General features: G+C 35.5%; 41 protein-coding genes, 1 pseudogene and 2 riboswitches. Of the genes and pseudogenes, 9 read left to right on the top strand and 33 right to left on the bottom strand.

Features of this window, described 5'->3' with window-relative positions; genetic code table 11:
- Positions 1-111: 111 nt before the first annotated feature.
- The 11 genes from L323_RS22450 to uvrA all read right to left on the bottom strand — a co-directional run bounded on the left by L323_RS22450 (position 112) and on the right by uvrA (position 19,134).
- Positions 112-2,547: a GH36-type glycosyl hydrolase domain-containing protein gene (locus L323_RS22450; RefSeq protein ID WP_020813884.1), complete on the bottom strand. Its 2,436-nt coding sequence runs from the start codon at positions 2,545-2,547 to the stop codon at positions 112-114.
- A 634-nt stretch (positions 2,548-3,181) separates the two neighbouring features.
- Positions 3,182-4,009: a carbohydrate ABC transporter permease gene (locus L323_RS22455; protein WP_020813885.1), complete on the bottom strand. Its 828-nt coding sequence runs from the start codon at positions 4,007-4,009 to the stop codon at positions 3,182-3,184.
- The gene (locus L323_RS22460) at positions 3,996-4,916 is read right to left on the bottom strand and encodes a carbohydrate ABC transporter permease (protein WP_020813886.1); all 921 of its coding nucleotides are present in this window, start codon (positions 4,914-4,916) and stop codon (positions 3,996-3,998) included. The genes L323_RS22455 and L323_RS22460 overlap by 14 nt, the downstream gene beginning before the upstream one ends.
- 106 nt (positions 4,917-5,022) lie before the next feature.
- On the bottom strand, positions 5,023-6,372 hold the full coding sequence (locus L323_RS22465; RefSeq protein ID WP_020813887.1) for an ABC transporter substrate-binding protein: 1,350 nt from the start codon (positions 6,370-6,372) through the stop codon (positions 5,023-5,025).
- Positions 6,373-6,696: 324 nt separating this feature from the next.
- Positions 6,697-8,313: a response regulator transcription factor gene (locus tag L323_RS22470; RefSeq protein WP_020813888.1), complete on the bottom strand. Its 1,617-nt coding sequence runs from the start codon at positions 8,311-8,313 to the stop codon at positions 6,697-6,699.
- The gene (locus L323_RS22475; protein WP_020813889.1) at positions 8,291-10,174 is read right to left on the bottom strand and encodes a sensor histidine kinase; all 1,884 of its coding nucleotides are present in this window, start codon (positions 10,172-10,174) and stop codon (positions 8,291-8,293) included. Before L323_RS22475 ends, L323_RS22470 begins: the two co-directional genes overlap by 23 nt.
- A 49-nt stretch (positions 10,175-10,223) precedes the next feature.
- Positions 10,224-11,522: an ABC transporter substrate-binding protein gene (locus L323_RS22480; protein WP_020813890.1), complete on the bottom strand. Its 1,299-nt coding sequence runs from the start codon at positions 11,520-11,522 to the stop codon at positions 10,224-10,226.
- Between the two features lie 232 nt (positions 11,523-11,754).
- Positions 11,755-14,097: an ATP-dependent Clp protease ATP-binding subunit gene (locus tag L323_RS22485; RefSeq protein ID WP_020813891.1), complete on the bottom strand. Its 2,343-nt coding sequence runs from the start codon at positions 14,095-14,097 to the stop codon at positions 11,755-11,757.
- A 322-nt stretch (positions 14,098-14,419) separates the two neighbouring features.
- On the bottom strand, positions 14,420-15,418 hold the full coding sequence (locus tag L323_RS22490; RefSeq protein ID WP_020813892.1) for an inorganic phosphate transporter: 999 nt from the start codon (positions 15,416-15,418) through the stop codon (positions 14,420-14,422).
- Positions 15,411-16,034, bottom strand: coding sequence for a DUF47 domain-containing protein (locus L323_RS22495; protein WP_014314053.1), 624 nt, complete (start codon positions 16,032-16,034; stop codon positions 15,411-15,413). Before L323_RS22495 ends, L323_RS22490 begins: the two co-directional genes overlap by 8 nt.
- 268 nt (positions 16,035-16,302) lie before the next feature.
- On the bottom strand, positions 16,303-19,134 hold the full coding sequence (uvrA, locus tag L323_RS22500; protein WP_020813893.1) for an excinuclease ABC subunit UvrA: 2,832 nt from the start codon (positions 19,132-19,134) through the stop codon (positions 16,303-16,305).
- A 207-nt stretch (positions 19,135-19,341) separates the two neighbouring features.
- Positions 19,342-19,454, top strand: a riboswitch (TPP riboswitch).
- A gap of 82 nt (positions 19,455-19,536) precedes the next feature.
- Here uvrA and thiT point away from each other — a divergent pair.
- Positions 19,537-20,070, top strand: a complete 534-nt coding sequence (gene thiT, locus L323_RS22505; RefSeq protein ID WP_020813894.1) for an energy-coupled thiamine transporter ThiT — start codon at positions 19,537-19,539, stop codon at positions 20,068-20,070.
- Positions 20,071-20,154: 84 nt separating this feature from the next.
- Here thiT and L323_RS22510 read toward each other — a convergent pair.
- From L323_RS22510 to L323_RS41870, 4 genes and pseudogenes are all read right to left on the bottom strand, one after another.
- Positions 20,155-20,439, bottom strand: a pseudogene (locus L323_RS22510) (sporulation stage IV protein A); the annotation flags it as partial.
- Positions 20,427-22,070 (bottom strand): recombinase family protein, encoded by a 1,644-nt coding sequence (locus tag L323_RS22515; RefSeq protein ID WP_020813896.1) that lies wholly within the window; start codon positions 22,068-22,070, stop codon positions 20,427-20,429. The pseudogene L323_RS22510 and the gene L323_RS22515, both read right to left, overlap by 13 nt.
- 122 nt (positions 22,071-22,192) lie before the next feature.
- Positions 22,193-23,470: a glycosyl hydrolase 53 family protein gene (locus L323_RS22520; protein WP_020813897.1), complete on the bottom strand. Its 1,278-nt coding sequence runs from the start codon at positions 23,468-23,470 to the stop codon at positions 22,193-22,195.
- 153 nt (positions 23,471-23,623) lie between these two features.
- Positions 23,624-23,758 carry a hypothetical protein gene (locus L323_RS41870; protein WP_014314058.1) on the bottom strand — a complete coding sequence of 45 codons (135 nt, stop codon included), beginning with the start codon at positions 23,756-23,758 and terminating at the stop codon, positions 23,624-23,626.
- Positions 23,759-24,131: 373 nt separating this feature from the next.
- Here L323_RS41870 and L323_RS22525 point away from each other — a divergent pair, with 373 nt between their 5' ends.
- Entirely contained in the window at positions 24,132-25,424 is a 1,293-nt protein-coding gene (locus tag L323_RS22525; RefSeq protein ID WP_020813898.1) for a sensor histidine kinase, read from the top strand.
- A gap of 14 nt (positions 25,425-25,438) precedes the next feature.
- Here the strand turns inward: L323_RS22525 and L323_RS40700 are convergent, their stop codons facing one another.
- The 3 genes from L323_RS40700 to spoIVA form a co-directional block, all read right to left on the bottom strand.
- The gene (locus tag L323_RS40700; protein WP_014314060.1) at positions 25,439-25,573 is read right to left on the bottom strand and encodes an AgrD family cyclic lactone autoinducer peptide; all 135 of its coding nucleotides are present in this window, start codon (positions 25,571-25,573) and stop codon (positions 25,439-25,441) included.
- The gene (locus L323_RS22530) at positions 25,570-26,154 is read right to left on the bottom strand and encodes an accessory gene regulator ArgB-like protein (protein ID WP_020813899.1); all 585 of its coding nucleotides are present in this window, start codon (positions 26,152-26,154) and stop codon (positions 25,570-25,572) included. Before L323_RS22530 ends, L323_RS40700 begins: the two co-directional genes overlap by 4 nt.
- A gap of 480 nt (positions 26,155-26,634) precedes the next feature.
- Complete coding sequence (spoIVA, locus tag L323_RS22535; protein ID WP_020813900.1) at positions 26,635-27,903, bottom strand: stage IV sporulation protein A; 1,269 nt, start codon at positions 27,901-27,903, stop codon at positions 26,635-26,637.
- Positions 27,904-28,127: 224 nt separating this feature from the next.
- A riboswitch (cyclic di-AMP (ydaO/yuaA leader) is annotated at positions 28,128-28,300 on the top strand.
- 2 nt (positions 28,301-28,302) lie between these two features.
- Here spoIVA and L323_RS22540 point away from each other — a divergent pair.
- Complete coding sequence (locus tag L323_RS22540; protein ID WP_020813901.1) at positions 28,303-29,010, top strand: C40 family peptidase; 708 nt, start codon at positions 28,303-28,305, stop codon at positions 29,008-29,010.
- A 93-nt stretch (positions 29,011-29,103) separates the two neighbouring features.
- On the opposite strand, the gene L323_RS22545 is transcribed toward L323_RS22540, so the two are convergent.
- The 8 genes from L323_RS22545 to pta all read right to left on the bottom strand — a co-directional run bounded on the left by L323_RS22545 (position 29,104) and on the right by pta (position 36,793).
- Positions 29,104-30,099 carry an NAD(P)H-dependent glycerol-3-phosphate dehydrogenase gene (locus L323_RS22545; RefSeq protein WP_020813902.1) on the bottom strand — a complete coding sequence of 332 codons (996 nt, stop codon included), beginning with the start codon at positions 30,097-30,099 and terminating at the stop codon, positions 29,104-29,106.
- Between the two features lie 35 nt (positions 30,100-30,134).
- Entirely contained in the window at positions 30,135-30,776 is a 642-nt protein-coding gene (gene plsY / locus L323_RS22550; RefSeq protein ID WP_020813903.1) for a glycerol-3-phosphate 1-O-acyltransferase PlsY, read from the bottom strand.
- Positions 30,777-30,850: 74 nt separating this feature from the next.
- Positions 30,851-32,176 carry a ribosome biogenesis GTPase Der gene (gene der, locus L323_RS22555; protein WP_020813904.1) on the bottom strand — a complete coding sequence of 442 codons (1,326 nt, stop codon included), beginning with the start codon at positions 32,174-32,176 and terminating at the stop codon, positions 30,851-30,853.
- Positions 32,177-32,232: 56 nt separating this feature from the next.
- Positions 32,233-33,549: a DUF512 domain-containing protein gene (locus L323_RS22560; RefSeq protein WP_020813905.1), complete on the bottom strand. Its 1,317-nt coding sequence runs from the start codon at positions 33,547-33,549 to the stop codon at positions 32,233-32,235.
- 149 nt (positions 33,550-33,698) lie between these two features.
- Positions 33,699-33,881 carry a 50S ribosomal protein L32 gene (gene rpmF / locus L323_RS22565; protein WP_004622625.1) on the bottom strand — a complete coding sequence of 61 codons (183 nt, stop codon included), beginning with the start codon at positions 33,879-33,881 and terminating at the stop codon, positions 33,699-33,701.
- Positions 33,882-33,924: 43 nt separating this feature from the next.
- The gene (locus tag L323_RS22570; RefSeq protein WP_020813906.1) at positions 33,925-34,422 is read right to left on the bottom strand and encodes a YceD family protein; all 498 of its coding nucleotides are present in this window, start codon (positions 34,420-34,422) and stop codon (positions 33,925-33,927) included.
- Positions 34,423-34,558: 136 nt separating this feature from the next.
- Positions 34,559-35,752, bottom strand: a complete 1,194-nt coding sequence (locus L323_RS22575; protein WP_020813907.1) for an acetate/propionate family kinase — start codon at positions 35,750-35,752, stop codon at positions 34,559-34,561.
- Positions 35,753-35,797: 45 nt separating this feature from the next.
- Entirely contained in the window at positions 35,798-36,793 is a 996-nt protein-coding gene (pta, locus tag L323_RS22580; protein WP_020813908.1) for a phosphate acetyltransferase, read from the bottom strand.
- Positions 36,794-37,225: 432 nt separating this feature from the next.
- Between pta and L323_RS22585 the strand changes: the two genes are divergently transcribed.
- The 3 genes from L323_RS22585 to L323_RS22595 all read left to right on the top strand — a co-directional run bounded on the left by L323_RS22585 (position 37,226) and on the right by L323_RS22595 (position 41,623).
- Positions 37,226-38,773 carry a spermidine synthase gene (locus L323_RS22585; RefSeq protein WP_242835219.1) on the top strand — a complete coding sequence of 516 codons (1,548 nt, stop codon included), beginning with the start codon at positions 37,226-37,228 and terminating at the stop codon, positions 38,771-38,773.
- 139 nt (positions 38,774-38,912) lie between these two features.
- On the top strand, positions 38,913-40,382 hold the full coding sequence (gene gltX / locus L323_RS22590; RefSeq protein ID WP_020813910.1) for a glutamate--tRNA ligase: 1,470 nt from the start codon (positions 38,913-38,915) through the stop codon (positions 40,380-40,382).
- Positions 40,383-40,411: 29 nt separating this feature from the next.
- Positions 40,412-41,623, top strand: a complete 1,212-nt coding sequence (locus L323_RS22595; RefSeq protein WP_020813911.1) for a cofactor-independent phosphoglycerate mutase — start codon at positions 40,412-40,414, stop codon at positions 41,621-41,623.
- Between the two features lie 69 nt (positions 41,624-41,692).
- Here L323_RS22595 and L323_RS22600 read toward each other — a convergent pair whose 3' ends face one another.
- Both L323_RS22600 and L323_RS22605 read right to left on the bottom strand, forming a co-directional pair.
- Positions 41,693-42,955 (bottom strand): recombinase family protein, encoded by a 1,263-nt coding sequence (locus tag L323_RS22600; RefSeq protein ID WP_081665685.1) that lies wholly within the window; start codon positions 42,953-42,955, stop codon positions 41,693-41,695.
- Positions 42,879-43,100, bottom strand: a complete 222-nt coding sequence (locus L323_RS22605; protein ID WP_020813913.1) for a hypothetical protein — start codon at positions 43,098-43,100, stop codon at positions 42,879-42,881. The genes L323_RS22600 and L323_RS22605 overlap by 77 nt, the downstream gene beginning before the upstream one ends.
- Before the next feature lie 123 nt (positions 43,101-43,223).
- Between L323_RS22605 and L323_RS22610 the strand changes: the two genes are divergently transcribed.
- Complete coding sequence (locus L323_RS22610; protein WP_020813914.1) at positions 43,224-44,738, top strand: recombinase family protein; 1,515 nt, start codon at positions 43,224-43,226, stop codon at positions 44,736-44,738.
- 86 nt (positions 44,739-44,824) lie between these two features.
- On the opposite strand, the gene L323_RS22615 is transcribed toward L323_RS22610, so the two are convergent.
- From L323_RS22615 to L323_RS22625, 3 genes are all read right to left on the bottom strand, one after another.
- Entirely contained in the window at positions 44,825-45,226 is a 402-nt protein-coding gene (locus L323_RS22615; RefSeq protein ID WP_020813915.1) for a fascin domain-containing protein, read from the bottom strand.
- Between the two features lie 64 nt (positions 45,227-45,290).
- Complete coding sequence (locus tag L323_RS22620) at positions 45,291-47,129, bottom strand: sensor histidine kinase (protein WP_020813916.1); 1,839 nt, start codon at positions 47,127-47,129, stop codon at positions 45,291-45,293.
- 12 nt (positions 47,130-47,141) lie between these two features.
- The gene (locus L323_RS22625) at positions 47,142-47,762 is read right to left on the bottom strand and encodes a helix-turn-helix domain-containing protein (protein WP_020813917.1); all 621 of its coding nucleotides are present in this window, start codon (positions 47,760-47,762) and stop codon (positions 47,142-47,144) included.
- A 335-nt stretch (positions 47,763-48,097) separates the two neighbouring features.
- Between L323_RS22625 and L323_RS22630 the strand changes: the two genes are divergently transcribed.
- Together L323_RS22630 and L323_RS22635 are read left to right on the top strand one after the other, a co-directional pair.
- Positions 48,098-48,523 carry an AidA/PixA family protein gene (locus tag L323_RS22630; RefSeq protein ID WP_020813918.1) on the top strand — a complete coding sequence of 142 codons (426 nt, stop codon included), beginning with the start codon at positions 48,098-48,100 and terminating at the stop codon, positions 48,521-48,523.
- Positions 48,524-48,552: 29 nt separating this feature from the next.
- On the top strand, positions 48,553-48,975 hold the full coding sequence (locus tag L323_RS22635) for a hypothetical protein (RefSeq protein ID WP_020813919.1): 423 nt from the start codon (positions 48,553-48,555) through the stop codon (positions 48,973-48,975).
- 551 nt (positions 48,976-49,526) lie between these two features.
- Here L323_RS22635 and L323_RS22640 read toward each other — a convergent pair.
- Both L323_RS22640 and L323_RS41555 read right to left on the bottom strand, forming a co-directional pair.
- Positions 49,527-49,919: a hypothetical protein gene (locus L323_RS22640; RefSeq protein ID WP_020813920.1), complete on the bottom strand. Its 393-nt coding sequence runs from the start codon at positions 49,917-49,919 to the stop codon at positions 49,527-49,529.
- An 8-nt stretch (positions 49,920-49,927) separates the two neighbouring features.
- The coding region (locus L323_RS41555; protein WP_031341721.1) for an RHS repeat-associated core domain-containing protein at positions 49,928-51,226 on the bottom strand (1,299 nt) is incomplete at its 5' end.

Here is a 51,226-nt window from a genome sequence, read left to right on the forward strand (position 1 = left end):
CTGTAAATTTTTATCTTGCTTTTAAATAACAAAGCAGCCTTCTATTGTATAGCCTGTACAATAGGAGGCTGCTTTGTTTGCATATTGAGGAATCTATTTAATTTACCGAAATTATCCCATTACAACTTCAACCTGATGTGTCTTTCCATCATTGAATACAGGAATTATATTACCATCAATTTCATTTCCGTCTACAACAAGCTTCTTAACTCCTTTTGAAACGTGTTCAGGATTACTGATGGCAATTTCAAAAATTGCATTTCTGAATTTTCTTGTAACTTTGTAACCCTCCCAGCTTACTGGTATACACGGGTCAATCTTCAGCCCTAAATAATCGGGCTTAATTCCGAGTATATTTTGAGAAATAACAACAAAGTTCCATGCTGCAGTACCTGTAAGCCATGAATTCTTTGCTTCTCCCGGTCTCTTGGCATCCTTGCCCGCAATCATCTGAGAATAAACATAAGGCTCAGTTTTATGGATCTCACTTATCTCTTCAGTATATGCAGGAGCAATTTTTGAATAATATTCAAATGCCCTGTCTCCTCTGCCTATAGCTGTTTCACCAGCAATTATCCATGGATTATTGTGGCAGAATATGCCGGCATTTTCTTTATATCCTGCAGGATATGTAGATATCTCACCCATATTCACATAGTATTTTGTAAATGCTGGATTTTGGAGTACAAGTCCGTATGGAGTATCCAAATACTTTCTTGCAGAATCTAGAGCTTTCTCGACATAACCGTCTTCCATACCTATTTCAGCCATAGAACAGAAGCCCTGTGATTCTATGAATATCTTACCCTCTTCATTTTCATTACTGCCAATCTTCTCACCGTTATCATCATAAGCACGAATGAACCATTCTCCGTCCCAACCGTACTCCTTAACAGTCTTCATCATTTTATCAATTTCAATTTGAGCCTTTACAGCTTCATCTTCAAGCCCATTAAGCTTGCAAAGCTTTACATACTCAGGACCATAATAAACAAACATTCCCGCTATCAAAACAGACTCTGCAACTTTACCCTCTTTACTTGTAGTTGTCTGGAATGATTCGTCTGGGGTCTCTGAGAAGCAGTTAAGGTTCAGACAGTCATTCCAGTCTGCCCTTCCTATAAGAGGTAATCCATGAGGTCCAAGATTATTCACAACATGATAGAAAGATCTTCTTAAATGTTCAAAAAGAGAAGCAGCTTTCTTATCATCATTATCAAAAGGAACATCTTCCTTTAGTATGTCCATATCACCTGTTTCTTTAATATAAGCAGCAACAGAGGCAATCAGCCACACCGGATCATCATTGAAATTACCACCTATTTCGTTATTACCCTTCTTTGTTAGAGGCTGGTACTGATGATATGCACCACCGTTTTCCAACTGGGTTGCAGCTATATCAAGTATTCTTTCTCTTGCTCTGTCAGGTATCTGATGTACAAATCCCAATATATCCTGGTTTGAATCTCTGAAACCCATACCTCTACCGATACCTGTTTCAAAATATGAAGCACTTCTTGACATGTTAAAAGTAACCATACATTGATATTGATTCCAGATATTTACCATTCTGGAGAGTTTTTCGTCTTTATGCTCCAGATTGTACTGTGTAAACAGCTGGCTCCAATAGTTCTGCAGTTCTTCAAATGCTGCCTGAACCCCTGCAGGATTACCCTTTTCTTCTATCATTTTATATGCTTTCGTTTTATTTATAACGCCTTTACTTTCCCATTTATCATTGACATCGTTCTCAACATAACCCAGAATGAAATCAAATTCCTTTTCTTCACCTGCTTTTAAATCAACGGTTATGCAATGCGAAGCCATTGGGCCCCATCCGTCAGCCATTGTATTCTTAGGTTCACCACTAACAGGAACCTGAGGAGCATCAAAACCATTATATAAACCGACGAACTGATCTCTGTCAGTATCAAATCCTGTTAATTCGGAATTAACAGAATAAAAAGAAAAGTGATTTCTTCTTTCCTTGTATTCTGTTTTATGATAAATTACTGAGTTCTCAACTTCAACTTCACCTGTGCTTAAATTTCTTTGATAATTAGTCATGTCATCATATGCATTCCATAAGCAGAATTCAATACATGAGAATAATTTGACACTTTTATTATCAGATGTTGTATTCTTAATTCTTACACGATGAATTTCACCATTAAATTTTAATGGAACGAAATATAATACCTCTGTGCTGATACCATTTTTGCTTCCGGTTATCTTGGTATATCCCAAGCCGTGTCTGCACTCATATGAATCCAGCTCAGCCTTAACAGGAGACCATCCCGGTGACCAAAGAGCACCGTTATCGTTTATATAGAAGTATCTTCCTCCCATATCTATCGGGACGTTGTTATATCTGTAACGGGTTATTCTGCGCAAACGTGCATCCTTATAGAAGCAATAGCCACCTGCAGTATTAGATATCAGAGAAAAGAAATCCTGAGTTCCAAGATAATTTATCCAAGGATAAGGTGTTTTAGGTGTTGTGATGACATATTCTCTATTCGAATCATCAAAAAAACCGTATTTCAAATTTATAACCCCTTTCAATTGTCGAATTATTTTATGAGAAATCTATGTTAAGACTATAACAAGTTTCTCTAATAATCATTATTTAAAATTTTTATATTTAGAACTATTAATAAAAGAAATTTTCGTAATTAGTATTTTCTTAGAAAATCAAAAAGACGGGGGTCCCTTTTTAGAGACATTTATTTGAACATTAGCTTCTCTTCTCAATTCTTCCCCCGCCTGTTTCTACTTTTTCAAAATACTTTTACAACACAGATATATTGTTTATAGACAACAAGTAAAACAATACTTTTTATTTTGGTATTGCATAATTGCCGATGCCATTTTTTCGTACAAAAAGTTTAATAATGCAACTTTTTGTAGAAAATCAATCTATTTATATTTTATTCAAATTAAGAAAAACTTGAATAGAACAACTTGCTTTAATGTGCAATATTTTGTCATGGCTTAGTTGTAATAATAATAATCCATATTTACATTACCCAGTTAATTTTCTTTGAGCAGTCATATATCTGCTCAAAGAGTAATTTAACCAGTTTATTTCAAACTTGCTCAATACCTTTATTATTAGGTAAGCGAAACAAAAACCAATTTTATTCGTATGTACAAAAGAAAATCTGTACATAACCCTGCATTAGCCTTTTACAGACCCAGCAGTAATACCTTGAATAAGTGATTTTGAAAATATCAGGAATATGATGAACATAGGTATTGTACCAATAACCAAGGCTGCTATTCTGGCACCATAGTTTGCTCTGTACAAGGCATCCAATGTTGATAATCCAAGAGTTACAGTGTACTTCTTCTGATCACTGATTAATACCAGTGGTAACAGATAACTGTTCCAAGATGCCATAAAGGATAATAAAGCCTGTGAACCAAGGGCCGGCTTAATAAATGGCACGACCAATTTGAAGAAAATGCCACCTTCAGTACATCCGTCCATTCTTCCGCTCTCAATTATTTCTGTTGGAACGCCTTGAACTGTATATTGTCTTATCCAGTATACTGCAAATGCATTTGCAGCTGCCGGAACGATAAGTGACAAATGTGAGTCAGTCCAACCAATTGTGTTCATTTCAGTAACAAATGCTATCAGACCCAGCTGAGTAGGAAGCATCATAGTAATCAAAATAGCATAATATGCTGTCTTTTTAAGCTTAAAGTTAAATTTAGCAAGTGCGTATCCGCACATGGCACATACAAGTACTGTCAATACTGTTGTAAGAACAGCGATGTATATACTGTTAAAATAAAATTTTCCAAAACCCGCATTTAGAAATACATCCTTAATGTTAATCATAAAGTTGTTTCCGGGCAATAAATGAAGGTCGGTAAAGAGAGCATTTGTATCATATGTACTCATTATTACCATAAGATAAAAAGGACCTATAGCAATTATTGAACAAACAGCGAGAAATATGTATAAAATAAAGGAATAAACTTTATTAGATTGCTCCATCTTTATCCCCCCCATTCATAAACTTTAATGAAATAAATGAGAATACTGCTATTACAATAAACATTCCATATGCAACAGCACTACCATATCCATATTGGGAGTTCTGGAACGCACCCTTACCCATGAGCATTACCAAAGTCATAACCGTACTATCCGGTCCTCCAGAGTATGGTCCCGTTTGATAATTTCCCTGAGTATAAATAATATTTGGTTCATCAAAAGTCTGGAAACCACCTATAAGAGATGTGATAACCATATATATAATTATAGGCTTTATCATTGGAAGAGAAATGTTCCAGAAATTGTGCCATGCTCTGGCTCCATCAACACGTGCAGCCTCATACAGTTCCTCCGGTACTGATACAAAACCGGCTATAAAGAACAGTACGCAGTACCCTGTGTATCTCCACAACATGATAACTGCAATAACTACTTTAGCTAATTTAGGACTTGCAAGATATTCAATCGGCTCTTTAAGAATATGCAATTTCATTAAGATTGCGTTGATTGTTCCGGATGTACCTCCATCAAAGAAGAATGCCCACAACAATCCTGCAGCTATCGGTATAACAAGATATGGAGTAAAAACTGCAGTCTTAAAAATTTCTTTATGCCTGACAAGCTTTGAATTAATCATATATGCAATAACTATTGAAAATATCAACTGCAACGGTATCAACATAAGCATGATAATTGCAGTATTTTTTAGAGCTAGAACAAACTCCCCATTTTCAAACATTCTTTGGTAATTTGCTAATCCTACAAATTTTACTCCGTTGTATCCGTCCCATTCATTAAGACTCATATACAAGGTAAATATTATAGGTATTAAAGAAAATGCTATGAAAAGCAGGAAGTAAGGTGCCATGAAAAGATACGGTGCCGATTTCTTTGAGAGATTTTTCATTACTAACCACCCCCGTGTGCTTGATTAAGTACAAACTGTAAAATAATCAAGGAGAGGGAATTTCACCCTCTCCTAAATCATCAATAACATTCAGATAATTCCGAAATTACTTCAATTCAGGAACATTTTTCTTCATATCAGCAATCATGAAATCAACTGCTTCTTGAGCTGTCTTTCCTTTTTTGATTTCCTGTAATCCTTTTACGAAGTTAGCTTCAAGGAAATTATCGTACTTACCGAGTGATTTAACTTTAACTGAATCCATGTTGTCCATGTAGAATTGTCCAACATCCTGTCCGCCCCAGTACTCTTCTTTTTGACTGAAGAAGCCTGGTTTATCCATGAATTCTTTTACAGGAGTAATATTCATACCAGTTGTGAATGAATTTTTAACACCATTTTCGTTAAGTACCTGGTCAGCAATGTATCCCCAAGCTGCATCCTTAACCTTTGAATCCTTCCAGATTGACAATGCAGTACCACCCCAGTTGAACATTCCGCCTGGAGCTACTGTTACTCCCCAGTCACCTTTACCCTTGGTATCGGCTGGTTCTATAACGTACTTGAGGAACCAAGGAGCTGCTGCTGAAAATACATCTTCGCTCTTAGCAAATGATGCAGTCCAGTTAGGAGCCCACATGTCATATTTGTTTATAACGCCGGCTTTCCACATCTTTTCTATAATCTGGAAAGTAGGAAGATAAACTTCGTTAAACTTGATTGTTCCATCTTGAATTGGATTTTGAGGATTATATCCGTCAACTATATGGAATATATCTCTTACTGTTCTGAACGCATAAACTTTCTTACCATCTATCTTAGCATCCTTGAAGGCAGCGATTACATCATCCCAAGTCTTAAACTTGTCTGCCAATACTTTAGGATCATCAGTATTGAACAATTTCTTTGTCATGCTTCTTCTGTAAGCAATACCTGATGGGTTGAACTGTGTTGGAGCTCCTAATACCTGTCCCTTGCTATCTGTAACAAGTGGTAATGCCTTGTCAGCCAATTTGCTCTTATCGAAGTTGAAAGGAGCTTGTGAAAGATCTTGACAAATATCCATGTCAAAGAGAGTTCCTCTGAAACCAACTTCTCCTCTGATTACATCTGGTAAAGCTGTTTTTGCTGCAACTGCAGTCTGTATTTTCTTAACATAGTCTGCACTTGCAACCGGTACTGATTCAACCTTTACATTTGGATATCTGGTATTGAAATCAGCTATTGCAGTTTTAAGCTGGTCCTGATTTTCCCAGTTCCACATTACTACCGTTCCGGAAGCCTTTGTAAAGTCTGTTGATGTAGCAGCTGGTGAAGAAGTAGTTGCTACTGAACTAGTGCTAGCAGCTGAACTTGATGCAGAAGCAGTGCTATCACCTGCATCTGTGTTTCCGCAGGCAGCCATACCAAGCACCATAACGCCTGTTAAAACAGAAGCTATTACCTTTTTAAACATTTTAAAATCCTCCTTTTTGTTTTAGCAATTTCATATTGAAATGCTTACATTAGTGCCATTAAAGCACTTTGCAACATTTATTCTATAAAAATAGACCTTCTTTCTAAATAGATAATGTTGCTTTATGTTTTAATATTTTGACTACATAGATATAGCAAGAAATTGCACTAAAAAAGACACATATTCTTACAATTATGTGTCTTTTTTGACGATTTTCATTATTTTTTAAAACTATAGGTCAAATTTTGTCCATTGTTAAAACATGGTTACGTGCAATTATTTCCATTAAAAGTCAATATTGAACACCATGTTAGTATAATAAAATCAAAATAAACTGTCTCTGTATTCAGATGGCGTCATTCCCGAATACTTTTTAAATAGCTTGGAAAAATAGTGCGGGTCAGAAATACCAACCTTCTCTGCTACTTCATAGGTCTTATATTTTACATCCTTTAGAAGTTCCTTTGCTTTATCAATCCTGACATCGTTAAGGTAATCTACAAAGCTTTTACCCAACTCTTTTTTAAACATCCTGCTGATATAGAAGGTACTAACGTATATATTTTCTGCTACTTCGTTAAGAGTTACCTGCTCATTGTAATGGTCTTGTATATAATCTATTGCTTTGCGTAATATGAGTTTTATACTTTTATTATTAAAACTGTTAACCTTGGATGCTATTTTTATAGATACTTCTTCCAGCAGGGAGTTAAGTTCTTCTGCTTTATCGGTCTTTTCTATGAGTTTTATCAGACTTGCTATATCCTCACCTTCTGAATATTTTTTGTCCGTATCCACCGATGAAACTGATATTCTAATGTTATTTATTGAAGACAATGTTGTATAATAAAAATTTCGCATATAGTGGATATTTATATTGTTATTTGTCAGATAATCAGATATGAGCTTTGTATTTTCCCTTACTCCTAGCTCATTTCCCGATTTTATATTTTCAATAAGTTGTTTTTGATACTTGTCCAGTATGGAATAGTCTTCATATCTGAAAAATGAGTTTAAGTCACTGTACTGAATTATAGAGTTTTCTCCCATATAGCTCTTATATTCCAATGATCCCAGACACTCCCTTAGTTTGTCCGGAAGTTCCATGGCTTCTTTTCCGTTTGAACTGACGGCTATTGTAACTGTAAAACCAAATCCGCTATTTATAACCTCCTGTAGATAGGCACATTTTTCACTTACCTTCTCAATATCCAAAGGTGAATTATCAGATTTCTGTATTATAAAACCTACTCTGTTACTGTTGAGCATTATACTTAAAACTTCATAATTCTCTGCAAATATTTCTTCAAAGGATTTTACAATGCCGAATTGGTATAGATGTTTATCATACAATGAACTGTTTGATTTATCGTTGTAGTCGTTTTCCATTACAACCAAAACAAAATTCCGTATTGATATATCAAAGAGCTTCATTTTTTCGTATATTTCATTTTCACTTGTGTTGAGTCCGTATATAATATCATAAAGAAGTTTTTCTCTGAGTACTGGAATATTTTGCTCAAAAAGCATCCTGAACCGCTCAATCTCGTTGTGCTTGTTCTTTTGTTCATTTAATTCATTAACTGCCTTTGTCAGTACAGAAGTCAGTTCTTCAATTTTTGAGGGTTTAAGGAGAAAATCAAACGCTCCGCATTTAATAGCTTTCTGTACATAATCAAAATCCCTGTACCCCGTTAGTATTATTATTTTTGTATTTGGGACAATTTCCTTTACCTGCTTGATCATTTCAAGTCCGTCCATTCCAGGCATACGGATATCTGTTATAATTACTTCAGGTAGATATTTTTTTATAAGCTCAAGTCCTTCGATACCATCACAGGCATCTGCGCAAACCTCACAATCAAGCTGTTTCCAATTAATAATGTTCTTGATGCCTTTTCTTATTATGGATTCATCATCAATTATTAGAACCTTGTACATAATAACTCTCCTTAGTATTGAATGTTTGAAGCGGTAAAGAAACCGTTACTTTAGTAAATATGTTAACACTGCTCTCTATTTTGATACCGAATTTTTCACCGTAGAAGAGTTTTATTCTTCTATTTACATTATCTATACCAATACTCTTATTTTTTTTCTCTCTAAGAGATTTAAAGTATGTGTCATTATCCATTTCAAGACTCTTATTTAACTTTATAAGATCTTCTTTTGATATTCCGTTGCCATTGTCAATTACTTCTAATATTATTAAATCTTCCTGTATTCTGGCATTGAGCATAATGACACCTTTTTCTCTGCTGTTTTCTACTCCATGATAGACAGCATTTTCGATTAACGGTTGTATCAAAAGTCTTGGAATCTTTATATACAGAACCTGAGGGTCTATTTCTTTTTTCAGTGTTATTTTATCTTCAAATCTGCGTTTTAAAAGGGATATGTATTTATCTATATACATAAACTCCTCTTCGATGGGTATAAGCCTGTCATCCCTTCCTATACTGGCTTCAAGCAGTGCAGAAAGATCCGTTACTATATCGCTTATCTCAGGGACATTATTTAATTGTGCCATCCAGTTTATTGATTCCAGTGTATTAAAGAGAAAATGAGGGTTTATTTGGGACTGTAATGCTTTCAGTTCAGCCTCTTTGCGCGTAATTTGTTCCCTGTAAATCCATGTAACCAGATGGTCAATCTCTTTAGCCATATTATTAAAGGTCTTATGCAGGAAGCCAAGTTCATCACTTCGGTCAACCTCAATATAACTGTCTGGTATATTGTTTATGTTCATATTTTTCATTGCCTTTACCAACCTGTTGATTGGTTTTATCATATCAAATGACATGTAAATGCTCACTACAGACAATATTATAATAGATGCAAGACAAAGCATAATTATCCTGTTTCTCAATGTATTTACATCCGAATATAATTCATTTAAAGGAACAAATGTGACTATTCTCCAATTAATATTATCTTTTAAATATGTATAAGCAACAAAAATATTATTTTCCTGATCTATAAAAGAATCCTCATCATACGGTGTATCCTTTATTATGGATTTATACCTTTCCAATGCTTGTTTATTCTTTGAAACAATTATATCACTATTTGGTGAAAGAATTGTAGTATTTTGCATGACCTCAGATTCGAGTCCCTTTAAAACATCCTTCAAAGAATCCATTTTTATTTGGACTACCAACATTCCTATTTCCGTATAATCATCCCTGTTGTATACCTTTTTTACTAAATAGGCATTCTTGACAACTCCTGAGGACGTTTCAAAGAACCATGCTGCTTTTCTGGTAACTTCATCAGCCTTTTCACTCATTCGGGAGTATTCTCTGTTTACTACTGACCTCAGCTCCGAATCAGTACTTGGATACCTTCTCGGCAGTACTAAACCGCTGTCAGTTACTATGCAGATAGAATTAATTTCCGGTCTGTTTCCTTTTACCGTTATAAATAGGTTTGTTAATTGAGAATCTATTTCATGAATGCCCATTTCCGTTAAGTCATTATTGTTATTACCCGTGTCATAACTGATTAGTGCGTCGTATATATTTTTATCCATACTTATGTCACCGGATATGTTGGTCAAATTTGTTACCGTATCCTGTAGTCTTAATCCGATTGAGCTAAGTACATCGTTAGAGTACGAAAGAGATTTACTATTAATTATTTCTTCTGAACTCTTATACGCGAAAAAGCCTACAAATATAAGAGGTATTAAAATTTGTAGGTTTACTACAAGCAGTAATTTCTTTTTTATTGATATGTTTTTATAAAATTGTGAACTTCTAAGTATTTTAGAAAACATGCTTGAAGTAATTTTATTTATCATTATCCCACCATATCCTAAGTACGAGTAATTATCAAAATGCAATTATAAATCATTGCAATCTATTTAATGCTTTATCCCATATTTCTTCCGCAGAGATTTTATTATCAAGATAATTTGGAAACTCCTTAACAATAACCTTTTCCCATGTGCTTCTATCTATTACGTGATCAGGAATGGCACACCTATTCCGTTCCGGAGTTTTTTCATAAACACCGATACTTTGTTGTGCCAATGCATTGTAGGGGGTTTCCATTGATATGTTTAATGTACTGAATAAGCCGGATTCTTTATATAAATAGTCTGATGTCTCCTTTGACGTAAGGAACTTCATAAGTTTTACCGTGTTTTCTTTACCTTCTGGTGTGCTCCATGCACTTTTACTTATGTAAAAGGTTCCCCCACCTAAACCTGCAGGTATTTTACTACTTCCATTTCCCATGGACGGAAACGGTATCATTTCGACTGTTTTATCAAATTTACCAAAGTATGCTGCAAACCACGACCCCTGAACTATCATGGCTGCCTGTTTCTTAATAAAAAGATTGTTTCTTTCTTCGCTGGTGATAGATATTAAGTCGTTTGGAAATGCATGCATTTCATATAGTTCCTTCATATATTTCATTGCATCTATGTAGCATTTATTTATCTTATTATTAACTATAAACTTTTCTACTCCTTCGTTTCCTCCGAGGCTGGCAATCATATTCTGATATATATATGAACCTTCAGCGGTAGCGTTATAGGCTATAGGGGTTATGTTATGCTTATTAAACATATTTATTGCATTTTTAAGCTCCTGATAATTTCGAGGTATTTTTACACCAAATTGCTGAAATAAATCCTTATTGATAAACATTCCTTCAAATACAAGCTCAAAAGGTATACCAAATATTCTGTTATTGTAGGTGGTCAAATCAAAGTAGTTTCCCTTGAAACTCTCCATCCATTCGCTGTCCTTCCTGAGCATGTCCGTCAGGTCAGCAAGCTTATTTGCTCTAATCATGTATTTTATATCCGAGCATGGCCATAAACCAAAAACATCTGGTTCGTTACCTGACGCAAACCTCGTTTTAAGAGTAGGCAAGTATTCATCTCCAAAAATAGACTGATTGGAAACTTTTATAGTAGGATTTTCATTTTCAAATTTATCTAGCAAATCCGTCAAACAGCCGGCTTTGCTGTCAACACCTCCCCAACTTGTCATTAAACTTATTGTACTGGTTTCAGTGTGAGTAATCTTGCTGTTATGAGCATCCGAAACATACGGATTACCACTACCGCAGGAAACCGACATAATACTGACTAATGTAAATAGTACTAAACATAAAAGTTTTTTTGAGAGTTGCATTTGTTTCACTCCAATTCTTATTTTATATAGCCATTTTTGTCTACTATTAAGAACGAGGATAACACAATCATTCAGGAAAATCCTAAATTTTTTATACCATATACAATTATAAATACTATTAGGCATATATTGCAATATATTACAATTAAATAATGGCTCACTGCAATATAATTTATTAGCAATAAAATAGCAGCAAGAGCTGAATTCCTGCTGCTATTTTAATAATAAAATGCTAGACAATTTTTAATGTTACTTCATTATTTTCATCCAGGTCTATCCCTACAAGAGAACCTTCTTTTATTATACCTTTTAAGTACTCTTCTGAAAGGCGATCCTCTATATAGTTCTGTACTGTTCTTCTCAAAGGTCTGGCTCCAAACTTAGGATCATAACCTTTTTCCAAAATAAATTCTTTAACCTTATCGGAAACATTTACTCTGATATCCTTTTCACCGGCTTCATGGTAAACTTCTTCCAACATCAGATCGATTATTTTCTTTAATTCCTCTTTTCCAAGTTCAGTAAATACAATTATCTCATCTATTCTATTGAGAAATTCCGGCCTGAAAGTTTCTTTTATTACATCTCTTACCCTACTTTCAAGGGCAGTATAGGTATTATTTGAAAAACCTATGCCACCGGATTTTAAATTTGTTCCTGCATTTGATGTCATGATAATAATTGTATTCTCAAAGTTTACAGTCTTACCGTGACTATCTGTCAACCTTCCGTCTTCAAGAATTTGAAGCAGCATATTGAATACGTCCGGATGAGCCTTTTCTATTTCATCCAAAAGTATTACCGAATACGGTCTTCTCCTTACTTTTTCTGTTAATTGACCTGCATCATCATATCCAACATATCCCGGAGGTGAACCAATTAATTTGGAAACTGTATGCTTTTCCATGTATTCAGACATATCAAGCCTTATTAGCGCCTCTTCACTTCCAAACAGTTCAGTTGAAAGCGCTCGTACAAGCTCGGTTTTACCAACACCTGTTGGCCCTACAAAAATAAAGGATGACGGTTTTTTCTTCTTTTTAAAACCTGACCTGCTTCTTCTTATTGCTCTTGCTACGCCTTCTACAGCCTTTTCCTGTCCTATTACCCTTTGATGGATACGTGTTTCCAGGCTTATTAGTTTTTCGGCCTCACCCTCGGTAAGCCTTTGAATAGGAATTTTAGTCCACGCTTCTATTACTGCTGCTATATCTTCCATAGTAAGTTCAACATCTTTACTGGTATCCTCTATATCTTTAATAAGCTCATTAAGCTTACACTCATAGACCTTTAAATCTGCTGCCTTCTGATAGTCTTCTATTGAATCGGCTGAAACTGCAAATTCTTTCTCTTCCTGAACCCTTTTCAGTTCTTCCTTATATGACTCAAGCTCAGCCAGTTTTGTATTTCGCAGATTGGCTCTGGAGCCTGCTTCATCTATTACATCTATGGCTTTGTCAGGTAAAAGTCTGTCGGTAATATACCTTTCAGAATAATTTACTGCAGCCCTTACTATCTCATCACTTATTTTAACTCTGTGATATTGTTCATAGTAGTGTTTGATACCTCTTAAAATTTCTATACTTTCCTCAATGGATGGTTCATCAACAATTATAGGTTGGAATCTTCTCTCCAAAGCAGTATCTTTTTCTATATGCTTTCTGTATTCATTCAGCGTTGTAGCTCCAATTACCTGAATTTCACCTCTGGATAATGCAGGCTTTAAAATGTTTGCGGCATTCATTGCCCCTTCAGCCTCGCCGGCACCCATTATATTATGAAGTTCATCGATTACAAGAATTATATTTCCGAATGATTTGGCTTCTTCGATTATCCCCTTCATCCTGCTTTCAAACTGCCCTCTGAACTGTGTACCTGCAACAACACTGGTCATATCCAAAAGATAAACCTCAGAATTCTGTATTTTTGCAGGAACTGTTTTTTCAGCAATCCTTAATGCCAGTCCTTCCGCAATAGCAGTTTTACCTACACCGGGTTCTCCTATTAAAACAGGATTGTTTTTAGTTCTTCTGTTTAAAATCTGAATAACTCTTTCAATTTCACGGGTTCTGCCTATAATCTTGTCAATACTTCCTTCTTTAGCCTTGTCAATAAGATTAGTACCGTACATTTCAAGATATTTCTTCTTTTTAACAGTCTTTTTATCCTGAGCTTTGGTTTTAGTAGAATTTTTATCCTTATCGTCCCCGTCTTTATCCTGCCCTACGGGTTGAATGCTTTTTGAATTGTTTGCTTCCATATCATTTGCCTTTGGAAATGCCTTATTCAATATACTAAAAAAAGGATTTGCCTGATTAATGTTTTCAGGGTCTACCTGCATTGCTTCCATTATTTCAGACCCATCCATCTCTTCAAGCATATCTCCTACTTGTTTGCTTATATTATCAAGCTCATATTCTGTCATACCGGTTTGTGACAGTAATTGATCTATTGGCTGTAAGTTCTGTTTCTTTGCGCAGCTTACACACAAGCCTTCCTGAATCTGCTTCCCGTCTATAATTTTTGTTACAAACACAACTGCAATATTTTTATTACAAATGGAACATTTTATCATTTAATCACCTCTTCTTTTAATTCCAGTATATTCCTTCCAATATATATACTATATTATTTCCATAAATGTCCAAAAATTTATTATTTAAACTACTTTTTTATCTATATTAGTTTTTACTAGTATAACACAAGTACATTTCGAGGTCTAACCGATTTGCTTTTATTTTTTTGATTTTTGTCTTATATAAGTAGTTCATATACTAAAAGACGAATAAACCTGAATTATAGTCCTAATATCTAATCTATACGACTTTAATTCAGGTTTATTAATGTATAATTGTAAACATTCTTATTCAGAAATAAGTACGTTTTTTTAATAACTATTAAGCAAAGAATTTAAATATAGTTGTTATAAATGCTCCAATTATTGCTGATACAGGAATTGTAAATATCCAAGCATATACTATATTTCTTGCCAGTGCCCATTTTACAGCAGATAACCTTTTTGAAGCTCCAACACCCATTATTGATGTGGATATAACATGTGTTGTACTTACAGGTGCTCCGAAATGTGTCATTGTTTCAATAACAATTGCTGCGCCTGTTTCAGCTGCAAAACCGCCAATTGGCTGAAGCCTGATCATGTTTACACCTATTGTTTTAATAATTTTCCATCCGCCTATTGACGTACCAAGTGCCATTGAAACAGCACATGCCAACATAACCCAAGGCTGAACCCCTGTATGGCCATTATTTAAATTTGCACCTATTAATGCCAGCGTTATTATTCCCATAGACTTCTGAGCATCATTATTTCCGTGTGAATATGCCATAAATGCTGCTGAAAGTATTTGTAATTTAGAGAACCATTTGTTTACGAACCTTTGAGAAAAAGGACGAAGTATTTTGTATAGAAACGACATAAACACAAAACCAATTGCAAAACCTATTATTGGAGATGTAATTAAAGGTATAACAACCTTGTCCAGTACGCCTTTCCATTTTACTATGCTTAACCCACCTGAGTAAGCTATTGATGAACCTACAAGAGCACCTATCAATGCATGTGATGAGCTACTGGGTATACCAAAATACCATGTAATCAAATCCCATATAATTGAAGCTATTAAGGTAGCGATAATTACATATTGTACCTTGATCATGTCGCTATCAACCAGACCGTTTGTAATAGTATGGGCTACCTTACTGCTCGTTAATGCACCTACAAAATTAAGTACTGCAGACATTAAAATGGCCTTACGCGGGGACAAAACTCTTGTTGAAACTGCAGTAGCGATAGAATTTGCGGTATCGTGGAATCCGTTTATAAAATCAAATCCTAGTGCCAGTACAACAACTAATACTAATGAAACACTAAGCATTTTTCATAACAACCCCTTCTACTATATTCGCAACGTCCTCACAAGCATCTATGGTATTTTCAAGAAGTTCAAATATTTCTTTCCACTTTATAACTTCAACTGCGTCATGCTCAGTTATAAACAGATTTGCCATTGCATCTCTGAAAATAGTATCAGCTTCATCCTCAACATTGTTTACTTCAATTATTTTGTTCTGGAGCTGTTTGCTCTTCTTCATATTTTTCATTTCAATCATTACATTTTTTAGCTCGCTTGTTGCCCTGACAATCAACTTTGTCATGGTAACAGCTTCGGGTTTTACAGACTTAACGTTGTACATGCTAAATCTGTGCGCAGCAGTTTCAATGTCATCTGTAATGTTATCCAGTTCTTTTGCTATTGTGAAAATATCTTCACGGTCAATCGGGGTAATAAAAGATTGGTTAAGCTCATTTAGAATTTTATGGACATTACTATCGCATGCATGCTCAGTTCCTTCTATAGTTGAGATCTTTTCATTAACATTAACGTAGTTTGTAGTTAAATCCTCAAGAAGTGATGCTGCTTTGCAAATAATCTCACATGTCTCAATAAAATAGTCAAAAAATTTCTCTTCCTTAGGTGTAATTCTAAACATTTATAAATTACCTTCTTTCGACAAAATATAACATTTTTACTATTTAATTATATAGCAATGTAAATTTTTTTACAACAAAGTTAACATAGAATTAACAAACCTTCTTAGTATTTACTACAGTTCTATAGATAATGTAATTTTTTATTTTACATATTTTATTATATTATTTTTGGTAAAAAAGCTTGTACTTTTGGGGAATAATAAAAATATTTCCAAAGATAAGTACATCAAAATACTTATCTTTGGAAATATTCGGCTATAACTGAATTTACTTACTTTCTAAAATTTTGCTAAGATATTGTCCTGTATACGATTCTTTTACTTTTGCAACTTCTTCAGGAGTACCCTGTGCTATAATGATACCTCCTTTGTTACCACCCTCAGGCCCAAGATCAATTATATAATCAGAAGTTTTTATAACATCAAGGTTGTGTTCAATAACTACTATGGAATTACCTGTATCTACCAACCTTTGAAGAATATCTATTAATCTGTGAACATCAGCTACATGAAGCCCGGTTGTAGGCTCGTCCAAAATATACAGCGTATTTCCCGTACTTCTCTTGGACAACTCGGTAGCAAGCTTTACTCTCTGAGCTTCTCCTCCGGACAACGTTGTAGAGGGCTGACCAACCTTGACATACCCTAATCCGACGTCATACAATGTTTGCAATTTTCTCTGTATTTTGGGGATATTCTTGAAGAATTCCAAGGCATCTTCTATAGTCATATTAAGCACATCTGATATACTTTTACCTTTGTACTTAACCTCCAGAGTCTCCCTGTTATACCTTTTCCCCTTACAAACCTCACAAGGAACATATACGTCAGGAAGAAAATGCATTTCAATTTTTATAATTCCATCCCCACTGCAGGCTTCACACCTACCGCCTTTTATATTAAAGCTGAATCGTCCGTTTTTGTATCCCTTCATCTTTGCTTCATTGGTGGAAGCATATACATCCCTTATAAGATCAAATACTCCTGTATAGGTTGCCGGATTTGATCTTGGAGTTCTTCCGATTGGTGATTGGTCGATATTTATAACCTTGTCAATATTTTTTAAGCCTTTTATTGTTTCATGATTCCCCGGTTTGGCTTTGGCTCTGTATAACTGGCTGGCAAGGCTGTTATACAGGATTTCGTTTATCAGTGTGCTTTTTCCGGACCCCGAAACACCTGTAACCGACGTCAATACCCCAAGAGGAATCTTTGCATTGATGTTTTTTAGATTATTCTGCTTTGCTCCTACAATTTCAAGCCATTTTCCATTTGGTTTTCTTCTGGATTGTGGAACTTCTATTTTTTTACGTCCGCTGAGATATTGTCCTGTTAGTGAGTCCTCACATTTTAGTATTTCATTAAGTGTTCCCTCAGCAACAACATGTCCACCGTGGATGCCTGCTCCGGGGCCCATGTCAATAATATGGTCTGCAGCCTGCATGGTATCTTCGTCATGTTCCACAACAATTAGCGTATTTCCAAGGTTCCTAAGTCTGTTTAAGGTTTTAAGTAGCTTTTCATTATCTCTTTGATGCAGTCCGATACTGGGCTCATCCAGAATATAAAGTACTCCCATCAAGCCGGAACCGATCTGAGTAGCCAGCCTTATTCTCTGTGCCTCTCCCCCGGATAAAGTTCCAGCAGGTCTTGAAAGTGTAAGATAGTCCAGACCAACGTCAACTAGAAAGCCTATTCTGGCCGTAATCTCTTTCAATATCTGGTTTGCAATCATCTTATCTCTTTCACTTAACTCAATGTTGTCAAAGAAATCTTTTATATCAGCTACAGACATAGAAGATACTTCGTGTATATTTTTACCTCCAACTGTAACCGCAAGACTTTCTGGTTTTAATCTTGCACCTTTACAATCTGGGCAGGGATTGTTGCTCATGAATTGTTCATAATACTGCTTCATGCTTTCAGACTGAGTCTCATGGTAACGGCGTTCAATGGAATTGATAATTCCTTCGAATCCTGCCATATAAGATCCTTTACCGTATTCTCTTTCGTAATCTACTTTTATTTTTTCGCCTTTTGTCCCGTAAAGCACTATATCTACTACTTCTCCGGGGAGCTTATTAAACGGTGTATCCAAATCAAATTTATAATGCTTTGCCAAGGCATTGAATATCATTCTGGTATATGCATCCTCACTCTCAATATTCCAGCCTGTAACATTAATTGCACCATTTGTAAGTGACAGGGATCTGTCAGGTATAACAAGCTCAGGGTCTACCTTTAGAAGATTTCCTAATCCGGTACACGTCTGGCATGCTCCAAATGGATTGTTAAATGAAAACATCCTTGGTACAAGTTCTTCTATACTGATTCCACAATCACTGCAGGCAAAATTCTGACTGAACAGTATCTCTTCTTTACCGATTACATCAACAATAACTATACCACCGCTTAAGCGAAGTACTGTTTCCAATGAATCAACAAGTCTTTTCTGTATATCTCCACGGACTACAAGTCTGTCAACAACTATCTCAATATTATGCTTTTTGTTTTTATCTAATTTAATCTCATCATTTATATCTACTAGTTGCCCGTCGACACGCAGCCTCACAAAACCATCTTTTTTAGCATCCTCTATAAGCTTATGGTATTCCCCTTTTCTACCTCTTACCACAGGAGCAAGCAACTGTATCCTGGTTCCTTCTTCAAAAGATATTATCTGATCTACCATCTGGTCAACAGTTTGCTGTGCAATCTCCTTGCCACACTTCGGGCAATGGGGAATTCCTATCCTTGAGTACAAAAGCCTGAGGTAATCGTGAATTTCCGTTACAGTTCCTACTGTAGATCTGGGGTTTCTGCTGGTTGTCTTCTGATCGATGGATATCGCCGGAGACAAACCGTCAATATAGTCTACGTCCGGCTTGTCCATCTGACCAAGAAACTGCCTTGCGTAGGATGACAGTGATTCAACATACCTTCTCTGACCTTCAGCATAAATTGTATCAAAGGCAAGGGAAGACTTACCTGAACCGCTCAATCCTGTTATAACAACAAATTTATCTCTTGGTATCTCAACATCTACATTTTTTAGGTTATGCTCACGTGCACCTTTTATAAAAATATTATCCCTTATCATTTAAAACACCTTTTTCATAAATGTTATATTTTAACTATATCGTTAATTGTATCCTAAATACTTTTACCGCTTTTATTATTATATCAAATCATAAGACAAATGCAAACGTTTGTTCGATGTTTGCCAATATTTTATAAAAACCTGCGGAGTAAATTTAAAGGTTGATAGTTGTTTAACTATCTGCTATAATCACTTTGGTTAAAAAATTGAATATTAACGGGGAGCTGGAAAATAATCCGGCTGAGATAAGTATGTTTTACTTAAAACCCATGTACCTGATCTGGGTAATGCCAGCGTAGGAATTTTATTTTGTCATACTCTGCGCTTTCAATCAGGTATGGCATTTTTTATTTGGAGATCTATAAACAAACATATTACGTTAAAGAAAGGAATTGATACATTATGAAAAAAATGTCTACCAGAATATTGGTGGAGGCAGGAGTTTTTATTGCCCTTGCACAGATTCTCAGTTTTATTAAATATGAAATGCCCTACGGAGGCTCTATAACACTGGGAAGTATGGTTCCTATAATTATTTTTGCAATTCGTTGGGGTACAGAGCGTGGTATACTGGTGGGACTTGTTTACGGGTTTCTACAGTTTGCACTTGGAACCCATTTTTCTTATCACCCCCTTGGCATATTTCTTGACTATATTTTTGCTTTCGGCTGCCTTGGTCTTGCTGGAGTTTTTAAAAAGAATTTATTTTCTATAATTTCAAGTACTGCTTTAGCCATGCTCGGCAGATTTGCGTTTCATTTTCTTTCAGGTATTATTCTGTGGTATACATACGCTCCTGAGGGAATGAACATTTACCTTTATTCTCTTATTTATAACGGTCAGTACATGCTGCCTGAGTTTATAATAACATCTGTTATTATATCCGCTTTGTATAAACCATTAAGAAACTATATTAAGAGACAGAGTATTCTTTAGTCTGCTTGTATAAATGTCTATATGCCAAAAAAGATGATTCTTTATATTGAATCATCTTTTTTTGTTATTTATGTTTAATGTGAGCTACAGTATAATACATATCAATCCGCCGCTGCCCTCATTTATTATTTTCTGCAAGGTTTCCTGTAGTTTCAGCTGTGCATCCTCTGGCATTCTGAAAAGCTTGTTCTGCAATCCCTCATTTACGAGTTCATGGAGAGACTTTCCGAAGATGTTTGACTCCCATAGCTTGCCGGTGTCGTTTTCAAATTCTTTTAGCAAATATGAAACCAACTCTTCAGATTGCTTTTCGGTTCCAACCAAAGGTGCTATTTCTGTTTCAATATCAGCCCTTATCATATGTATTGTGAGGTACAAACAGAAGTACTCTTCCTATCCCGCAACACCCTATAGTCAAAGGGTTTTGTCAATACTTTAAAGTATACTTTCAAATCTATTTCATTTTTCTTGTCTGTCTCATATACTTCAATCTTTTCTAATAATGACTCTATTATTTTATTGTCCAGTCCATCATCATAATTAATTTCCTTTGCAATTACTTTTCTTAAGGTTTCAACCGAATAAGTTATTTCTTTGTTTTTCAATTCGTCCTCATCCAGTTCCTTTAACCTTAAACTCAGTTTATCAATCTCATCATTGAACCTATTGTTTCTTCTTTCAAACTCATCATCAGACAGTCTGCCGTTTATACTTAGTTCCAAAAGCTTGTCTTTCATTTTAAGTATTTGGTCAATCTCCGTCTTAACTTTGGCTATATCTTCTTTTATCTTGGATTGAGCTCCAAGACCTGAATACATTGTAACCATTTCATGTATAATTTCTGAACGGTTAACTATTATCTCATCGTATGCTTTCTTTATTATCATATCCAACTCAGATGTATATATGGCTGGAGAAGTACAACCCTCTTTACCCTTCTCAACGTACCTTTTACATTGCCATACTTCTTTATTCCCTGAGCTGTAACGATAAAGTGTTCTGTAATACGGAACATTATGCTCTGTACAAATTATTTTTCCGCTGTAGGCATACTTGTTTTGGTAGCTTGTCTTATCTTCTGCCGATTGTTTTTCACTTCTGCCTTTTAGTATATAATTTGCCTTTTGCCATATTTCTTCAGATACAATGGGAGGGACTGTCTCTTCATCTTTATACATAACCCATTCAGTCTGATCCAGATACTTTCTATCATGAAGCTTATAATCAAATTTGTGTGTTTTATTCCCGCAATAATACCCCATATATTTTGGATTTGTGAGGATACTCTTAATAGTAGAAAAAGAAAACGGATTACCTTTATTATTTCTTATTCCCATATTGTCAAGTTTGGCACTTATCCCTCTTATACCTATATTTTGTGTGGCGTACATATCGAAAATCAGTCTTACTATCTCAGCTTCCTTTTCATCGATTATAAGTTTTCCACTATCTTTTTTGTACCCCCATATTTTATTATTTCCAAGTACTACTCCATTTTCTATGGCTCTTTTAAAACCGAATTTCACTCTCTCAGATATTTTTCTGACCTCATCCTGAGCTATACTGGACATAATTGTCAATCTCAACTCAGCATCGGGCATTAAAGTATTGATATTGTCAGACTGAAAAAGAACTCCCACCCCATATGACAGCAATTCCTGAGTATACTTTATACTGTCCAGAGTATTTCTTGAAAATCTGGAAATCTCTTTTGTAATAATAAAATCAAACTTTTTGAGTTTAGCGTCTGAAATCATTTTAAGGAAAGATTCTCTTTTATTTACACTCGTACCACTTATGCCTTCATCTATATATCCGTCTACATATGTCCACTTTTGATTTCTTTTAATAAAATCCGAATAATATTCAATCTGGTTTTTCAGAGAATGAACCTGTTCATCCTTTTCAGTAGATACTCTTGCGTAATAAGTAACTCTCAGATTTAAATCATATATTGTTTTACCGGTATTAAGTTCGTTTCTTATATTGTACAAATCCATCCTACACACCTCATTTACACTTCTGTTTGTTACTTTTCATTATATTATCCGAATAATATTTGTCAACTGTTTTCCCAACAAAAAAGCACCGATTTCCGGTGCAATTTTAGTTTTAATATGTACTAATTTAAAAACCCATCCAATGCAGTTGTAGGCTTCCCATCTGAGTTCCAACAGCCTTTATTGTAACCGTTCATTCCCGGATACGACTCCGGTTCCCAATAGAATATTCCCAAACCCTTATTGTTCGGCAAAGATTTAGTCTTGTTTATCATGTCAGCAATAAACGACTTGCTCTCTGAAGCGTAGTCATATTGCATTCCTATTTCACAAATCATTATTTCTTTATTATACCTTGATACCATATCATTCATGTTCGAGAGGCATTGGCTTGAAAGAGCAGAATAGTTGTCTTTCTCAGGATATAGTGACATTCCGATAACATCATATTTTGCTCCGTTGGAGTTAAGGCCGTCAAACATCCACCTGAACAATGTATTGTTAAATCCATTTGATATATGTACAATTACCTTGGTTTTGGAGCTTACTGCTTTTACAGCATTATAACCGCAATTTACAAGCCATGCGAAATTCTTCATATTATTTGATGCTTTTGCATCCTCCCAAAGCATCCCGTTGTTGGTTTCATTACCAACCTGCACCCACTCGGGTGATATTCCGTTATTCCTAAGTTGAGTCATTACATCATATGTATAGTCGTATGTCATTTTCATTAATCCGTTGAAATCCAGATTTAACCAGGCCGTGGGTTTTGTCTGCTTTCCGGGATCTGCCCAAGAATCACTGTAATGAAAGTCGATCATAATCCTGAATCCCAAATTCTTGGCTCGCTTTGCCAAAGCTATAGTTTCGTTGGTACTGCAATGTCCATTCCATTTATCTGTTGACGGATTTACCCAAGTTCTGATTCTCACGGAGTTAATTCCGTAGTCTTTTAAAATTTGTAAACAATCCTGCTGAATGCCTTTATTATTATAGAACTTATATCCGTTTGCTTCCATCTGTGGAAGCCAGCTTATATCAGCACCTTTTGCAAATGTACTTGTAGGAATTTCAATCGGAAACTTTTCTATAATTCCTAAAATAAAACTTTTTGTCAATGAAATATCTAATGAATCTACGCTATCATCTCCGTTTACATCAGCAGCCTTTTTACCGTTAGAATCAGGGAAGTCGGTTATATTTCCCAGTAAGTAGCTTTTTATTAATGCATAATCCAAGGAATTTACTTCTCCGCTTCCGTCCACGTCACCATATACAAGCTGTGAAGTGGCGGCTGATACTATATACTTATTTACATGCATAAAAGAGTTATCGAGGACTAGCACCAAAACCAAAAGAGAGACAATAACTAATTTATTTTTTTTATAAGCACTCATTAAATCTCCCCCTGTATATTTCTTTCCAATGTAATATTAAGTATATTATACCAATTAATGTAACAAGTTTACAACCTTCATTATTTCTCCAACAAAAAAGCACTGTAAACCAGTGCTTTTATAAAAGGCCATTATAATTTTTGTATCTTAACGCTACCCCTTCAAAATTATTTCCTTTGCTTTTGTATACATTTCTTCGGTTATATACCCTTGTTCAAACAGTCGCTGGTTGATATGTAGTTTAACTTCTACTATCACAAGCTTTACTGCCTCTTCATTAAAAGCCATTTTAACCTCCAATGTATTTTCTGTCTGTTATAAATTTATTAGTTAAAAGCTTTTTTATGATTTAAATATAAAACCGTTAATTATTTCCGATTACTACAAACCGTGCGTGGACTCAAACAGGTAAAAAACTATTTTTATATAATATAATTAAATGTTATAATGTGTTATTATTGAAATGAATTATTTTTGAACAAAATAATCGAAAATGTAATATAAATATTTCAAAACTTCATTTTTTTTACATTAAATGATATCATTAAGGGGAAAAACATAATATAATGTAAATAAGGATAGGTTTGCTACAAAATTAATTACCCTTTGATTGAAAATAATAAAGATATTATCAAGTATTCCGAGCTTGGAGGGAAATATAGTGTTTATAATCGGTCAGCTGTTGATAAATACAGTATTTGCAATGATAACTGCCTACATAACTTACTTATTTCTTAAAGAAAATTTTAATATAAAAATACAACTGAATTTTTTAGTTGCATTTATTGCTTGTAATGGTGTGTTAAACGGAATTGTGTCAACCTTGTGGATGAGTGTACTTCCCATACCGGGCAATCTACAATTTCTTAAATCTATAATTTTGACAATCCTCAATATAATATTAATTAAGTACCTACTACGTGTTGAATGGCTAAAATCGGTGTTATCCTTTTGTTTGATTATACTTTTTGTTGGAGTAGGAAATTTTACAGTACCGTTGATTTTTTATTCCGTAGGTATTAATGCAACACCTGAGACAATAAATAACAATCTGTTTTTATTTTTTATTATGAATCTGATTATTTATTGCCTAGCTTTGGTTCTTATTAAATTTATACCTTATGCTAAATTAATCGGAAATATAAAAAACCTTACACCTGTAGGTATTTTACTTTTTATTACTATATTGATAATGGCCTCTTTTCTTGGAATGCATTTCGTAGTTCACTTTGACCCCGTCTCATTTGTTATTGTACTTATTTCATCTCTCTCATATTTCTCTTTCTCAGCTTGGTATATAAACATCTATCATAAATATGAAATGAAGAAGGAAGAACAAAAGCAACAGGAATTCTATAATGATTCCCTTGCTAACACACTTCATGATTTAAGACGTATAAAACATGATCAAATGAATCACCTCTCTGTCCTATACGCTATGCACCAAATGAACAAGTATGATGCGGCTGCTTCATATCTGAAAGAAATAATAGGGACAAGTCAGAGTATAGGAAATACCGCTATATATAACATTAAGAATGCCGGACTATTCGGATTAATATCATCTAAAGTAAACTATGCCAATAGCCACGGAATTAATTTTGACTTGGATACCATCGGCGAAGTTGATTCTATTCCCAATATTAAAATTTCTGATTTATGTGAGATAATAGGTATTTATCTTGACAATGCGCTGGAAGAGGTTTTAAATAACGGAAAACTAAAGCTTGATATGAAAATTTTAAGTACTGATGAGAGCCTTACAATCAGAATAGAAAACGAATGTACCAAAACACCAAACACGGAAAACTCATCTAAAGGAACAGATCGTGGAAACGGGCTAGTTATTGCAAATAAAATAATTGCTTCATATAAAAATATTTCAAGTTCTACTATATTTGATGAAAAAAGAATGCTATTCTCACAGGTTCTAAGAATAGCAAAAGAGGCTTAACAGCCTCTTTTTGCTTACTTGAGTAATGATTTTGGACATTCTTTTTGATAATAAGACCAAAACCAGCATGCACCTGCAGAAGCAGTAGCTGCAAATACTCCAATTAGAGATAGAACAGTTAGTACCAGTAATTTAATTTTACCCTTCATGTAATTATCCCACCCCTCTTATTTTTTGTTAATTTATACACTATTGGTGTAATATTAACCGTTGATATTAATGTAATTACTGAAATGATATTTGAGTAAATATTAGGAACTATTAGTGTAATAACAAAGCATATTGCTAATAAAATACTGCCTTTTATCCTTAACTCTCTTTTTCTTTTTTCAGTAACAATTGGTTTTGACACCAGATCTGCAGGTGCGTATAGAAATGTCAAAATTCCTGATATAGTAAACAAAACTATATTTAAGAATTTTATATTAAGAATCTGTGCCAGATATACAGTACCAAATATAAATGAAAAGTGGGTGATTACACATCCGATTTGTGTTTTTGCATGTACTCCTCCTAAATAGGATTTATTAAATGAAAACACTATCACAGCAACTATAGCATACTTTAATTGTCCCAGGAGTAAAGCTGCAATTAACACTGCAAGTAATTTCAAACCATCTGCGAAAGCCATATACAATCCGTAATCAATTTGTTCAGCTTTTTCTTCTGAGATTCCCGGAACATTTAAAACAATCTCACTAGTGATTTTCTTTGTTATATCTTCTAGCACTCAATCACCACCACTTACATTTTACACCATTATATCCTATTTTTCTTTCTTTGTCGATATTTTTTTCTTTATATTAATATGTTTCCAATTGAACAGTAAACGTAATACCTCTCGTTAATAAAAAGCGGATATATTGCATATTATTAAAATTGAGTGCTAATTGTTACATTTATTTACTTATGTATCAATAAATAGCCACTATTTAACTATCAATTCAGCACACTTTTCTTAGACATATGCCATATATCTTCATTTGGAGCATCTGCTGAATAGACTGGCGATCCCGCTAATTCCTGTAACTTTCATGCCTCACCTTCTTTTTACACATTTAACATTTTATGTATTAAGACAATGCTACAACCGTAAATTAATAAAGTCAAGCTGCATTCCTCAGAACACAAAATTGTAGCCTGAAAAGATTTTTTTTGCAGGCTTTATGTTTACGAAACCCCTACTAGTATTTGAACATTGAATATAAAATCATGCGGTTTTGTTGTACCGGTACCTCCTCTTGTTACAATTACACTTCTGTTTGTACCTAACAATATGTATTGAAGGAGCACTTGCTCTAAGTTTCACCCCAAACTTGTTACCCTGCTTGATAATCTCCGGTTCTTCCAGAGTGAGTTCTTCCATCTGAGGCGAGACCATACCATAGCCCTTAACCTTAACTTCATGCAAGGCGTATTCTACCCTGTCGTATTCCTTCTTTACCCTTGCAAGGTCCTTTATAAGGCTTATGAGTTTATGCTCGCCCTCTATTTCCATTCCGGACTCTTCGCTTAAAATTCTATACAAAAGTCCGTCAGCAGCCGATAAATCAATTAAAACAGTACCTTCCCCAAGACTTACCTTATCAACAGCTACTCTTTTAACAAATTCATACTGCTCAAAAGAAGGTAGAGCATCCTTTATTGCACGTATTTTGGTGGCTGCTTTAAAGGTATCCCTTATTGAATTTATAATATCTGCCTTTAACCAATGAGAATCATCCAAAGCTTCAACCCATTTTGGTATATTAATACCTATCTCACAGATCGGAAACTCGTGTAGAACCTTTTCCATAACGGTATCAACATCATCAATTCTCATTTGGAGACAATCCATTGCAATTACGGTTACACCGTACTTTTGCTCCATCTCGTCACGCAACTTCAATGTTTCTGAATCTCTGGGATTTGTTGAATTGATAATCACTACAAAAGGTCTATTTATATCCTTCAGTTCTGTTATCACCCTTCTTTCAGCTTCAACATAATCCTCTCTCGGGATATCAGAAATTGAACCGTCTGTAGTGATTACAATACCTATGGTTGAATGTTCATTGATTACTTTCTTTGTCCCAAGCTCAGCTGCTTCCTCAAAAGGTATCTGATGATCATACCAGGGTGTTGAAACCATTCTCGGGGCATTATTCTCCAAATGTCCCATTGCACCTTTGACCATGTAGCCCACACAGTCAATCATTCTTACTTTAAGCTGCACGTTTTCGTCAATAACTACTTCTACTGCTTCGTTGGGGATAAATTTAGGTTCAGTGGTCATTATAGTTCTTCCGGATGCACTTTGCGGAAGTTCATCTATTGCCCTCTCTTTTTGATATGTGTTCTCTATGTTTGGGATAACCAACAGATCCATGAACCTTTTAATAAAAGTTGATTTTCCCGTCCTGACAGGTCCCACAATTCCTATGTAAATATCCCCTTGAGTTCTTTCAGCTATTTGCTGGTATATGTTGAATTTATCCACCCTTAGAACCCTCCCCTGTATTGTTACACGCCCAATTACGGACTATGTATATTGTCTTTTTCAATATTAAATATATGTCCGAAAACAGTTATTATTACAAAAAAATAAATTTATTGAAAAATGTGTTTATATACTGAAAACATTGAGAGCACTGATATAAAACCCTGCAGCCTATTTTGACAAGACGGGAATTGACATTAACAAACATTCCACGATATAATTTTTTTATAGAAAGGCTGAATCCTCTTAAAATGAGGTACGGAGGAACCAATTTTGGGGCTAATCTGAAAAAGATAATTAGTAAGTGTACATATAATAATCATCTTTGTCTTTTTCGTAGGGCGATCCTATTACCCGAACCCGACAGCTAACTTCGGAAGCCATAAATAGGAGGCTATAATGTTAAAACTAAAGAAAATGATTTCCGGTGCAGCAACCATTGTGTTGTGCCTGGGATTGTTTGCATTTTCATCTTTTGCCGATGAAATTCAGACTGGAACAGTTTCCGCATCTGTTCTGAATCTCCGAAGTGAACCCGGAACAACTTCAAAGGTTATAGGAAGTATGACCCGTGGAGACAAGCTCAGTATTCTTGAAAGCTCAGGTGATTGGTTAAAAGTAAAAACATCAGATGGTGAAACAGGCTGGGCGTTCAGTCAATACGTTGCCCTTTCCAAAGATTCCGATGAAAATACATCGGACAAGCAATCTGAAAACTCTACCGACTTATCAGAGCAGATAGTGAAATTTTCCAAGACTCTATTGGGTACAGAGTATGTTTATGGAGGTACAACTCCTAAGGGCTTTGACTGCTCAGGATTTGTACAGTATGTCTTTAAGCACTTTGATATTTCATTAGAGAGGGTAGCTTCCGGTCAGGCAAATCAGGGTACCCGTATTTCAAGTCAGGACTTGAGTGCAGGTGATTTGGTTTTCTTTGACACGGACGGAGGTCACAACAGTATTAGTCATGTAGGGATATACATTGGCGACGGACAATTTATCCATGCGGCATCAGGAAGTTCTACCCGTAAAGTTATAATTTCTGATATAACTTCCGGATATTATGCAAACAATTTTATGAAAGCAAGACGAGTAATAGTATAATTTTCAAGGCTGCTCTTTTGAGCAGCTTTTTTTTAGCTAAAAAAGGGCTGCCGTTCAATGAAAATTCATTGGATGGCAGCCTTTTATCAACATTTACATTTCTGTTTTTTTATCTCTGGTCATTAATGCCCCTACAGCACTTCTTGGGTCTTTACCTTCAAAAAGTATTTTATATGCTTCTTCAGTTATAGGCATTGAAACACCAAGTTTTTTGGCGAGATCATATGCAGGCTTTGTGGTTGCCACACCTTCAACAACCATATTTACTTCATCCAATGCCTGCTGTACGCTCTTTCCCTGACCAATCAGAATACCTGCTCTTCTGTTTCTGCTATGCATACTTGTACAGGTAACTATCAGGTCTCCTACTCCCGTGAGCCCTGAAAAAGTATCAGCATGTCCTCCCATGGCTGCACCAAGTCTGGATATTTCTGCAATTCCTCTTGTCATAAGAGCAGCCTTAGTATTGTCACCATACCCCAGACCATCTGAAATTCCTGCACATAAGGCAATAATATTTTTAAGAGCTCCTCCCAGTTCAACCCCAACTACATCAGTATTTGTATAAACTCTGAAATTCGGAGTCATAAACAAATCCTGAAGGAACTCAGCAATTTCTATATTTTCGCAAGCAGCTACCACAGTAGTAGGTATATCCCTTCCTATTTCTTCTGCATGGCTTGGTCCTGATAATACTGCTACGTTGTTATCAGGCAACTCCTCTTTCATTATTTCTGAAAGCAATTTACAGGTTTCATTTTCAATTCCCTTTGAACAGGTAACTACAATAGTATTCTTTGAAATAATGCTTGCAAGAGTTTTGCAATTCTGTCTTGTAGTTTGTGAAGGAACAGCCAGCACAACTACCTCCGCTTCTTTGCATGCCTCCGAAATATCGTTTGTAAACTCGACACTTTCAGCTACTTTAACACCAGGCAGTCTTGTAATATGCTCCCTGTTTTTCTTTAACATCTCTATTTCTTCTACCATGGGTGACCACAATCTAACCTTGTTACCGTTCTTAGATAACAATACCGCCATTGCCGTACCCATGCTTCCCGCACCAACAATTGCTATATTTCTATTCATGTTTGCCTCCCTATACCAATAAAGTTATATATACATCAAGCTTTTTTCTTTTCACCGATTTTTGATTCTGTTCCATTCAAAAGTCTTTTAATATTCCCATTATGACGGGCGATTGCCAATAATGACAGTATTGTCGCAAATATAATAAAAATAGGACTGTTCCCTTTTATGGCAGCTCCTATTGGAAAAGCTACGCATGCTAATATTGATCCCAGCGATACATATCTGGTAATGGCTACTATTATAACAAATACACCCAGAAGAATAAGGCCAAGTTTCCAATCCATCATCATTACCACTGAAAATGAAGTAAGAATACCCTTTCCGCCTTTAAATCCAAAGTATACCGGCCAGTTATGCCCTGCTATAGCAGCTATGCCACCAACCATACCTCCTATCCCTGAAATATTATACAAAGTAATTGAATCAGGTATGGACGTAATAATCAAGTTACCAATAATATATGATAAAACTCCTTTAAGAATATCTCCGAATATTACAAGAACCGCTGCGGTTTTTCCAAGTGTTCTCAATGTATTTGTCATTCCGGCATTGCCGCTGCCATGCTTACGTATATCAGTTCCGTAAATTCTCCCCACAACAATGGAAGTATTCAAGCTTCCAAGGAGATATCCGATTATCATAACCAATAAAATCTTTATTGAAAAAAGACCCATCTTTCCCTCCATAAGCCTAACCGGCTGAAAATCATTTAAAGATATAAATCTGCAATCTCTCTACAATACTTAGACTAATCTTCCTTTTCACGCTGTCTATGGATAAATCTTATGGGAGTTCCTTCAAAGCCAAAATTCTTCCTCAGCTGATTTTCCAAATAACGCTCATAGGAATAATGGAACAACTCCAAATCATTGACAAATACAACAAATGAAGGTGGCTTTACGCCCGCCTGAGTCATGTAGTATATTTTCAGTCTTTTACCCTTGTCTGAAGGAGGCTGAACCATAGCAACTGCTTCATTTATAAGATCGTTTAACATTCCTGTAGAAATACGGAAGGCTGCCTGGTCGGCAACAAATTTAATAAGCTCATAAATTTTATTAACCCTTTGTCCGGTTTTAGCGGATATAAAGAGAACCGGTGCATAGGTCATAAATCCCAGCTTCTCATGCACCACTTTCCTGTATTCCTCTAGTGTACCTGTCTCCTTTTCAATTAAATCCCATTTATTTATAACTATAATTGAAGTTTTTCCCTGCTGATGTGCATAGCCGGCAATCTTTGTATCCTGCTCTGTTACGCCGTCTTCGGCATCAATCATAATAAGGCATACATCTGCACGTTCAATAGCAGTCCAAGACCTGATTGTACTGTATTTTTCAATAGTTTCGTTAATTTTGCTTCTTTTTCTTATACCGGCTGTATCAATAAAAGTGTACTTCTGTCCATCCTTTTCCACATGAGTATCGATAGCATCTCTGGTAGTACCCGGAATATTACTTACAATAACCCTGTTTTCACCGAGAATTGAATTTATCAATGAAGATTTTCCTGCATTAGGCTTTCCGACAACGGCTACCTTTATAACATCCTCATCTTCTTCAGCATCAATATCTTCAGGAAAATGCTCAAAAACCGCGTCAAGAAGATCACCCATACCAAGGCCATGTACAGATGAAATTATCTGCATATCACCCATACCCAGGTTATAAAATTCATATACATCAGGAGGCGGGTCACCGACCCTGTCAACCTTGTTTACACATAGAACAACAGGCTTCTGCGATTTTCTCAGCATGGTTGCAACTTCCTTGTCGGTAGCTGTCATACCATCCTTTGCATCAACCATAAAAATAATAACGTCCGCTGTTTCAATGGCAATTTCAGCCTGACGCTTCATTTGCTGCATAATGATATCCTCGGAAAAAGGCTCAATTCCTCCCGTATCTATTAATGTAAACTTTGTGCTTCTCCACTCTATCTCAGTATATATCCTGTCTCTTGTTACACCAGGAGTATCTTCAACAATAGAAATTCTGCTGCCTGCCAGATAATTAAAAAAAGTAGACTTACCAACATTCGGTCTGCCAACGACTGCTACAACAGGTTTACCCAAATACTACACCTCCACGTAAAATTAACAACCAACTTTATTATATTTATATAAAATATCTAAGTTCCAATCAATGCATTTACAAAATCACTGCCTGAGCTATCCACTATTCGTATTGGAATGTCAAGTTCATCTTCAATACGTTCAACAGTATAATCGTCGAGGAAGACATGTTCTCCGGCTCGCAGCATATTCCTGCTTATTAACAATTCCTGCCCCAAATCATGGCCTTTCAGCTGTTTTACAATATCCTGTCCCGTAAGTAATCCGGTAACAGTTACATAGGGACCAAAGAAATCATTTTCTATATCATAAACATTGACTTCCAAACCATTATATACATTTTTTATTTCATCTACCAATTGTAATATATTTTTATATACAAGTCTACCTGTTACCATACTTACCTTTCGGTGGGCAGGCATTATATGCTTTTTCTTATTTTTAAGGGCTTCCTTCACTTCTTGCCTGAGCAATGCCACCATTCCAACACCGTTTTCAATCTGCGGAAAGCCCTCATATTCCTTGTATTTCGGAATAACAATACCCGCATTAATATAAAACTCGTCGGACAGATAAATAACTCTGGAGCCTTTCTCTTGCAATAGTTTATTCTGCCATTTATGTACCTGATTTATAACATTTGCACTGCTTTCCATATCAAATGGCTTTAATTCAAACAGATTTTCCCTATGTCTGCTTATACCTACCGGTACAATTGAAACACTGTTTATAGAAGGATAAAGCTGACACAAATCACCAATAGTTTTATCCAACTCATTTTTATCATTAATATCCCTACACAAAACAATCTGACAGTTAACTTCAATACCGTTATCCGTTAACATTCTTATTTTGTCCATAACATCACCGGCAAACCTGTTTCCAAGCATAAATTTTCTTAAATCAGGGTTAGTCGTATGAACAGAAACATTTATGGGTGACATTCTATAATGAATAATTCTCTCAAGCTCTTCATTTTTTATATTAGTTAGCGTAACATAATTTCCGGTAAGGAAAGAAAGTCTTGAATCATCGTCTTTAAAGTATACTGTTTCTCTCATTCCCTTAGGAAGCTGGTCAATAAAACAGAAAATACACTTGTTGGTGCAGCTCTTAGCTCCATCAATAAGTGAATCCTCGAATTCCAGTCCTAAATCTTCAATTTCATCTTTTTCGACTTCTATCTCCCATATCTCACCGTCAGGCTTTTCAATCTCCAGAAGTAATTCCTCAGAAGCCTGATAATACCTATAATCAAAAATATCCTTTATATTCTGCTTGTTTATGGACAACAGGAAATCTCCTGCCTCAACCCCGGCTTCTTCTGCTATGCTCCCGGACTGAACCATACATATTTTAATTTTGTTGTGCAAGCTATAACACCATCCTACTAATTTTTCATAAACAAGCGAATATTTATCGCTCTATACTATCATTTGCATCTGCTAAAAAAATAATCAATAATTTTTTGTAAAAATCAAAAAGCAGCAAGATATCATCCTGCTGCTTTAATGACATATTATTATTTAGCTTCTACTTTAACTACCTGTTTGCCATCATAATATCCACATTCACCACATACCCTGTGAGGCAGCTTAAAAACATGACACTGTGGGCAGCTTACTAGAGTTGGTGATGCCAGCTTCCACTGGGATCTTCTCTTACCTGTTCTTGCCTTGGACCATCTACGCTTTGGATTTGCCATCAATAACACCTCCCTACTATAATGCAACCATCAAAGTAGAAACCTACTTGAAATAATCTTTAAGTATTTCCATCCTTGGGTCTACTATCTCGCGCTCATCACACTTGCAACTTTTAATATTTAAATTGGTTCCACAAGTCCTGCATAACCCTTTGCAGTTTTCGCTGCATACAATTTTCATGGGCATTGCAAGAATAATGTTGTCTATAAGTGGCTTATCAATGTCAACAACATTACCTTCAAATGTATATGCATCAACATCATCGGATTTTGAAACCTCGACAAAGCTTTCTTCAACCTCAATATCTTCCGTCATGTCTAAATGCTTCAGACACCTGAGGCAGTTTGCACTAAACTCATAATGAAGCTCACCACTTAACTTTAACAGGCCACCTAAATTAACTATGCGCCCTGCAAACCTAAAAGAAGGTTTAAACTCTACTGAAGTATCATACTCCTGTATTCCAGACAGATCATCAACAAAATTGATATCTATCCCTGCTCCTTCAGTTTTAATAATATCAGACACATTTACTCTCATAAGTAACCTCTTGAAAACCGACAACTGATATTATACTAACTAATGCAGCTTTTGTCAATAATTCAATTTCGGTAAAATTATATTATTAATTACATTACTATTGTTACCCTGTTTTTACATATATATTATATCAAAATTACTTTATAAATTTTACTGTTTCTTTTGCAATTGCAAGCTCTTCATTAGTTGGAATTACAAGAGTTCTTACAGTAGCACCTTCAGCAGAAATGTCGATTTCCTGTCCTCTGAGCTTATTCTTTTCTGCATCTATCTTAATACCGAGGAAATCCATATCGCTGACAATCATATTTCTTACTACGGAATTATTTTCACCTACACCAGCTGTAAACACGATTGCATCAACACCGTTCATAACTGCAATATATTCTCCGATGAATTTCTTAACACCGTAACAGAAAATTTGGATTGCAAGTTCAGCTCTGCTGTTTCCTGAATCAGCTGCAGCATGTAAATCTCTGAAGTCACTGCTTACGCCTGATATACCCAGAACGCCTGACTTTTTATTCAAGAGAGTGCTTATACCCTTAACATCCAGGTTTTCCTTTTCCATTAGGAATGTAACAACTTCAGGGTCAATTGTACCACTTCTTGTACCCATTGCAAGTCCCTGCAGAGGTGTAAAACCCATTGAAGTATCAACTGACTTGCCCTTGTTTACTGCACAAATACTTGAACCGTTTCCAAGATGACATGTAATTATCTTTAGTTCATTTAAAGACTTATCAAGCATTGCGGAAGCTCGTTCTGCAACATACTTGTGGGATGTTCCATGGAAACCGTACTTTCTTATACCATATTTTTCATAGAGTTCATATGGTAGTGCATAAAGATATGCATAATCAGGCATGGAGCTGTGAAAAGTAGTATCAAATACAGCTACCATAGGTATATTCGGCATAATCTGCTGGCAAGCCTCTATACCTATTATATTCGGAGGATTGTGAAGCGGAGCTATGTCTATACATTCTCTTACCGCTGCCATAACATTTTCATCTATAACTACTGAACTGTTGAATTTTTCTCCACCATGTACTATTCTGTGTCCCACTGCTGATATTTCGGACATATTCTTTATAACACCAATCTTATTATCTGTCAGTGCACTAATGACAGCCTCTATTGCATCTTTGTGGTTCTTTAATTCCTTATTTAAAACAACCGCCTCTTCAGAACCCCTTGATTGCTTTATAAAGGAATTGTCAATCCCTATTCTGTCACATAATCCCTTTGCAAGAACTGTTTCATTTGTCATATCAATTAATTGATATTTCAATGAAGAACTCCCAGCATTGATAACTAAAACCTTCATTGTTAGTTCATCTCCCCTAATAATAGTTAAACGTATTTTTGTATATTAAGAATTCTGTGCCTGTACACAAGTTATGGCAACAACACCTACTATATCTTCCGCACTGCATCCTCTTGAAAGATCATTAACAGGTTTTGCTATACCTTGTATGATAGGGCCATAGGCCTCTGCCTTTGCAAGTCTTTGTGTAAGCTTGTACGATATATTACCACAGTTAAGGTCAGGGAATATTAATACATTGGCCTTTCCTGCAACACTGCTTCCCGGCGCTTTTGATGCTCCAACGGAAGGAACGATAGCAGCATCTGCCTGCAATTCCCCGTCAAGCTGAAGGTCAGGAGCTTTTTCCTTTGCAAGTTTGGTAGCCTCAATAACCTTTTCTGTTAATACACTCTTTGCGCTTCCATATGTTGAATATGAGAGCATTGCAACAACAGGTTCAGCCTGTACAAGACTCTTGAAAGATTTTGAAGAAGCTATTGCGATTTCCGAAAGCTCTTCTGCATTTGGATTTTCCACAAGTCCGCTGTCTCCGTAAATGAATACTCCATTTTCGCCGTATTCACAGTCAGGTACAACCATTACGAAGAATGCTGATACCAGTTTTGCCCCAGGAGCAGTCTTTAATATTTGAAGAGCCGGCCTTAATGTGTTTGCAGTTGAATTAATTGCTCCTGCAACCATTCCGTCGGCCTCGCCCATTTTTACCATCATAATTCCGAAGTACAAAGGATTTTCAGATAATATTTTCCTTGCCTCTTCAGTAGTCATTCCCTTTGCTTTTCTAAGTTCATACAGGGTATTTACATACTCATCAAATCTTTCAAAGTTTGCAGGATCAACAATTTTTGCCTTTGATATATCCAGGTCACCACCCAGTTTCTTTATATCATCCTTGTTACCCACAAGTACGATATTAGCAATACCTTGCTCCTGAATCATTGCAGCAGCCTTCAAAGTTCTGATATCATTGCTCTCGGGAAGTACTATTGTTTTGATATCTTTTTTTGCTCTGCTTACAATCTGCTCTAAAAAGTTCATGTCTCAAAAGTCCCCTTTCATTGTTACGCAATACTAACAGGGCCATTTTATATTGGCCCAATTAAAATTATCAAACTGAAAGTCTTGTAGATAAGGCAATTCAATTCAACAAATTTCATATTGCACTTTGACCATAATTATATTATTTAAGATTTAGTAAAAATTTATTATTATTACCTGGTTATAATACCTGAAAACAAGTATTTGCACCACTTTTATTATATACAACTTGTTCATTGTATACAAGAAAAAATTTGTTATTAAATTTTGTATTTCAAAACCTTTAAAACTGTTATAAACTTATATTGAGAAAAGCACATGTTTATTGTGCAAATAATTTACAGCAGATACCATTACGAAAGGTAAGGTTAATAACTAATGAAAAAAAAGCTACTCTTATATTCCACATCGTTCTTTTGCGGAATGTCTGTAATGGCAGTAGAACTAAGTGTTTCCAAGCTTCTTGCACCGTACTTCGGGACTTCCCAGATTATATGGACCGTCATTATCGGATTAATCATGATATCACTGAGTGTAGGAAACGTTTTGGGCGGAAGGTCTGCCGACAAGCATAACAGCATGAACAGGCTTTATCTTATTATATGGGCAGCCGCTATATGGATTGCCATAATTCCTTTTGTGGGCAAGTATATCGTTGTAGGTATAATCGGCCTACTTTTTATGTTTCTTCCTCAGAACCTGCTTATTACAGGCTCGGCAATCTCTTGTCTGGTTCTGTTCTCTGTTCCTTTAATTGGACTTGGAATGGTTTCTCCTTATCTGGTGAAGCTGGGTGTTACCGATATTGAAAATACAGGTAAAACTACCGGGAAAATATACGCCATGAATACTATAGGAAGTATTATCGGGACGTTTTTACCTACCTTTGTTACAATACCTACGGTGGGTACAAGTAAAACCTTTCTGATTTTTGCACTTGTTCTAAACGTTATCTGCCTTGCTTATTTTATTATGAGTAAAATTAAAACTGTTAAGACTTCTTTGACATTTATAATAATTTTCGCTTTGCTCTTTATGCCTCTCTCAAACTCATATGCTTTCTGGAGGGACTGCGTTGTAGAAGACGAATCTGTGTACAATTATTTACAGGTAACGGAAGACAAGGATTCCGTATACCTTTCCACTAATGTGGCTTTTGGTGTTCAGTCGGTGTACAAAAAGGACAACAAGCTGTCAGGAATGTATTATGATTATGCACTGGCGGCCCCGCAATTCATAAAGGATTTTAGAAGCGATGACAAGACGGACCTTTTGATACTTGGGAATGGTACCGGTACTTATGCAAAACAATCCAGGATATATTATCCGAATATTAAGACAGATGCCGTTGAGATTGATCCTAAAATTGTTGAGTTATCCAAAAAGTATTTTGATTTGAAGGATGATGAAGCAACCATTTATGAGACGGACGGAAGAACCTTTCTTTCTGATGAAAATTGCGGTATGTACGACGTAATAATGGTTGATGCATATCATGATATAACAATCCCCTTCCACATGGCCACAAAAGAGTTTTTTTCAAAAGTTTCAGAGCATTTGAAGCCCGGTGGTGTAATTATTCTCAATATTAACATGAAGGCAAAAGGTGATAATCCTATAAACCAGTATTTGAGCCAGACTGTCAAGAGTGTTTTTGAAAAGGTTTATACTTGTGAATTAAAAACAAGTACCAATGAATTGCTGTTTGCATCCAATGATACAAATATGGTGAATAATTTATTTGACAATATTAGCAATATGAATACCTCCAACCCTTTAAAGAACGTTTTCCAGTTTGTAATTGAAAATCTGGAGGAGGTTACTGATTCCAGTCATATTTTTACTGATGAAGTGGCACCTGTGGATATATTAGGACAGAAGCTTCTAAATTCCATGGTTCAGGACGAAACTTCTGATTTGAAGGAAATGATTAATTTTAAAGAAAAGGGACTCAAAGGTTTGTTTGACATGCTTAGATAGATAATTCACCTTGACACACATTTATTTAAAATAATATAATATTATAGCGGAAGATTACCTTTCGTCCTACATATGGACGAAAGGTTTTTTAATATGTTTTCTAAAAATTATATAAATTTCAATTGAAAGGAGATTTTTTATGCAAAATGTAAGAACCAGATTTGCACCAAGTCCTACAGGCTATATGCATATAGGAAATTTGAGGACTGCGCTTTATGAATATCTTATTGCAAGAAAATACAATGGTAAATTCATTTTAAGAATAGAAGATACCGATCAGGAACGTTTTGTTGAAGGAGCTGTAGACGTTATATACAAAACCCTCAAGCTTGCCGGAATAAACCACGATGAAGGCCCGGATGTTGGCGGTAATTATGGCCCTTATGTTCAAAGTGAAAGAAGGGGCATGTACCTTGAATATGCTAAAAAGCTTGTTGACCTTGGCGGTGCATACTATTGCTTCTGTACCAAGGAAAGGCTTGCAGAATTAAAGGAGAAACAGGATGCTGAAGGTCATGGTCATAGATATGACCGCTGCTGCCTCACGCTTTCCAAAGAAGAAATTGAAGAAAATCTTAGAAACAACATACCTTATGTTATAAGACAAAAAATGCCGGATACCGGAACAACAAGCTTTGAAGATGCGGTTTACGGTACAATTACCGTTGATAACAGCGAACTTGATGATCAGATTCTTATTAAAACTGACGGACTTCCTACCTATAACTTTGCAAATGTAATTGACGACCATCAGATGGAAATTTCACATGTTGTAAGGGGTAACGAATACCTTTCTTCTACTCCTAAATACAACCTTCTGTATGAAGCTTTTGGATGGGACATTCCTACTTACGTGCATGTTCCTCTTATTCTCAAAGCTTCCGGACAGAAGCTCAGTAAAAGGGCAGGAGACCCCTCATTTGAAGATTTGGTTTCAATGGGCTATCTGGTTGAGGCTATTGTCAACTATGTTGTATTGCTGGGCTGGAGTCCAAGTACAAACCAGGAGATTTACTCTCTAAAGGAACTTGAAGAAGTTTTTGAAATTTCGGGTATCAGTAAAGCTCCTGCAATTTTTGATATTAACAAGCTGACATGGATGAATGGTGAGTATATCAGAAAAATGCCTGTAGAGGAATTCCACAAGCTTGCTCTTCCCTTTTATGAGAAAGCAATAACCAATAAAAATATTGACACACTGAAGCTCAGCAAACTCCTTCAAATAAGAACAGAGATTTTAACAACTATTCCGGATACTATTGATTTTCTTGACCAATTGCCGGATTACGATGTTCAGATGTATGTTCATAAGAAGAGTAAAACATCCCTTGAAAACTCCTTGGAGAATTTAACTGCTGCCTATCCGATTCTGGAAGGTATAAGCGAGTGGAATGCTGACAGTATTCACGAAAAGATTTTTGCACACATAGAAGCTCTTGGAATTAAAAACAGCTTAATGCTTTGGCCTATAAGAACAGCTGTGTCCGGTAAGGCTGTTACACCGGGCGGAGCTATTGAAATTGCAGATATAATCGGAAAAGAAGAAACACTCAAAAGAATCGGTATTGGTATTGAAAAACTAAAGGCGGCTCTGGGGACCAATGCATAAATAATATTAAGTGTAAAGGATTTGATAGTATGAAATATGTTGTGATTCTTGGTGACGGTATGGCCGATTATCCCATGCCTGAACTTGATAACAAAACCCCTCTGCAATATGCAAAAAAACCGACAATTGACATGCTGGCTTCAAAAGGTACCGTAGGACTTGTTCGTACTGTTCCCGAAGGTATTGCCCCCGGCAGTGATGCTGCCAACCTGTCGGTAATGGGCTATAACCCAAAAGTATATTATACAGGTCGTTCACCTCTAGAGGCTGTAAGCATGGGGTTAGAATTGTCACCTACTGATGTTGCCTTAAGATGCAATCTTGTTCATCTGTCCGAAGATGAATCCGAGTATTCGGATAGAACAATGATTGATTACAGTTCAGATGAAATTTCAACAGCTGAATCTAAAGTTCTGATAGAGGCTGTAAATGATGCTCTTAAAACAGAGACCATAAATTTTCACCCCGGAATAAGCTACAGGCATTGCATGGTTTGGAGCAACGGCAGGACAGAACTTGGATGTACTCCTCCCCATGATATTTCGGACAAAAAGATAACAGATTATCTTCCAAAGGAAGATTCAGGGATGCTACTTGATTTAATGAAAAAGAGTTATGAAATCCTAAAAGACCATCCTGTTAATCAGGCAAGAAAAGCACGTGGACTAAGAACTGCAAACTCTATATGGCTTTGGGGTGAAGGTAAGAAACCAGCTTTGTCTTCTTTTCAGGAAAAATACCACAAAACCGGAGCAATGATATCGGCAGTGGATTTACTTAAAGGTATCGGAATCTGTGCGAGGCTTGATTCTATTGATGTGGAAGGCGTTACAGGTAATATTGATACAAATTTTATCGGTAAGGCTAATGCTGCAATTAAGGCCCTTGAAGATGGAAAAGATTTTGTTTATGTACATGTTGAAGCCCCAGACGAATGTGGCCACAGACATGAAATCCAAAATAAGGTCAAGTCCATAGAGTTGTTGGATTCACAGATTGTAAAACCTATACTCGAAGGTATAAGAAAGTTTGAATATCGTGTATTGGTGCTTCCTGACCATCCGACTCCTCTTCGCTTGCGTACTCATACATCTGAACCGGTTCCGTTTATTATTTATGACAGCACCAATGAAATTCAATCACCGGCTAAGAGCTACGATGAGTTTGAAGCAAAAAAATCGGATGTATTCGTAGAGGACGGTTATAGATTAATGGATTTGTTTATAAACGGAAGTTTATAATTAATTAATATTTGCATTAAAAATAACTGCTTGAGGATTTAATAACAAGCAGTTATTTTTTTATGCTAACTATTTTCTATCAGTCTGCTGTTTCCAGTTATTGTAGTTATATTCGATTACTATGCAGCCGTTTTCTGTATCTTCCAAGGTTGCATCTGTTTCAGGGAGCACGTCTTTGCTGTCAAATACTGTTATTTTGTTAACCATTAATTCAATTATGTTTCTGGTAATTCCCTGTGTTTTTATTCTGGTAACAAAATTTTTAATCAGCTGTTCTTTATCCAGCTGCTTTGTTTCTTCTTCCTTTAGCTTCTCTACTTCCTGCCTTATTGTTGAAATACGGGTTTCAAGGTTTTGGTTCATCCTAAAGAACAGCTGTTCCGAAATTCTTTCTTCGAGCCTGTCATTATACAGAATATCCTGCTGCTTTTGTCTTTGGATTATCTGCTGTTCAAATCTTTTTATACTGTGCAAAAGACGTTCCTTCTCTACAAATTCACTGTTATAATTCATGTTAAGGTTATCAATCAATTCGTTATTTGACAGGAGTTCCAGCAGTTCTTTCGTCACTATGTCGATAATACTCTCTTCTGTAACATAGTGGCTTGAGCATGCTTCACAACCTTTTTTGGAATAGGAGCTGCATATATAGCCCACCGGCCTATCTTTTCTGACCCGGACATACATTGCCTTACCACATTTGCCGCAATAGACAAGGTTACTCAGGAGATGTGTTACATTGCGGTTATATCCCTGATTTGACCTTTTTTTAGCTCTCAATTTCTGAACTTCATCAAAATCTTCATTGGATATTATGGGTTCGTGTGTGTTGGTTGTTATTATCCATTTGTCAAAGGGCAGCCTTCTGGTTTTTTTGTTTTTAAAGCTTATTTTTTCACTGACGCCTTGAACCGTGTCTCCGATATATACCCGGTTACATAAGATTCTCTGAACTGCAACCTGATTCCATGGCGTTATAGGTATTTCAGAATTTTTTGATGAGGGCGACGGATATCCTTTTTGGTTAAGCATATTTGCTATGGCAGCATAGCCGTAACCCTTCCTGTATAAACTGAATATTTCCTTTACAACAGGTGCATTTCTACTGTCTATTACCAGCTTATTTTTTTCATTTACGGATTTCACGTACCCGAAGGGTGCGTTGCCTATGTATTCACCCTGTTCAATTTTAAACCTGAGATTGGCTCTTATTTTTTTCGATATGTCTCTAATGTATCGCTCGTTGTATCTTATATCATGGATATAACCGTGTAATGTTGCTTGTGGCAGTTGATTCTTTAGTCCTGTTTTGTGCCTTCTTACTTTTTTCATTGGCTTTATTGGTGAATAATTCTTCCGTAGTCACATATTTACACTGATACCCTGTTATACGGGATAAAACATCTCCAACATTGTTAAGTCTCTTTAACCTTTCTTCAGGAGTAATATCTGGTTTAATTATTACTTTATCCGACATAAATACTCCTCCTTACTACAAGTCTATTTTACATGGTCTGTCCCTTATACATTTTTCAACGTTTTAACAAGAACTCTTTTAGCATAAAATTTTAATACATATTATTTCAATGGAGTATTTAAAATGGTAAAAACCTGTATATATCTGAGAAAATCAAGAGAAGACGAGAGAATGGAAAAGGAACTTGGAAAAGGTGAAACACTTTCAAAGCATAGAGAAGATTTGTTGAGTTTTGCCAGAAAGAAAGACCTTTGTATTGTAAATATTTATGAGGAGCTCGTTACAGGTGAAAGTCTTCTTTACAGACCCGCCATGCTTGAGCTACTAAAGGACGTTGAAGCCGGAGTTTACGATGCTGTACTGGTAATGGATTTACAAAGGCTTGGTCGCGGAGATATGGAAGAACAAGGGATTATTCTTAAAGCCTTTAAAAATACAAATACAAAAATTATAACTCCAGACAAGGAATATGACCTTTCAAATGAGTTTGACGAAGAATATAGTGAATTTGAAGCATTCATGAGCCGCAAGGAATACAAAATGATTAACAAGCGCCTTCAGCGAGGGATTATTCATTCGGTAAACAGCGGCAACTACAATTCTCCCTACCCTCCCTTTGGTTACATAATAAAGCAGGAAAAATTGGGACGTACTTTGGAACCTCATGCTCAGCAGTCAGAAGTATTGAAGTGTATATTTAACTGGTATGTAAATGAATCGGTAGGCAGTCAGATTATTGCACAAAGGCTGAACAGTATGGGACTTAAAACCAATAAAAATAATAACTGGACTTGTCAGGCCGTAACAGCTATTTTAAAAAATCCTGTTTATACGGGAAAAATAGCCTGGAGAAAAACAACAAGCAATCGTCTGCCCAAAAAAAAGAGCAAAAAGACTCAACCAAGGCAGGATTGGATTCTTGCAGAAGGAAAACACCCTGCACTGATTTCAGAAAGTATTTATCAAAAGGCACAAAGTATTCTGAAAAATAACATTAAAACTCACACTAAACAATCATCGGGACTTCAAAATACTTTAGCCGGAATAGTTGTTTGCGGAGTTTGCGGGGCTAAAATGCGTTATAGGCCATATCTTAATTCAGAGCCACATCTTATATGTATTAATAAATGCGGTAATAAAAGCAGTAAGTTTAATTATATAGAGGACTGTGTGCTGTCAAGCCTTAATGAATATCTGAATGAATATACTTTTGAATTATCAGGAGAGCTACAAAATAAAAACAGCAGTCAGGCTGCTCTAAAAAATAGTGCTGTTATGCTTGAAAAGCAGCTAAAGGAAGCTTATTTGCAAAAAGAAAATGTTTATAATCTTTTGGAAAAAGGTGTTTATTCCATAGAGGATTTTAATCAAAGACTTATTTTAGTTAATACCAGAATTGATGAACTCCGCCAATCTATTTCTAACATAGGCAATCTACATAAAAAAACACTTAGTCAAAAACCCGGTAATGCAGAGGTTCAAAGTGGTCTTACTAAGATTATGAAGATATACAAGAATCTAAGAAACGTTGAAGATAAAAATGTTTTACTTAAAAGTGTTTTAGGAAAAGTTGAATACTTCAAAGGTAAGGATTGCAGAAATGATAATTTTATGCTGAGGATATATCCCCTTATTTAGGCATATCATTTTTTCTAAATTGCCAATAAGCATAACAACCGAAAAAACATATTGAATCGGCTGCTATGCTTATTAATTCTTCTTTATTATCTGAAAATCACTATAACCTCAAAGACTTCGTCAGGACCTATGGTGTCGCTTGCTGCACATAATTTTTTATTTTTATCTTTCTGATAGCTTACAAACTTTCCGTTATGTGCCCTTATTGCAACCCTATTCATTCCAAGGCAAATGAAATCGAATGTTTCGTTAATAGTAATGCTTTCATTGTTTGACTTAATTCTTATCATTCCATCATCAGCAACACTGAGCAAATCTCTGGTATGTGTCTGTATGTATGCACCACTTAATGCCGCAGGCACATTAAATATAATATCATGCCTCGTTTCATCATACATACCTGATGTTAATAAGGCATCATTTTCCTCAATACATAAGTATTCACCGTTACTTGTTTTCACAGCTACCCTTGCTCCCATAAATGACATAAATTGTTCCTCCCTTAAAAAAACTATAAATTTTGTATAATTATAGCAAATTTTAAAAGTTTTATCAATTAGCCTTTTTTATGGGAATAGTTATAAATACTGTAGTTCCTTTACCTTCTTCGGACTCAATGGATATGGAACCTCTAAATTGACTTTTAACGGCAATATTTGCAAAATACAGTCCGAGACCTGAGCCATCTTTGCCTTTAGTTGTAACCATTTCATTGAAAATTCGATTCTTTATCTCTGATGGAACTCCCTTTCCGAAATCCTGTATAGTAAATAGAATACCTTCCGGCTTCCTGTCGGCTTCCAAATTTATTACGCCACCCTCGCTATATGCCTGTGTCGCATTTATTACTGCGTTGCCCAGAATTTGAGTCAATGAAGAAATGTCTCCTTCTATACAAGTATCCTCATTAACATTTAAAATGTTGTTTAAACTGCAATTTGACTTTTTTAACTCAAAATCCAACAGCAATGCAATCTTTGAAAATAGTTCTCCTACAGTAAAGCTTCTATTCTGGTTTCCAATCATACTGGCCGCCTGTTCTTTAACTGCGGTAATTATGTCTGACATATAAACAAGGTAATTTTTGATTGAGTCCTCCCACTTTCTCATATCTGATACAATATCCAGATATTCAGAGTATTCTCCATTACTATTCATATCAGTTATTAGGTTCTCTATCTTTCGGGTATGGTTTTTAAGAGCAAGAATACCTCCTGATGATGACATCAGCGGAGATTTCATATTATGTGAAATACCACCTATAAGATTATGCAACGAAACCAATCTGGCCTTTTCAATCATTTGTTTTGCGTTCTCTTCCATGAGCTTTATTACCTGCATATGCTCTGTCATATCATGGAATAATATAAGTATCGCAATATATTGTTCATGCGCATATACATGTATAATTTCAATTTCAAAGTAACGCTGGACATTATTTATTATAAATTCCTGCTCAAACTTAGTATTTTGGTGTGTTACTCCCTTGTTTGCAGTAATTTGGGATATTTGATTTTTGAGATTATTAAAACTATCATCCTGCATGACTTTGTAAAAATCATTCTCATTTTGCTTTATTATTGAGCCAAACTCAGTTTTGAAGTTTTTGTTCATTTCCAGAATGTTGTTTTTATAGTCTATAACTACAAATGAATCACTTATGTAGTCTACAATGCTCCTTATTGCAATAGGAAGTGTATCAAGAAACCTATATTTTCTTATTGCAACTGATAAGCACACCGTTGTAAAGCAATAGCTCAATGTGTGTATACTATCAGGCAATGAAATAGGAAGATTTGAAAAATAGTTTAGATATACCACATAATCCACTGCTATAGGCATAATTATACCTGAAACAACAAGGAGTATTTGTCTTGTAAGACAGTTTGTGTATTTCAGACTGAAATATATAAGGTATAAAACCGCAAAAGTCGCATAAATCAACTGCCAGGTACAATGAACATAGTAATAGCTTCCGAATACCATTGTCTTAGCATCTGCCGAAATTTCCTTTATAAAAAGCTTATGAAAACTATTGGTAACAAGCATAATAGTACTTGTAACAGGCGGTATGCAAATTAATATATACGTTGCAATAGAACTGATTTTGTTCTTTACAAGGAGTATGCAAAGTATAATGAGAGTTGCCGGGAGAAAGAATACACATATTGAACCTGCAAAGTATATGTTACATATCCTATAACCGGTAATAGTGTCAATTACAATATTTGACAATGCAAGTATCGTCCACATAAAGAGTATTAAAATATTCAAGGCACAGATACGATGCAGCTGCCTTGAATATTTTATACTTTTTATTCTGATCAGGAGTACTAAATGTACTCCTGCAGAAAATAAATAGATTAGGATTTTTGTTATTGTTTCAAGCATAAAAGCATACCTCTATTTTTTTGCCAGATTAGGGGTATCTCCAAAATTAGCCTTGTAGCAAAGTAAATAGTCTGTTGTTACCCTAAAAAGTTCTGCGAGTTTTTTAATATTTTCCCCTGTAGGCTCAGTTTGATTGGTTTCCCAGTTAGCTATGGCCGTACGACCTACTCCTAAAACTTTACCCAGATCTTCCTGACTGATGTTATGGATTCTTCTCAGCCTTTTTAGACGAATACCAAAGCTTCCTTCTTTTCTTGAATGTTCTACAGATTTTCTTGCTGATTCAATCATAATTAGTATTTCTTCAAAATTTGCTGACTTTTCGCAATACATTTGAATATCAAGATTTTTGAGTGTTTCCAAACCCGGAGCTTCTTCAGCCCTTCCTGTAAGAAGCATAATATACAGCTCATCATCTGTTTTTCTTATCTTTTCGGTTATTTGTTTTCCATTCATGGAATCAATAAAATAGTCTAAAATCAAGAGGTCGTAATTATTTTCCCTTATTGCATCAGTGCCTTCCTTTGAAGTCACAAACCCATCAACCATATATTCGGACGAAAGATTTGCTTTTATTGCATCAATAACTCCCTGTTCATCATCAATAATAATTATTTTGAATTGTTCTTCCATATCGGCCTCCTCATCGCCATACTTTATTTAATTATTATACCGTATTCTGACATTTTACCAACTAAAAATATAGAAAAATCTTCTTTAATAATTCAAATAATAATACAAATTAGTTTTTTAAGCAATCATTTTTTCATTATTTATGACATTTATTATACTATATTTTAAAACAAATTGTATATCATAAATGTCACTTATATTACGCTTTACTGTTTAAAGTATGCTAAAATTGCATGGAAAATACTTCTTGACATGTCATATTTAATGACATATAATTAGCTCAACAAATGATATCATTTATGACAATTTAACCGATATCGAAAGGAGAGTTTAAAATGACACAAGCTTTAACACCATCCCCATCGGATTGTAATGTAAAAATTGTTATTTACGTTGATACTGCCAAAGCGAGGACAGGTTCAACCCAAGGAATCTATATGGTAGATAACAGGGCTCCTAAAAGCTATAGCGAGGGTACCGCTAATCTGGATACATACTGCAATACTAACGACTACATATGCTGGAGAATTTTACCTATTGATCCCGACACTCACGATACAGTTGCAATTACAAGCTTCGACCAATCACTTGCGTGGGGATACGGAGGAAACCCAAAGGCTTCAGACAACACAAACACAGTTTGGGTAGGAAGAGCAGAAAATCAGGGGAACAATCAGACACCAATCAATATAATTATCACTGAAAGCAATAAAAACCCTGTAACATTAAAAATCAATCCCGTTCTTAATGTTAACGGATAATATTTTTTAAATAAAGGAGGTCACAAAAAATGACTGAAACTATTGTTTTAAAAGCCCAAATAAGAGCGCAAACCAAAATAGTAATAACAGTAGATACTTCAAGAGTTCTCAGCGGAGATACAAGAGGAATATTCATGATAGACAATCGCGCTGAAGTCGGAAGTGGTAATGAAGGCACTCTGGAACTTAGCACTAAATGCTTTGCGGGAGATTATGTCTCATGGCTGGTTAACCCTATTGATCCTGATACCCAGGACACAGTGTCCATAGCAGGATTCCAGGTCTCAAGCGGAAATGTTTTCGGCGGCGAAGGAACTCCTCAGCCTGCATCAGATGACAATACATATTGGATGGGCCGTGCATTCAATCAGGGAACCTCGACATATCAAATCAAGCTTCTTATAAACGGTACACACGTTATACAATGGGACCCTTTTATAACTGCTGTATAACCTCTACTTAATAAGAAATCTACTCTGTGGAATCCGATGCTTCTTCTCCTGATGGATTATCTCTAAAACATGTTGCATTTTATACATTAGGGGCTGATGGAGAGACACAGAATATGTATGGGTATTATTATTTGAATCCAACTATTACTGTGAAGTAGGGTTTTTGAGTTGAGTACGTGAAGTAAGCCCCCCCGGCTAAGCCGGGGGGGCTTTTTGGGAGTAATACATGATATCAAGCAATATGTACCATAACTACACCGCCGGCAGTGCCGGCGTGTAGTTGTTTTGGTATTAGGTGGTCAAAAAGGCACTTTAGTTTTGGCATGTGTGGTCGCATAATCTATTCATACACTGTACATTAATATTCAGATGGTACAACTAGGCCAACTAGTGTATTGTGTTTTATAGTGGTTATTCGTGTTACCTTCACCTTTTAGACTGTAAAACCAATATTTTAATGCCATCTTCAACTATTTTGATAAGATGTTTTCTCTAATTTTGTTAATTGGTTGCAAATTATTTTCCTTTAACCACGGTTCCAGAACTTTAATTTACTGATTTATTTCATCTACTTGTATTTCCTTACATAGTACAGTTAGCCATGGGTTAGTATAATTAGTTGTAAATATTTCAATACAATTCAAATTTTTATTCTCTATATTTGATTTTCTAAAACTAACAATTGTAAACCAGCTAAGAATATAAGTTTGTACCTCTGAATCAGACATTTCAATAAGGTTCTGAGTCATAAGAAAGTCTACTTTTAAGCAACTCTTGAATGTTACCTTCAACATTCTTGTTTCTTTAAAACCTTCTTGAATATCCCAATAATAATCAATGTATAAAGCCAAATCAATTAAGTTATCTTCCCACTTTACGGCAGTTATGATACTATCTGTAAAATCAAGTTTCTGAAAAACTTCATCAATATTTTTTGCTATCATTTTCTCACCTACTTTTTTATTTTAAATTCAAAGTGTGTTAAATTACGCATTTCTTTTTTTGCAGCATTACTTGGGAATGAGCCATCAGAATCTAAGTAATTGCCACCCTTATTCTGAACTCTAAAGTAAGGATTACCATTGGTAGGTGATTCTTGTACACGAACTTTAATACCAGTATTTGTGTCAGTTAATATAGTCGCCGGACCGCTTTTCCCGCCACCAGGTTCAATAGTCTTTTTCCACCCTGAGTCTTCTAATTCTTTTATAAACTCACTCGGCGACTTCGTATTAGCAATATCCTTAAAATTAGTATTCATTACACTACATATTACATATGCTAGCTTTGCTTGCTCAATAACGTCTCTTTTCTCTTCTAAAGCTTCACTACTTGATCCTGTAGTCCTTGTTATAATTTCACCTAAAATACTACCTCCAAAAATCCCATCAATAACTTCATCTGCAATAAGATTTAATACTTCATCAACGGGGGAATCATTAATATCTATTCTTGCTAATCTTATTATTTTTAATATTGAATCCCTAGCCGATTGCGATGAAGCCTGATACCATTGTAGAGTTAAATCTGCTAATTTATTCTGCGATGAGTTACTTAGCCATTTATCTTTTTCAGCATCATACAAATACTCTGGTATTATAACTTCACTTTTCCCCGTCCCATTAACAGTACTCCCATTATTTGTTACTTTGGGACTAGGACTGGAACTTACCTGAGGTTTAGTCTGAGGTTTTGCCTGTGTTGTTGATTTCTTAACCCCAGCAGTAACAGTGTTCATTGTAGCTTTAATAGCTTGATTTTTATAATTACTTGGGACATATGGACTTTCAGTCATTTTTAATCCATTTATAGCATTCTGCGTCGACTCCTTTTTATACGTGTTACTGATTTTCAGCCAATCACTGGCTGAAACATAACCGTCCTTTTTTAATTGTTGCTCATACAACATGCCAACTTCAGAATTTTGAGGCGTCGTTGCAATATTAGCAGAGCAATTTCTTATAGCTGCCGCTTGTGCTGCACACGCTTTCTTTAATTCAGGGTCACTTGTTGTAACATAAATATCTGTCAGCTGAGATATTGCAATTCTAGCACTCTGAATTAAATTTTTATCACTTTCCTGCCAATGTCCCGACGGATCGCTGTATGTAATTGGATTGTTAACGCAGTAACTATACAAATTCAAACTCAACGGATCATTGGGGTCGCCCGTATAAGTATCCTCACTCAGGAATCTGGCTGTTTTGCTGTCATAGTAGCGGGCATTCAGATAGTAGAGGTCTGTTTCCTT

This window comes from Ruminiclostridium papyrosolvens C7 (assembly GCF_000421965.1).
Taxonomy (GTDB): Bacteria; Bacillota; Clostridia; order Acetivibrionales; family DSM-1351; genus Ruminiclostridium; species Ruminiclostridium papyrosolvens_A.

Excerpts from the sequence above, each read along its gene's own strand:
- L323_RS22455 (WP_020813885.1), bottom strand. The coding sequence starts at position 4,009 with ATGGAGCAATCTAATAAAGTTTATTCCTTTATTTTATACATATTTCTC.
- L323_RS22460 (WP_020813886.1), bottom strand. The coding sequence starts at position 4,916 with ATGAAAAATCTCTCAAAGAAATCGGCACCGTATCTTTTCATGGCACCT.
- L323_RS22465 (WP_020813887.1), bottom strand. The coding sequence starts at position 6,372 with ATGTTTAAAAAGGTAATAGCTTCTGTTTTAACAGGCGTTATGGTGCTT.
- L323_RS22470 (WP_020813888.1), bottom strand. The coding sequence starts at position 8,313 with ATGTACAAGGTTCTAATAATTGATGATGAATCCATAATAAGAAAAGGC.
- L323_RS22475 (WP_020813889.1), bottom strand. The coding sequence starts at position 10,174 with ATGATAAATAAAATTACTTCAAGCATGTTTTCTAAAATACTTAGAAGT.
- L323_RS22480 (WP_020813890.1), bottom strand. The coding sequence starts at position 11,522 with ATGCAACTCTCAAAAAAACTTTTATGTTTAGTACTATTTACATTAGTC.
- L323_RS22485 (WP_020813891.1), bottom strand. The coding sequence starts at position 14,097 with ATGATAAAATGTTCCATTTGTAATAAAAATATTGCAGTTGTGTTTGTA.
- L323_RS22490 (WP_020813892.1), bottom strand. The coding sequence starts at position 15,418 with ATGCTTAGTGTTTCATTAGTATTAGTTGTTGTACTGGCACTAGGATTT.
- L323_RS22495 (WP_014314053.1), bottom strand. The coding sequence starts at position 16,034 with ATGTTTAGAATTACACCTAAGGAAGAGAAATTTTTTGACTATTTTATT.
- uvrA (WP_020813893.1), bottom strand. The coding sequence starts at position 19,134 with ATGATAAGGGATAATATTTTTATAAAAGGTGCACGTGAGCATAACCTA.
- thiT (WP_020813894.1), top strand. The coding sequence starts at position 19,537 with ATGAAAAAAATGTCTACCAGAATATTGGTGGAGGCAGGAGTTTTTATT.
- L323_RS22515 (WP_020813896.1), bottom strand. The coding sequence starts at position 22,070 with ATGGATTTGTACAATATAAGAAACGAACTTAATACCGGTAAAACAATA.
- L323_RS22520 (WP_020813897.1), bottom strand. The coding sequence starts at position 23,470 with ATGAGTGCTTATAAAAAAAATAAATTAGTTATTGTCTCTCTTTTGGTT.
- L323_RS41870 (WP_014314058.1), bottom strand. The coding sequence starts at position 23,758 with ATGGCTTTTAATGAAGAGGCAGTAAAGCTTGTGATAGTAGAAGTTAAA.
- L323_RS40700 (WP_014314060.1), bottom strand. The coding sequence starts at position 25,573 with ATGAAGGGTAAAATTAAATTACTGGTACTAACTGTTCTATCTCTAATT.
- L323_RS22540 (WP_020813901.1), top strand. The coding sequence starts at position 28,303 with ATGTTAAAACTAAAGAAAATGATTTCCGGTGCAGCAACCATTGTGTTG.
- L323_RS22545 (WP_020813902.1), bottom strand. The coding sequence starts at position 30,099 with ATGAATAGAAATATAGCAATTGTTGGTGCGGGAAGCATGGGTACGGCA.
- plsY (WP_020813903.1), bottom strand. The coding sequence starts at position 30,776 with ATGGGTCTTTTTTCAATAAAGATTTTATTGGTTATGATAATCGGATAT.
- rpmF (WP_004622625.1), bottom strand. The coding sequence starts at position 33,881 with ATGGCAAATCCAAAGCGTAGATGGTCCAAGGCAAGAACAGGTAAGAGA.
- L323_RS22570 (WP_020813906.1), bottom strand. The coding sequence starts at position 34,422 with ATGAGAGTAAATGTGTCTGATATTATTAAAACTGAAGGAGCAGGGATA.
- L323_RS22575 (WP_020813907.1), bottom strand. The coding sequence starts at position 35,752 with ATGAAGGTTTTAGTTATCAATGCTGGGAGTTCTTCATTGAAATATCAA.
- pta (WP_020813908.1), bottom strand. The coding sequence starts at position 36,793 with ATGAACTTTTTAGAGCAGATTGTAAGCAGAGCAAAAAAAGATATCAAA.
- L323_RS22585 (WP_242835219.1), top strand. The coding sequence starts at position 37,226 with ATGGCAGTAGAACTAAGTGTTTCCAAGCTTCTTGCACCGTACTTCGGG.
- gltX (WP_020813910.1), top strand. The coding sequence starts at position 38,913 with ATGCAAAATGTAAGAACCAGATTTGCACCAAGTCCTACAGGCTATATG.
- L323_RS22595 (WP_020813911.1), top strand. The coding sequence starts at position 40,412 with ATGAAATATGTTGTGATTCTTGGTGACGGTATGGCCGATTATCCCATG.
- L323_RS22600 (WP_081665685.1), bottom strand. The coding sequence starts at position 42,955 with ATGAAAAAAGTAAGAAGGCACAAAACAGGACTAAAGAATCAACTGCCA.
- L323_RS22605 (WP_020813913.1), bottom strand. The coding sequence starts at position 43,100 with ATGTCGGATAAAGTAATAATTAAACCAGATATTACTCCTGAAGAAAGG.
- L323_RS22610 (WP_020813914.1), top strand. The coding sequence starts at position 43,224 with ATGGTAAAAACCTGTATATATCTGAGAAAATCAAGAGAAGACGAGAGA.
- L323_RS22615 (WP_020813915.1), bottom strand. The coding sequence starts at position 45,226 with ATGTCATTTATGGGAGCAAGGGTAGCTGTGAAAACAAGTAACGGTGAA.
- L323_RS22620 (WP_020813916.1), bottom strand. The coding sequence starts at position 47,129 with ATGCTTGAAACAATAACAAAAATCCTAATCTATTTATTTTCTGCAGGA.
- L323_RS22625 (WP_020813917.1), bottom strand. The coding sequence starts at position 47,762 with ATGGAAGAACAATTCAAAATAATTATTATTGATGATGAACAGGGAGTT.
- L323_RS22630 (WP_020813918.1), top strand. The coding sequence starts at position 48,098 with ATGACACAAGCTTTAACACCATCCCCATCGGATTGTAATGTAAAAATT.
- L323_RS22635 (WP_020813919.1), top strand. The coding sequence starts at position 48,553 with ATGACTGAAACTATTGTTTTAAAAGCCCAAATAAGAGCGCAAACCAAA.
- L323_RS22640 (WP_020813920.1), bottom strand. The coding sequence starts at position 49,919 with ATGATAGCAAAAAATATTGATGAAGTTTTTCAGAAACTTGATTTTACA.